The 46,438-nt window shown below is 58.8% G+C and carries 41 protein-coding genes; 20 read left to right on the top strand and 21 right to left on the bottom strand.

Annotation, left to right across the window (positions count from 1 at the left end; all coding sequences use genetic code 11):
• The 3 genes from VN622_00300 to VN622_00290 form a co-directional block, all read right to left on the bottom strand.
• A partial coding sequence (locus VN622_00300) for a transposase (protein ID HWR34294.1) occupies window positions 1-471 on the bottom strand: 471 nt, incomplete at its 3' end.
• 275 nt (window positions 472-746) lie between these two features.
• Complete coding sequence (locus VN622_00295) at window positions 747-1,472, bottom strand: tetratricopeptide repeat protein (GenBank protein HWR34293.1); 726 nt, start codon at window positions 1,470-1,472, stop codon at window positions 747-749.
• A 361-nt stretch (window positions 1,473-1,833) separates the two neighbouring features.
• Window positions 1,834-2,904, bottom strand: coding sequence for an RDD family protein (locus VN622_00290; protein ID HWR34292.1), 1,071 nt, complete (start codon window positions 2,902-2,904; stop codon window positions 1,834-1,836).
• Between the two features lie 515 nt (window positions 2,905-3,419).
• Here VN622_00290 and lptD point away from each other — a divergent pair.
• Window positions 3,420-5,711 carry an LPS assembly protein LptD gene (lptD, locus tag VN622_00285; protein HWR34291.1) on the top strand — a complete coding sequence of 764 codons (2,292 nt, stop codon included), beginning with the start codon at window positions 3,420-3,422 and terminating at the stop codon, window positions 5,709-5,711.
• Between the two features lie 151 nt (window positions 5,712-5,862).
• Here lptD and purE read toward each other — a convergent pair whose 3' ends face one another.
• Window positions 5,863-6,378 carry a 5-(carboxyamino)imidazole ribonucleotide mutase gene (purE, locus tag VN622_00280; protein HWR34290.1) on the bottom strand — a complete coding sequence of 172 codons (516 nt, stop codon included), beginning with the start codon at window positions 6,376-6,378 and terminating at the stop codon, window positions 5,863-5,865.
• Window positions 6,379-6,434: 56 nt separating this feature from the next.
• Window positions 6,435-7,715 carry a phosphoribosylamine--glycine ligase gene (gene purD, locus VN622_00275; GenBank protein HWR34289.1) on the bottom strand — a complete coding sequence of 427 codons (1,281 nt, stop codon included), beginning with the start codon at window positions 7,713-7,715 and terminating at the stop codon, window positions 6,435-6,437.
• A gap of 199 nt (window positions 7,716-7,914) precedes the next feature.
• Between purD and VN622_00270 the strand changes: the two genes are divergently transcribed.
• Both VN622_00270 and acnA read left to right on the top strand, forming a co-directional pair.
• Complete coding sequence (locus VN622_00270) at window positions 7,915-9,255, top strand: Nramp family divalent metal transporter (GenBank protein HWR34288.1); 1,341 nt, start codon at window positions 7,915-7,917, stop codon at window positions 9,253-9,255.
• A 170-nt stretch (window positions 9,256-9,425) separates the two neighbouring features.
• Window positions 9,426-12,263, top strand: coding sequence for an aconitate hydratase AcnA (gene acnA, locus VN622_00265; protein HWR34287.1), 2,838 nt, complete (start codon window positions 9,426-9,428; stop codon window positions 12,261-12,263).
• A 79-nt stretch (window positions 12,264-12,342) separates the two neighbouring features.
• On the opposite strand, the gene VN622_00260 is transcribed toward acnA, so the two are convergent.
• Window positions 12,343-13,272 carry a redoxin domain-containing protein gene (locus VN622_00260; GenBank protein ID HWR34286.1) on the bottom strand — a complete coding sequence of 310 codons (930 nt, stop codon included), beginning with the start codon at window positions 13,270-13,272 and terminating at the stop codon, window positions 12,343-12,345.
• 284 nt (window positions 13,273-13,556) lie between these two features.
• Here VN622_00260 and VN622_00255 point away from each other — a divergent pair, with 284 nt between their 5' ends.
• Both VN622_00255 and VN622_00250 read left to right on the top strand, forming a co-directional pair.
• Window positions 13,557-14,042 (top strand): redoxin domain-containing protein, encoded by a 486-nt coding sequence (locus VN622_00255; protein HWR34285.1) that lies wholly within the window; start codon window positions 13,557-13,559, stop codon window positions 14,040-14,042.
• Window positions 14,043-14,390: 348 nt separating this feature from the next.
• Window positions 14,391-15,047, top strand: a complete 657-nt coding sequence (locus VN622_00250) for a thioredoxin domain-containing protein (GenBank protein ID HWR34284.1) — start codon at window positions 14,391-14,393, stop codon at window positions 15,045-15,047.
• A gap of 58 nt (window positions 15,048-15,105) precedes the next feature.
• Here the strand turns inward: VN622_00250 and VN622_00245 are convergent, their stop codons facing one another.
• The 3 genes from VN622_00245 to VN622_00235 all read right to left on the bottom strand — a co-directional run bounded on the left by VN622_00245 (window position 15,106) and on the right by VN622_00235 (window position 18,099).
• Window positions 15,106-15,858 carry a hypothetical protein gene (locus VN622_00245; GenBank protein ID HWR34283.1) on the bottom strand — a complete coding sequence of 251 codons (753 nt, stop codon included), beginning with the start codon at window positions 15,856-15,858 and terminating at the stop codon, window positions 15,106-15,108.
• A gap of 596 nt (window positions 15,859-16,454) precedes the next feature.
• Window positions 16,455-17,207, bottom strand: a complete 753-nt coding sequence (locus VN622_00240; protein HWR34282.1) for a YIP1 family protein — start codon at window positions 17,205-17,207, stop codon at window positions 16,455-16,457.
• Between the two features lie 100 nt (window positions 17,208-17,307).
• A complete protein-coding gene (locus VN622_00235; protein ID HWR34281.1) occupies window positions 17,308-18,099 on the bottom strand; it encodes an ATP-binding cassette domain-containing protein in 792 nt (263 codons plus the stop codon).
• A gap of 125 nt (window positions 18,100-18,224) precedes the next feature.
• Between VN622_00235 and VN622_00230 the strand changes: the two genes are divergently transcribed.
• Window positions 18,225-18,689 carry a YcxB family protein gene (locus VN622_00230; GenBank protein HWR34280.1) on the top strand — a complete coding sequence of 155 codons (465 nt, stop codon included), beginning with the start codon at window positions 18,225-18,227 and terminating at the stop codon, window positions 18,687-18,689.
• A gap of 144 nt (window positions 18,690-18,833) precedes the next feature.
• Here VN622_00230 and VN622_00225 read toward each other — a convergent pair whose 3' ends face one another.
• Window positions 18,834-19,238 carry a hypothetical protein gene (locus VN622_00225; GenBank protein HWR34279.1) on the bottom strand — a complete coding sequence of 135 codons (405 nt, stop codon included), beginning with the start codon at window positions 19,236-19,238 and terminating at the stop codon, window positions 18,834-18,836.
• A gap of 212 nt (window positions 19,239-19,450) precedes the next feature.
• On the opposite strand from VN622_00225, the gene rpe reads away from it, so the two are divergent.
• The 5 genes from rpe to nadC all read left to right on the top strand — a co-directional run bounded on the left by rpe (window position 19,451) and on the right by nadC (window position 27,452).
• On the top strand, window positions 19,451-20,125 hold the full coding sequence (gene rpe / locus VN622_00220) for a ribulose-phosphate 3-epimerase (GenBank protein ID HWR34278.1): 675 nt from the start codon (window positions 19,451-19,453) through the stop codon (window positions 20,123-20,125).
• Window positions 20,126-20,194: 69 nt separating this feature from the next.
• Window positions 20,195-21,607: an outer membrane protein assembly factor BamD gene (bamD, locus tag VN622_00215; GenBank protein HWR34277.1), complete on the top strand. Its 1,413-nt coding sequence runs from the start codon at window positions 20,195-20,197 to the stop codon at window positions 21,605-21,607.
• Between the two features lie 195 nt (window positions 21,608-21,802).
• The gene (locus VN622_00210) at window positions 21,803-23,674 is read left to right on the top strand and encodes a response regulator (GenBank protein ID HWR34276.1); all 1,872 of its coding nucleotides are present in this window, start codon (window positions 21,803-21,805) and stop codon (window positions 23,672-23,674) included.
• A gap of 140 nt (window positions 23,675-23,814) precedes the next feature.
• Window positions 23,815-26,556, top strand: a complete 2,742-nt coding sequence (locus VN622_00205) for a valine--tRNA ligase (GenBank protein ID HWR34275.1) — start codon at window positions 23,815-23,817, stop codon at window positions 26,554-26,556.
• A gap of 17 nt (window positions 26,557-26,573) precedes the next feature.
• On the top strand, window positions 26,574-27,452 hold the full coding sequence (gene nadC / locus VN622_00200; protein HWR34274.1) for a carboxylating nicotinate-nucleotide diphosphorylase: 879 nt from the start codon (window positions 26,574-26,576) through the stop codon (window positions 27,450-27,452).
• A 148-nt stretch (window positions 27,453-27,600) separates the two neighbouring features.
• Here the strand turns inward: nadC and VN622_00195 are convergent, their stop codons facing one another.
• Entirely contained in the window at window positions 27,601-28,008 is a 408-nt protein-coding gene (locus VN622_00195; protein HWR34273.1) for a hypothetical protein, read from the bottom strand.
• Window positions 28,009-28,334: 326 nt separating this feature from the next.
• Here VN622_00195 and VN622_00190 point away from each other — a divergent pair, with 326 nt between their 5' ends.
• The 7 genes from VN622_00190 (at window position 28,335) to VN622_00160 (ending at window position 36,300) form a co-directional block, all read left to right on the top strand.
• Window positions 28,335-29,018: a YceI family protein gene (locus VN622_00190; GenBank protein HWR34272.1), complete on the top strand. Its 684-nt coding sequence runs from the start codon at window positions 28,335-28,337 to the stop codon at window positions 29,016-29,018.
• Between the two features lie 149 nt (window positions 29,019-29,167).
• Window positions 29,168-30,220 carry a biotin--[acetyl-CoA-carboxylase] ligase gene (locus tag VN622_00185; GenBank protein HWR34271.1) on the top strand — a complete coding sequence of 351 codons (1,053 nt, stop codon included), beginning with the start codon at window positions 29,168-29,170 and terminating at the stop codon, window positions 30,218-30,220.
• Window positions 30,221-30,259: 39 nt separating this feature from the next.
• On the top strand, window positions 30,260-31,117 hold the full coding sequence (locus VN622_00180; protein ID HWR34270.1) for a type III pantothenate kinase: 858 nt from the start codon (window positions 30,260-30,262) through the stop codon (window positions 31,115-31,117).
• A gap of 58 nt (window positions 31,118-31,175) precedes the next feature.
• On the top strand, window positions 31,176-31,862 hold the full coding sequence (locus VN622_00175) for a hypothetical protein (protein ID HWR34269.1): 687 nt from the start codon (window positions 31,176-31,178) through the stop codon (window positions 31,860-31,862).
• 160 nt (window positions 31,863-32,022) lie between these two features.
• Window positions 32,023-33,345: a 23S rRNA (uracil(1939)-C(5))-methyltransferase RlmD gene (gene rlmD / locus VN622_00170; GenBank protein ID HWR34268.1), complete on the top strand. Its 1,323-nt coding sequence runs from the start codon at window positions 32,023-32,025 to the stop codon at window positions 33,343-33,345.
• A gap of 28 nt (window positions 33,346-33,373) precedes the next feature.
• Complete coding sequence (locus VN622_00165) at window positions 33,374-33,667, top strand: YciI family protein (protein HWR34267.1); 294 nt, start codon at window positions 33,374-33,376, stop codon at window positions 33,665-33,667.
• A gap of 56 nt (window positions 33,668-33,723) precedes the next feature.
• Window positions 33,724-36,300 (top strand): ComEC/Rec2 family competence protein, encoded by a 2,577-nt coding sequence (locus VN622_00160; protein ID HWR34266.1) that lies wholly within the window; start codon window positions 33,724-33,726, stop codon window positions 36,298-36,300.
• Here VN622_00160 and VN622_00155 read toward each other — a convergent pair.
• Window positions 36,272-36,550 carry a DUF2007 domain-containing protein gene (locus tag VN622_00155; protein ID HWR34265.1) on the bottom strand — a complete coding sequence of 93 codons (279 nt, stop codon included), beginning with the start codon at window positions 36,548-36,550 and terminating at the stop codon, window positions 36,272-36,274. The two genes, VN622_00160 and VN622_00155, sit on opposite strands and share 29 nt — an antisense overlap.
• Before the next feature lie 434 nt (window positions 36,551-36,984).
• On the opposite strand from VN622_00155, the gene VN622_00150 reads away from it, so the two are divergent.
• Window positions 36,985-37,275 carry a hypothetical protein gene (locus tag VN622_00150; GenBank protein ID HWR34264.1) on the top strand — a complete coding sequence of 97 codons (291 nt, stop codon included), beginning with the start codon at window positions 36,985-36,987 and terminating at the stop codon, window positions 37,273-37,275.
• Window positions 37,276-37,284: 9 nt separating this feature from the next.
• Here VN622_00150 and VN622_00145 read toward each other — a convergent pair whose 3' ends face one another.
• The 7 genes from VN622_00145 to VN622_00115 all read right to left on the bottom strand — a co-directional run bounded on the left by VN622_00145 (window position 37,285) and on the right by VN622_00115 (window position 43,612).
• Window positions 37,285-38,121 carry a DUF3108 domain-containing protein gene (locus VN622_00145; protein ID HWR34263.1) on the bottom strand — a complete coding sequence of 279 codons (837 nt, stop codon included), beginning with the start codon at window positions 38,119-38,121 and terminating at the stop codon, window positions 37,285-37,287.
• The gene (locus VN622_00140; protein HWR34262.1) at window positions 38,121-38,693 is read right to left on the bottom strand and encodes an isoprenylcysteine carboxylmethyltransferase family protein; all 573 of its coding nucleotides are present in this window, start codon (window positions 38,691-38,693) and stop codon (window positions 38,121-38,123) included. Before VN622_00140 ends, VN622_00145 begins: the two co-directional genes overlap by 1 nt.
• Window positions 38,690-39,763 carry a lipopolysaccharide heptosyltransferase I gene (waaC, locus tag VN622_00135; protein HWR34261.1) on the bottom strand — a complete coding sequence of 358 codons (1,074 nt, stop codon included), beginning with the start codon at window positions 39,761-39,763 and terminating at the stop codon, window positions 38,690-38,692. Before waaC ends, VN622_00140 begins: the two co-directional genes overlap by 4 nt.
• Before the next feature lie 26 nt (window positions 39,764-39,789).
• A complete protein-coding gene (locus tag VN622_00130; GenBank protein HWR34260.1) occupies window positions 39,790-40,284 on the bottom strand; it encodes an adenylyltransferase/cytidyltransferase family protein in 495 nt (164 codons plus the stop codon).
• Window positions 40,281-41,315: a bifunctional ADP-heptose synthase gene (locus VN622_00125; protein ID HWR34259.1), complete on the bottom strand. Its 1,035-nt coding sequence runs from the start codon at window positions 41,313-41,315 to the stop codon at window positions 40,281-40,283. The genes VN622_00130 and VN622_00125 overlap by 4 nt, the downstream gene beginning before the upstream one ends.
• Window positions 41,316-41,384: 69 nt before the next feature.
• Window positions 41,385-42,332 (bottom strand): tetraacyldisaccharide 4'-kinase, encoded by a 948-nt coding sequence (gene lpxK / locus VN622_00120; GenBank protein HWR34258.1) that lies wholly within the window; start codon window positions 42,330-42,332, stop codon window positions 41,385-41,387.
• Window positions 42,329-43,612 (bottom strand): 3-deoxy-D-manno-octulosonic acid transferase, encoded by a 1,284-nt coding sequence (locus VN622_00115; protein HWR34257.1) that lies wholly within the window; start codon window positions 43,610-43,612, stop codon window positions 42,329-42,331. Before VN622_00115 ends, lpxK begins: the two co-directional genes overlap by 4 nt.
• 70 nt (window positions 43,613-43,682) lie before the next feature.
• Here VN622_00115 and VN622_00110 point away from each other — a divergent pair, with 70 nt between their 5' ends.
• Window positions 43,683-44,375, top strand: coding sequence for a hypothetical protein (locus VN622_00110; GenBank protein HWR34256.1), 693 nt, complete (start codon window positions 43,683-43,685; stop codon window positions 44,373-44,375).
• Here VN622_00110 and VN622_00105 read toward each other — a convergent pair.
• Entirely contained in the window at window positions 44,320-45,123 is an 804-nt protein-coding gene (locus VN622_00105; GenBank protein HWR34255.1) for a hypothetical protein, read from the bottom strand. The two genes, VN622_00110 and VN622_00105, sit on opposite strands and share 56 nt — an antisense overlap.
• A gap of 265 nt (window positions 45,124-45,388) precedes the next feature.
• Entirely contained in the window at window positions 45,389-46,063 is a 675-nt protein-coding gene (locus VN622_00100; protein ID HWR34254.1) for a hypothetical protein, read from the bottom strand.
• Window positions 46,064-46,438 lie beyond the last annotated feature (375 nt).

The following is a 46,438-nucleotide window of genomic DNA, read 5'->3' as shown; positions in this document are numbered from 1 at the left end:
GATCTCAACAGGTCCGATCTCAGCCGTGGCGTAGTGGCGGAAACTGCTCCAAGGCCAGTCCTCCGGATTGGCACATAGGCCACGCTTTACTGAGTTGCGGTGGATGTAGCGCAGCTTCTGAACAAAGCTCTGGTGAGAGCGCACATTGTGGTCGTAGTAAACGGTTCTGCCAGAAAGGCGTTCCGGACCGCTGCGGAAGGGGGCGAGCTTTCGGGCGACGGAAATTTTCAGCGCTTGAATGGCTTGCGCCAAGGTGCCGATCTCGGGCTCGGAGATGAGCAGGTGGACGTGTTCGGGCATCAGTGTGAATCCGTAGACAGGGAAGCGATGATTGCGGCGCATGCGTTCCAAGGAATCGATGAATACGTCACACGGACGAGCGTCAGCGAGACGCCGTTGCCGCTTGTAACAACTGAAGGTCACGAAGTACGACTGATTCGTCTCGTGGTATCGCTCGAGCCCGTACGGCATGCAAAAAGGGTAGCACTGTCACAAAGGAAAGCCCCACATCTGCGAACACCGCGCAGATGTGGGGCACCGTCACCGATGGGTTGAGATATGGGCCACCAGCCTCGGAGAAAAAGGCACCACCTCCGGCCGCGCAGAACAAGGCCGCCGCTGCCACGGCAGGACGGTAATTTGGCAGGATCGTCAGCCGCTAAAGAACCTCGGCAGCTAAAAGAAAAACCCTCCCAGATTTCACTCCGGGAGGGTTTCGTTTGTTCTGGTTTCGGAACGAATGAGGTTCACCCACTGCTGTGATTCTTGAACTCCTTTGCTCGTTCTGACCAGTACTTCGCTTGCTGCGGATTAGGGCGAACACCACGGCCGGTCTCGTACAGGTGCGCTACATTGTACGCGGCATCGTCGTGCCCCTTCCGTGCAGCTTTGAGATACCATTTCATGGCTTCCTTCGGGTTTTCTAAAACACCTTCGCCACGACTGAAGCAGACCCCAACTGAGAACTGCGCTTCACCATAGCCCAACTTGGCGGCTGCCATCTCGTACCTAAAACCTTTGGCAACGTCCTTCCTGACGCCTCGACCATAGCGATAGCAGTAGCCCAGCATGTGCAACGCCTCAGGCACTTTTTGCTTGGCTGATTTCACGAACCATCCGAAGGCGGCTCGATAGTTTCGCTTCACTCCACGGCCTTCGTAGTAGGCCAGACCCAGGTTAAACTGAGCCTCCGAGTTTCCTACCCTCGCAGCTTTCCTGTAACACGCTACAGCTCGCGACGGTGCCTTCTTCGTCCCGATCCCGTAATCAAAAAACGTTCCCAGAGCTGCGACCGCTTCATTGGAACCCGCTTCTGCTGCATCCGACATCACCGCAAACACTTCATGCCAGTTTTGATTTGTTTCGTTGCGGAGGTAGAGCTTCATCGCGCTTTTGAACATCCCATCAGCGTTACGCATTTGCCCCCGCTGTTGTTGTTGCTGTTGGTTTGCGTTTTTATTCCTGCTCTCCACTATTGAGTTCCAGAGGAGTGGTCAGAACCATTCCAACGACGCCTATTGCTCGGCCTAGGAAACCTAGCCCTTTCCCAGGCTGGTGGCCCACATCTCAACTCTTCGGTGACGGTGCCCCACATCCGCGCGGTGTTCGCAGATGTGGGTCTTGTGGGCAGGGTGGCCCACCCCTAAACTCTCGTTCATATTGACCGTCTGTCTCTGGGTGCCCCGTCCTAGCTCCGCTAGAGCGGGTAGTTAGAGGTTCAGACCAGTCCGCGTTTCACCGGATTGCGATGCATGCACTTCAACTTCTCGATTCGTTTGCCTTCGCTGAGTCGCAGTAGCAAGCCAGAAGGCCTCGCGCAAGCGCGAGTGGACGCTAACTCACTGGAGCTACATAGGTCCGGCTGATGCGATCGTGCCAGCAGAGCATGTCCGGATCGACGTAAGCCCATACGAATCCGAGGCCCATCGATGCGCCTGAGAGCACTAGCGCCAGCGCGCGGGTTTTGCGTTGCGCCCAGTTCGGATGCCGGCCTTCGAACGTTCGGAGCGTGATTCCCGCCATCTGCATGCCTACAGTGCGCCCGCAATATACGAGCAACAGATACTGGTAAACGCACCAGAAGAAGCACGGCACGATGGCCGCCGCAATCGCCATTGGCTTCGTATGCGGCAGCGCGGGGATCATCGTCCAGACGATCAACTCGAACACGGCGGAGGCTGCCAATACGAGCAACCAGTCCATCAGGCCGGCATAAGCGCGCACGGGAATCATCGCCACGCGCAGCGGAATCTCGAATTCGGATTTCGCTTGCTGAAGTGGCTCGCTCTCTTCTTCCGGATCAAGATGGATTTCCGCGAACAGTGCGCCCTGGATGGTCGGCATGACCTCTTCGGGCACGTCCAGAATGCGGGGCCGGTTCATCACAGGGTCGGCTAGTTCGTCGGCCGTTTGCCTCGGCATGGTAGCCATGAGCGGCTTGGGGAAAAATATGACGTTGGAATCCGTTCGCGCAGCCTCGGACGCTTCGGGTTCAACCGCAGCACGCGGCGTGTCGAAGTCGAAATCGGGATCGTAGTCGCTTGCCGCAGCCGTGCTCTGGGCCGGAGGGCCTGAGTACAGCCACTCGCTTTCCGCATCGACGGGCGAAGCCGGGCCGGCAGTTGCATGCGCGAGCGGGATATCGACCGCTGCTGGCTGCTCGTAGGCGGCATTCGCGCGACGATAGAAGTCTGTGTCGGCCGCTTCCGTTCTCCGCGCCGGCGGTGGCTGCTGCGTCGATTGCGCTTCGGTTTCGAAATCGAGCCGCATTGACTGATCGCCCTCGATCTTGCGGCGGCGCTTCGCACGATAGCGACTCACGCGCGATGCGACCTCGCTGCGCCACGGTTCGTTCTGCGTGGCCTCAGCCAGCGTCGGTTCGTATTCTGGTTCGGCAGAATGCATTATTTCTGTTCCTGATAAGCCGGAATGACCGGGCAGAAGAGCGCGAGTATGGGAGGTCGCTTAATACCGGAAGATTGGGTCTGTTTGGATCGAGCGGAACCGCAACAGGCGCGCATCTGCGCTGTAGCGACACGCCTGCGATGCGCGTCATAAGACGCGTTCGTGGCGCCGCCCTCCGGCCATGCCGGTCTGCGGAACGAAGAGACCATCAACGGATTGGGAGAACCAGAGCGAGCGGCTTGTCCAGCACGACTTGCCGAGACTTCAAAGCAACTTTGCCGGGTAGGCTGTTGCGTGCTACCTTGCGAAGTTCGAACAAGTACGTGCCAATGACTTGCCGCAGACGATTGAATATCACAGTAAAACTCGTAAGTCACTTCCTTCTACTCTGGTTGCTAGTTACCAGCCAGTGGCTAGTTGCGCAAGAATTGCCACCCAACGTCCCCAGCCAGCCTGCAGCCGCAGCTTCCACACGCCCTGCTACCGGACTGGAGCGCCCTCTGCCCGGAGAGGAAGTGATCATCCGCGCGCGCGAACAGGAAAAATCCGGGGATATTTACCGCCTCCGCGGCGAGGTCGAGGTGAGCTTCCGCATGTTCACCTTCCGCGCTACCGAGATCACGTACAACTCCGCTTCCGGCGATCTTGAGGCGATCGGCCATGTCATGTTTGACGGCGGTCCGCACGATGAACACCTGGAAGCCAGTCGCGCCACTTACAACGTCAACACGGAAAGCGGCAAGTTCTACAACGTCATCGGCACCGTCGGCGCGAGTTTTCGTGGACGCAACGTCGTACTCACCACCTCGAATCCTTTCGTCTTCTCCGGCAAGCTCGTCGAGAAGAGTGGGCGCGACCGCCTTATCGTGCATCGAGGCAGCATCACTTCGTGTTCGATGCCCAAGCCCAAGTGGACCTTCGAGGCCGAAAAGATCGATGTCGTGGTTGGCGAAGATGCGAAGATGTATCACAGTACGTTTCGCATACGGCGCATTCCGATCTTCTACTTTCCCTATGTGCAGCATCCGGTTGAGAACCTCGGCCGGCAAAGTGGATTCCTGATCCCCACCATCGGCCGGTCTTCGCGCAAGGGCAACATCCTCGGCGAATCGTTTTTTTGGGCCATTAACCGCAGTGCCGATGCGACGATAGGAGCGGAATACTTCTCGCGGCGGGGATGGAGCCAGCACGGCGAATTCCGCGCCAGGCCCAGTGAGAAGTCAAACGTCGAACTGCGCTACTTCGGCGTTTTCGATCGCGGCTTTGGACCCACCGGGCAGGATCAGGGCGGCCAAGATATTCGACTCAATACGGATATCGAACTGCCGCACGGATTCCGTGCGGTGACGAACGTGAACTATCTCAGCTCGTTCCTCTTCCGGCTCGCTTTTTCGGAAACGTTTTCGCAGGCCGTCAACTCAGAGGTCAAGTCGGTCGTCTTCATCTCGAAGAGCTATAACGGGTTCTCGTTCGGCGGCATGAGTTCGCGTTACCAGAACTTCCAAAGCACCGCGCCCGGGGACCGCATCCTGATCGCGCACGCGCCGACCTTCGAGGCATCCAGCGTGGAGCGCCGCATCGGCGGCACGCGCGCGATGTGGTCGTTCGATGCCTCTGCCGAAGGCGTCACCCGCCGCGAACCGGATTTTGTCACCGCCGATCTCGTCGGACGCTTCGATTTAGCCCCGCGTCTCTCACTGCCTTTGATAATCAAGGGCTGGAGCCTGCGTGCGGATGCCGGACTACGCGACACCTTCTACACTCAGCGACTGCAACCCACGCCGACAACGGTCGGCACACTCATCAATGACACGCTGGAGCGCCATGCAGTAGAAGGGGCCGTCGAGCTACGTCCCCCCAGCATCTCTCGCGTCTTTGATCGCACCGTCCTCGACCGCAAGCTCAAGCACACCATTGAGCCGCGAGTCATCTATCGTTACGTCGCCGGTGTCGATTCCTTTCCGGCGACCATTCGCTTCGACGCCCGCGATATTTTGAGCAACACCAGCGAAGTCGAAGTTGGATTCGTGAACAGTATCTACGCCAAACGCACGGGCAACGGCAAACAACGTGAGTGCGCGCCCGAAGTGCAACCAGAGCGCAAGGGCAACGAAAATGAGGCGGGCACCATCGCCGGCGAGGCTGCCGTGCCGAAGCGCTGTGAGGACTCCGGCGTTGTAACTCGTGAAGTGTTGCGCTGGGAGCTCGCGCAAAAGTATTTCTTGAACCAGGACTTCGGTGGCGCACTCGTCCCGGGACGGCGCAACGTCTTCACTACTACCGCCGACTTAACCGGGATCGCCTTTCTGACCGAGCCACGCCGCTTGTCGCCCTTCGTCTCTCGTCTGCGCGTGCTCACCAGCGCCAACACCGACGTGCAATGGAACCTCGACTACGATCCGCGGAAAGGCCGCATTAACGCCAGCACCGTGCTGGCGAACTACCGTATAGGCGATTTCTTCTTTGGCGGCAGTCACGCCTTCCTGCACGCGCCGGGCGAGGTGATGACCCTTGGGCCGAGTGATGCGCAGGAGCGATTCAGCCAGTTCCGCATCCTGCTCGGCTTCGGACATCCGAACAAGCGCGGTTTCAGTGCAGGCGCCAGCACCGGGTTCGATGCCAATTTCGGGTTCCTGCAATACTCGTCTGCGCAGACCAGCTATAACTGGGATTGTTGTGGCGTCAGCGTGGAATACCGGCGCTTCGCGCTCGGCTCCGTGCGAAATGAGAATCAATTTCGCTTCGCGTTTACCCTGGCGAACGTGGGCACGTTCGGAAATCTGCGCCGTCAGGAGCGCTTGTTCTAACAGGCAGCAAACACGGACTCAGCGGCTTAAAGCCCCCTTTTCAATCAGCGCACGCCAGACGGCGTGCCCCTTCAAAGAACTTAGTTCCAGCAGCCTGCAAAAAGTTCTATTGCTGCTGAGGTGCGTTAGCTCGGATGAGCCGCTCGCCGCGCTATCGCTTATTTGCGCGAGCTTCCTGCAATTTCCTGGACTTTACTTCCACTCCGTTGGCCAGCTTCTCTTTGTGCGCTTCGAGTTTTTTTGCTACGGACTCATCGCCAACGGCGAGTATCTGCGCGGCCAGAATACCGGCATTCGTCGCGCCAGCTCTTCCGATCGCGACTGTCGCAACGGGAATGCCTGCGGGCATCTGCACCATCGCGAGCAGGGAGTCCAGTCCGTTCAGAGGCGTCGAGGCGATCGGCACTGCAATCACCGGCAGAGTGGTTTCGGCGGCTATTACGCCCGCGAGGTGTGCGGCGCCGCCCGCTCCCGCAATGATCACCTTCACGCCGCGCTTCCGTGCGCTGCGCGCCAGTTCGCCGGTTCGGGCGGGCGAACGGTGCGCCGAAGCGATGTCGATCTCATAGCCAATGCCGAACTCGTCCAGTGCCTTTGCGGTTTCGTTCATCACCTCGAGATCCGAGTCGCTACCCATCACGATTGAAACGAGCGTTCTGTGTGTCATCGCACCTCTGCGGTTCTTGTAAATGAAATCAGCGCATACCATTTGCGCGTTCACTGCTACTTTGCGGCTTGCTTCAGACCCCGGACGGCAATGTCCTTGCGGTAGTGCATGTCCTCGAAGTGAATCTTCCCGGTCGCTTCATAGGCGCGCGAAACCGCCTCCTGCAATGTGGTGCCGCGAGCAGTTACACCCAGCACGCGCCCTCCAGATGTGTAGAACGCGCCATCGCGCTTGTCGGTTCCCGCGTGAAATACCTTCACGCCGGGGAGTTCATCAGCGGCCTCAATACCTTGTATGCGCTTCCCAACCTCGAAGGCACCCGGGTAGCCGCCGGAAGCCACTACAACGCAAACCGCTGCATCACTCGACCACTTGAAATCACCATCGCTGACGCGCCCTTCGATGCTCGCTTCGATGGCTTCGACCAGGTCGCTCTCCATGCGCATAAGGATTGGCTGCGTCTCCGGGTCGCCCAATCTGCAATTGAACTCCAGCACGACGGGGCCGCGCGCCGTCATCATCAGTCCGCAGTAAAGAATGCCTTTATATTCTGCGCCTTCCGCGGCCATTCCGGCCACGACCGGGCGCGCGACGTGGGCGATCAGCCAGTCCCGCATCTTGTCGTCCACGATGTTGGCCGTGGAGTACGCCCCCATGCCGCCCGTGTTTGGGCCAGTGTCGCCGTCGCCTACGCGCTTGTGATCCTGTGCCGCGACCAGCGGAGCTACGCGCTCGCCATCGCTCATCACCAGGAACGAAAGCTCTTCGCCTTCAAGAAACTCTTCCACCACCACGCGCCGGCCAGCGTCGCCAAGCATCTTTCCGCTGAGCATCTCGGCCGCGACCGTCGTGGCCTCTTCTTTGGTCTTGGCGATGACCACGCCTTTACCCGCGGCGAGTCCATCGGCCTTCACCACGATTGGAGGATGGAAGTGCGCCAGCGCGTCCTTCACTTCCTGATCCGTTGTGCAGATGGCGTAGCGTGCCGTAGGAATGCGATGCCGCTGCATGAACTCCTTGGCGAAGCTCTTGCTTGATTCCAGCCGTGCCGCAGCCTGCGTCGGCCCAAAAATGGGCCAACCGCGCCGCTGGAACTCATCCACGACGCCCATCATCAGCGGCAATTCCGGCCCGACAACGGTCAGGTCCGGACGGATTCGATTCGCGATCTCAACGATGGAGTCCACGCTCTTCAGGTCCACGGCGACGCATTCCGCCGCATCGCAGATGCCCCCGTTTCCCGGAGCGCAAAACAACTCAGTCACCCTCGGCGATTGCCGCAGCTTCCATACCAGCGCGTGCTCGCGACCGCCACTACCCAGAACCAGAACTCTCATTTTCTTTCACCCGCGCTGGCGCAAACTTCGCGCCGAAGCCAAGACACTCCTGCAAAGGTTATGGATTCCATTGTACTTGTGTCAATCAGTGCAACAGAACATTGCCGAACGCCAGATGGGAGCGCCGTTGTTCGGCTCCAAGCTTGTTCATGGGTTATGATTTCGAACTTGCGTTCCAACTCCGGGGAGGGCGGAGAAGATGAAAATTCAGGAACGTGCATGGCGGCGGGAAGTTCACACGCCCAGCCTTCCAGAGATCCACTCCAGCCTGCCAATACCAGTGGCGCCGGGATTTCTGCGCAAACTGATAGCCTTCGCCGGGCCTGGCTTTCTCGTTGCGGTTGGATACATGGATCCCGGCAATTGGGCCACCGACCTGGCCGCCGGTTCCCGTTATAACTATCGTCTCCTGTTCGTCATCATGCTCTCCAACCTGATGGCGATCCTGCTCCAGAGTCTCTGCATCAAGCTTGGCGTCGTCAGCGGACGCGACCTCGCGCAGGCATGTCGCGACCACTACAGCCGCCCCGTCAGCTTCATGCTTTGGATACTTGCCGAGATAGCCATCGCCGCCTGCGACCTGGCAGAGGTGATCGGCTCGGCAATCGCCCTCAACCTGCTCTTCCGAATCCCGCTGATTGTGGGCGTCTGCATTACGGCGCTCGACGTACTTCTGATTCTGTTCCTGGAGAACAAGGGATTTCGCTATATCGAAGCCATCATCCTCGTGCTCACGGGCACCATCGGCGTCTGCTTCGGGCTTGAAATACTTTTTTCCCGGCCAGAAGTTGGCGGCATCGCGCACGGCTTCCTCGTCCCTTCGCCCGAACTGCTCCAGAATCCCGAGATGCTGTACATCGCCATTGGCATCCTCGGGGCCACTGTAATGCCGCACAATCTGTACTTGCACTCTGCCGTGGTGCAGACGCGCAATTTTGAGCGCACGCCCGAGGGCAAGCGCGAAGCGATCAAGTTCTGCAACATCGATTCCGCCGTTGCGCTGACTTTTGCGCTGTTCGTTAACGCTGCCATCCTCATCGTCGCTGCCGCAACCTTCTACCGCAGCGGCAACCACGAAGTTGCCGAGATACAGGACGCCTATAAACTACTTTCGCCCCTTCTCGGCGCAAAGTTCGCCAGCGGCCTCTTCGCCTTTGCCTTGCTTGCCTCGGGGCAGAATTCCACCCTCACAGGTACGCTTGCAGGTCAAATCGTGATGGAAGGCTTCATGAACCTGCGAGTGCGTCCGTGGCTGCGCAGGCTCATCACGCGCCTGGTCGCCATCATTCCTGCCGTCATCGTCACGGCCGTCAGCGGAGAGAGCGGCACGGCTCGCTTGCTGGTGCTCAGCCAGGTCGTCCTCAGCATGCAACTCAGCTTCGCCGTCTTTCCGCTCATCATCTTCACCGGTGACAAATTGAAGATGGGCGAATTCGTCAATCCGACCTGGGTAAAACTGCTCTCCTGGATCGTGGCGATTGTCATTGCTTTGCTCAACGCCTGGCTGCTCGCGCAGGCGTTCACCGCCTGGATCAGGTAGCGCGAATTGAGTCCTCGTTGCAGGCCAGGCTTGTGCAGGCGTTGCTTGCTGCTGACAGCGATGCCCTGCAGGTCGTAAACTACTTGTTTCGGCAAGGCTTGTGCAGATGTGGGGACACTTGCGGCGCTTCGCCGATCTCTTTCGTTCGATTCCATTTTGAAGGCGTGTTCATGAATACTTTCGGCAGCCGTTCTGTCCTTCGCGTCGGCAAACGCGAATACGAGATCTACCGCATCCATGCGCTTGACAAGCAGGGCATCAGCACCACTGGATTGCCCTATTCGCTTCGCATCCTGCTTGAGAACCTGCTGAGGCGGGAAGATGGGCGTGCCGTTACCGCGGATACCATTCGCTCGCTCACATGCTCGAGTGGCAAGAGCATGCCCTCAGATGAAATCGCATTCATGCCTTCGCGCGTGCTGTTGCAGGATTTCACGGGCGTTCCGGCGGTCGTCGATCTCGCCGCTATGCGAGATGCCATGAAGCGCCTTGGCGGCGATCCGTCGCTCATCAATCCTATGCAGCCGGCAGAGTTAGTCATAGACCACTCCGTGCAGGTAGATGAGTTTGGAAATTCCTGGGCGTTCAAAGTCAATGCCGACCTCGAATTCCAGCGCAACAAGGAACGCTACACGTTCTTGCGCTGGGGACAGACTGGGTTCAAGAATTTCGCCATCGTTCCTCCGGATACCGGCATCGTTCACCAGGTTAATTTGGAGTACCTCGCTCGCGTCGTCTTTGTCCTCGGCGAAGGCGAAACCGGCAAGCCGGTAGCGTATCCCGACACGGTTGTCGGCACCGACTCGCATACCACGATGATCAACGGCCTCGGCGTGCTCGGGTGGGGCGTTGGCGGAATCGAAGCCGAAGCCGCCATGCTAGGCCAGCCGGTGTCGATGCTCATTCCGCAGGTGATCGGCTTCCGCCTTATCGGCCACTTACGCGAAGGCGCTACCGCCACAGATCTCGTGCTCACCATCACCGAGATGCTGCGCAAGAGGGGCGTCGTGGGCAAGTTCGTCGAGTACTTCGGCCCCGGCCTGCCGTCGTTGCCACTCGCGGACCGCGCCACCATCGCCAACATGGCTCCCGAGTACGGCGCTACCTGCGGCATCTTTCCGGTCGATGCGGAGACGCTTCGCTTCATGAAGTTGACGGGCCGGTCGGATGCGCACGTCGCTTTGGTGGAGGCCTACTGCAAGGAGCAGGGACTTTTCCATACAGCCTCCACGCCGCAGGCCGACTACAGCGACGTGCTTGAACTCGACCTCGCTACGGTCGAGCCGTCCATCGCCGGCCCCAAGCGTCCGCAGGATCGCGTACTGCTTTCGACGGCGCACAAGTCGTTTGAAACGGCGCTGCCGGCGCTGATCAAACCGGGCAAGAGCGTGCCGCAGAAGCCTGTCGAGCGCTTCGAGGGCGAGGGCGGCAGTCCGACGGCGCCCGGCGTAGAAGACCAGACCGCACCCGCCGCCGAAAAACCCTTGCTGGTGGATGTTCGTAATGCTCTGCGTCACGGCTCCGTTGTCATAGCGGCCATCACAAGCTGCACAAATACTTCGAATCCTTCGGTCATGATCGCCGCAGGGCTGCTTGCCCGGAAGGCCGTCGAGCACGGGTTGTCGGTTGCGCCCTGGGTTAAGTCGTCGCTCGCTCCCGGCTCCAAGGTTGTGACCGAGTACCTGAACAAAGCAGGGTTGCAGGGATACCTCGACAAGCTGCACTTCAACCTCGTCGGTTATGGCTGTACGACGTGCATCGGCAACAGCGGTCCGCTTCCGCAGGAAATCTCGGACACCATTGCCGAGCAGGACCTCGTCGTTGTCAGCGTGCTCAGTGGCAATCGAAACTTCGAAGGCCGCATCAACTCGGAAGTTCGCGCCAACTACCTGATGTCGCCGCCGCTCGTCGTTGCCTACGCCATTGCCGGACGCATCGACGTTGACGTTTACAACGAGCCGCTGGGTTATGGTGCAAACAACAAGCCGGTTTTCCTGCGCGACATCTGGCCAACGCAGCAGGAAGTGATCGACACCATGGCGTCCTGCATAAGCCCGGAGATGTTCCAGTCCAGCTATGCCGACGTGCTCAAGGGAGACGATCGCTGGCAATCGCTTAATGTGCCCAAGGGCGACACCTTCGCCTGGGACAGTGCCTCGACGTACGTGCAGAACCCGCCTTACTTCGAAGGCATGACGACGACGCCCCCGCCGGTGAAGGGCATCAGCGGAGCCCGCGTCCTGGCCGTGCTCGGCGACAGCGTCACGACAGACCACATCTCCCCCGCCGGAAACATCAAGGCCGACAGCCCCGCGGGTCGTTATCTCCTTGAGCATGGCGTGGAGGTAAAGGACTTCAACTCTTACGGTTCGCGTCGCGGCAACCATGAAGTAATGATGCGCGGCACATTCGCCAACATCCGCCTGCGCAACAAACTTGCGTCGCCGAAGGAAGGTGGCTTCACTCGCCACATCCCATCGAACGAGCCGATGAGCATCTACGACGCCTCGGTGAAGTATCGGGAGGAAGGCGTCCCGCTCGTCATTCTCGCAGGGAAAGAATATGGCTCAGGGTCATCGCGCGACTGGGCTGCGAAAGGTCCGCAACTGCTCGGCGTACGTGCGGTCATCGCGGAAAGCTTTGAACGCATCCACCGCTCGAACCTGGTTGGCATGGGAATCCTGCCGTTGCAGTTCCTTTCAGACGACAACGTTGAAACGCTCGGACTGACGGGCGAAGAGACTTACGAGATCATCGGAGTCGAAGACGCTCTAAAGCTCTTTGCCCCTGGGAAGCACGTCAGCGTCCGCGCGCTGAACGCCGACGGCACCGCCGTCGAGTTCGACGCTACGCTACGCATTGATACCCCGCAGGAAGTGCTCTATTACCAGAATGGCGGCATCCTGCATTACGTGGTGCGCCAGTTGCTGCAAGGGAAAGACAAGCCGGATGCACTCGCAGGCATCAAGACGGTGGCCGATGCAGCCACTGGTTCGAGCGTGACATAAACCTGGGAGATTGATGGATACGCAAGGAAGGCGCGGCCATGGCCGCGCCTTACCTTTTGATCGCTGATTCCAGCTGTTGCTAGATTCCGACGGCTTCGTAGTCGTCGTATCCCGCGGCAGCTTCGCCGCGGCGGTATCCGTGAACGCCGTACGGCATTCGCGATTCGAACCTGCGGCGCCGCAATTCCCGTCCGGCCCACAACCCCAGTGCCACCACGCCAGCCATTACAGCAGCGGTGCCGATTGCCGCACCTGGATTGTCGGCGACAGGACGTGCAATGCGGCCAGCCGTTACCGCCACCTTTCCGGGAAGCCCCATCTGCTCACGGAAGTTCCGGATCGCGTCAGTCCCGCCACGCTCCAGCGCACGATGAGCATTCAGAAACGTCCTCATCGAAGGTGCAGCAAGGTCTTCACCACCATGCACGACCGCGTGATCGACGCCACGCTCCCGTTGCCGTTCGAGCAACTCATCCAGGGCGTCCGCAATCAACATGGGCCGCGTCGCCACGGCACGGAAAGAAACACGGCCACTCTTGTCGATGATGAAAGTTGAATTGGGGATTTGCCCGTACTTGCGATGGACTTTGCCGTTGAGGTCGTCTACCAGGATCGGCATTTCAATTTCATCTTCCTCCCGCAGCATTTCGGCCGCGGCCACTTTGTCCTGCTGCGATTTGTGGGCAGTAAGCTCTTCGCCCGGATGCGCTTCTCGTACATAGACAAAAAGGAATTGCACGTCATCATCGCGGTAATCGTTATAGAGATCGTTCATGCCCTCGATGGAGCCAGCGGTTTGCGGACAGGTTGCCGAGCCGAATGTAAGCACGACGTTCTTCTCGCTCCGGAAGTCGCTCAGGCGGACCTTGTCGCCGTCCAAGGCTCGTAGTTCGAAGTCGGGCGCGCGTTCTCCCGGCTGGGGCGCATGGCCAAACCTTCCCGCCGCAACGTCCCTCAACAAATTCTTTTTGTCGAACCGCTCGTAGTTGTACCCGGATGAGCCGAACATTTTAATTCCTCCTTACGGGATCTCAGAGCTGTCTTCCCCGCGCCGGAAATTCGAATAATGAAAGCTGCCGCCAAACTCGTTTCTGGGCCGGCGGCCACATGAGTGTTATGACCCATCCCGTTCGATGCCCTATGCTTGGCTTTACGTTTGCCTCGAACACGATTTCGGTATCTTCAAGTTCGGAATAGCGCTGCGACTTGCTCCACTGACAGTGGCGCTTTAGAATCGGTCCGGCAGTTCTCGTACTTCATAGGAGAGTTCTGCATTCACAAGCGGAGGATTGAATGGCAGCGCTGAAAGCTGGAGACATGGCGCCCGACTTCGAAATCCCTGCGGTCGTGGGCAACGTAAAAACGAAGGTAAAGCTCAGCGACTATCGGGGAAAGAAGAACGTCGTCATAGCCTTTTATCCGCTGGACTGGACGCCGGTCTGAACGGCCCAGATGCCGGCGTACAACGCGGACCTCGATAAGTTCGCCGGTTTCGATGCCCAGGTTCTGGGCATGAGTGTAGATTCCATACCAAGCCATGTCGCGTGGCAGAAGCGCGAGATAGGTTACCTGGATTATCCGTTGTGCAGCGACTTCTTCCCGCATGGCGACGTTGCCAGGAAGTTCGGGATTCTGCGTGAGGGCGATCCGATCCCGGGTATCAACGAGCGCTCATTATTCATCATCGACAAAGAAGGCAAAATTGCTTTCGGTAAGGTGTACCCGCTCGATCAGCAACCCGATAACGAAGAATGTTTCGACGTGCTTCGTAAGCTCTAATCCAACTGCTTTCACGAACCCCGCCAACCTTGGCGGGGTTTTGGTTTTTCGGACAGGCGCGGCCGAAATTTGAACCCTGCCCCCAGATTGCTGTATCCAAGTACATACGGTCTGGGAAGCAAAGCGTTCGGGCCTTATCTTGGAATTGAAGAGATGCCGGGTGGAGTAGGCCTTCAGGTCTGAATTTAGCAACATGGCTGGGGAGCGGCTATTGGCCGCTGAGGTACGGCTCGACTGCACAGCATTCAGCCGCCGCATTCAGCATGGCGCGAAATCCCAGGAGTTGTGCTGGCATCATTTACCATGGGTGTCAGCACTTGGCACTTCAATCGAAGGACGACGAGAAGAATGATGAAGAACAAGTTCACGGCACTGCTACTCAGCCTTTTGCTCCTGGCCTCATGCACGCTGGCGGTGGCGGCAGACACCTCCTCCCTGCGTCCCCCGAAAGGAGCTAAGGTCGCAATCATCGTCTTTGAGGACGTCCAGTGTCCGGATTGCGCCCGCGCCGAGCCCTTGCTTCAGGAAGCGGTCAAGACTTACAAAATCCCGCTCATTCGTCACGACTTCCCGCTGCCCATGCATAACTGGAGCTTCGAGGCGCACGTCATGGCCCGCTATTTCGATATCAAGTCCAAAGCACTGGGCGAGGAGTTCCGAAGCTTCCTGTTAGAGAACCAGCGCAGCGTCACGCCGCTGAACCTTCGCGGGATAGCCGATCGCTGGGCCGCAGAACACAAGACAACACTGCCGTTTGTTTACGATCCGAAAGGCGAGCTGGCGGCGAAGGTGAAGGCCGACTTCGCTCTCGGCCAGCGTGTCGGAGTCGAGCACACTCCGACGATCTACGTCGTAAGCAACACCCAGCGTGGGACACCGTTCGTGGAAGTCGTCGATCGTTCTCAGCTCTTCCAACTCATTGACAAGATGCTGCGTGAGGCCGCCCCGGTCGCGACCAAGGCGACGAAGCCGGCCAGGAGCACGAAAACCACCGCAAAGCCGTAGCAAACGATATTGCGCAACAGAAGCAGCCCGCCGCGAGCGGGCTACTTCTGGTTGAGGATCACTGCCGTCCTCTGGCCCCGAACTTCCAAGTCAAGGCTAGTTGCGCCCCAACGGATGGTGCGGTTGATGTCAGGCCGACCGGCATCCCGACCTTGATTTCCCAGCGATGGTTCGGCGCAAAAATCGCCTCCGGAACGAAGGCGATGTCCGTCCTGTCCGATGCGAGGTCGTGCACGCCTACGATTTCGATCACAGGGCGAAAGGCTTCGCTGGCCTCATACATTGCGGCGAAGTTGTAGATGACGTTCTTCTCGCGTTCCTCGCCGATGCGAGCAACCGCCGTTTCATAGCCGATGTTGGTGTGCGTCCATAGCCCTCGCAGCAGGTGTGTGTCGATGTTCAATGTTCCGCCTGCACCGACCGAACGCTCGGCCACGCGTTTGTCTCCCGTCGGCAGTTCGACCTCCGGGTTGATGGAAACCGCGAACCTCCGCGAATTGTCTCCCAGAAGCAGCAGCCGATATCCGACTTCCAGATTGCCCGGACGAATGTAGGTCTCTCCCGAATCATGCAGCCGATCCAGCCCAACGCCTATTGAGAACTGCTGGCGCGGAGCGAAGCCGTATTCCAATTCCGCAGGCAGCACCTCGTACAGATCGGCGCGGCGAAGGTATTGATACTTGAGCTGCACGTTGCCCGCACCACGAGTGAACGGAGCCGCGAAGTTCGTATTGATCGGCTCACTGTCGTGGGCAATCAGCCAGCCGGAACAACAGAGAAGCACAACCATCAGCCGCACAAACCTACGCATTCGTACTTCCCATCTTGAATAATCAGAACTTACCGTGTATTGGGTTGCGAATATGCTCGCCGCGGTTGGGTCGTTGGACAACATCTCGGAATCAGGAAGAACGTTATGGTGCCCCACATCTGCCGAACCGGGCCGATGTAGGGTGCCGATTAGAAATATTGGAAAGGGAGTTGTGGGACACCCACCAAGCCTTAGGAGGTAGAGATGCCCTGGAGTGTACGAATACAGGATGAGGTGGGGAGATACCCAACAAACGCGGAATTCTGCCAAGGCGTCTGTCGGCTGCGATTCGATCTCAACCGCTTATGCCAGAAAGGCGTTTCCGGATCGCTGCGGAAGGGGGCGCTCGGAGGACGGAAATTTTCAGCGCCTGTTACAAAGGAAAGCCCCGGATCTGCGAACACCGCGCAGATGTGGGGAACGTCACCGAAGAGTTGAGATAGGCGTCACCAGCCAGTACAAAGCAGATTCTTCGCTTTGCTCAAGGATGACACTTCTTCTTTTTGCGTGCGCTTGTCAGCCATGTGAAACGGGGGAGCGCTTATGCGCTCCCCTGCTTTTTCAAGCTGACAAGTCTGTGCAGTGTTCCGTCCTCATCAGAAGGCAGATGCGAATCCGGCTCCAATCAACTTCACGACGATGTACCAACCGAAGATGACTGCGAATGCCGTGCCACGCTTCACCTTGCTGTTGGACGAGAATCCAATGGCCATCAGCACAATGCTCCAGATCACGATGATGTCCAGCGCCGAGGCCATTCCATAGAGAAACTTATGCTGGGTTACATCCATGAAGTAGGCGGGGTTCGTGGCTACGGGGTTGCGAATACTGAATCCATCGGGGTCTACGCCGGCGTACAAGGTCACCATGCCAAGCAGTGAGGTCACAAGCGATGGCAGCCAGCCATAGAAGACAATCGCCAGCGCCGTCTTGTACCCGATCGTTGCGCCTATCCCAAAGTTGAAAGTCGCCATCAGTACGGCGGCAATTAACAATGCCGAGATCAGCAGGATCAGGGGAGACATGTAACCCGAAACCTTGCCGATCGTGACCTGCATGTCCATGGCGCGGTCGCGTTGTTCGGCCGGCATCTTGTCGAACTGTTCGACGGCTCGCGGGTTCTTCGCAATCTCGTTCTGCATGATGCGTTCCCAGCCAACCTTCTGGCCCATCGTGAAGACGAACAGCATTGACATGACGGACAAGAGAAGCCAGGGCATCCACCAGCTTGCATTGTTGCGGATGTCGATGAAAGTTCTTGATGGCGCGACGAAGGTATTGATGACGCGTTGCGGTTCTGAGAGTCGCATCACTTCCGGCGCAAGTTGCGGAGCGGTAGACGAGCTCATCCTTTAAGACTCCTGTTCAGCTCGATGGGGCTTTAGCGTTGCGGATTGTACCACCGCGATGCGCTGCGCACGTATTGGGAATGGTTGTGCGCGTTCCCCGTCAGGCGCGGATTTCCGGCGTGGCCGCCAGCAGCGAACGCGTGTATGGATGCCGAGGCGCGGTTGTGATCTGCTCCGTTGACCCAACCTCCAGCAGTTTGCCGCTCTGCATGACGGCTATGCGCGTTGCGAGATACCGAACAACGGGCATGGAGTGCGAGATAAACAGGTACGTAAGACCGAAGTCGCGCTGTAGTTGCGCGAGCAGGTTGACGATCTGCGCGCCTACGCTGACATCGAGGGCCGACACAGGTTCGTCGGCAACGATGAACTTCGGTCGCAGAGCCAGTGCGCGTGCAATCCCGACGCGCTGCCGCTGACCTCCGCTGAACTCGTGCGGGTAGCGCGCCAGCGCCGAAGAATCCAGCCCGACGGCGCGCAGCAAATCCTCAGCCCGGCGGCGGCGCTCCGTGGACGAAAGCTTTTCGTGGATTTTGAAAGGCTCGGTAACGATCTGCTCGACGTTGAGGCGCGGGTCCAGCGACCCGAAGGGGTCCTGGAAGATGATCTGCATGTCGCGCCGCATCCTGCGCATTTCGCGGACTGAGAGAGCTGTAAGGTCGCGACCTGCGAAGCGCACAATTCCTGACGTAGGTTCAATCAGTCGCAGGATCAGTCGGCCGAGCGTGCTTTTGCCGGAGCCGGATTCGCCGACCAGTCCGAGCGTCTCTCCTTGTTCGATCGTGAGCGAAACATCGTCAACGGCGCGCACTTCGCCATGCGCTCGACCGCCGTAAGCGGATTCACCAAGCGGATAGATTTTGACCAGATTCTCGACTTCGATCAGCGCCACGGTTTGTGATGGTAGCAGAGCCGGACTCCGGCGGAGGCCGGGCCGCGAGATTCGAGTTGTCGCCGCGCACTCAACTGTGCTGCACTAGGCGCGTGCAACCCATTGAAGCGCAATTTGATTTCACGATGGACGATTTCGCCGACGCGCAGCGGGCCAACCTGGCCGAGGCTTCCGAGCAGCGCTGGCGCTGGATCTCGCTCTATGTGCTGGCCGTGATGATTTTCGGCATCGGCCTTTATGCGTACATGGAGACCCAGAGAGTCGCCATCAGCATCGGCTTTTGGATCCTGGGCATGATCCTGCTCATGCTGCGACGCTTGAAAGTTGCGGGCGCGACCAGCGCGTTTCGTAAGCAAGCCGAACAGTTTCGTGGAATGAAGCTGATCGTGGACGACGAAGCGATACGTTTCCGCAGCGAAGGACGAAACCTCGCCCTGCCATGGCCGGCGCTAAGACGCTTCCGTGAATCCGAAACCCTGTTCGTCCTCTATCCAAGCGGGGGTTTTCTCGCCATTCCGAAGCGGGCGTTGAGCGAGTCGCAGGTAGAGCAGTTCAGGCAGGCGCTCGTGGAAAAAGTGTCGCAGCGCTGACTCGGGGCGAAGCCGTACTCGGTCGATGCCTGACTTAACACAAGGAATGCACTGGAACCAAGCAAAAAGGCCCGAGCCCAATCAGCTTCGGGCACGGGCCTTTTCTTCCGCGCGGTAAACTTGTTGCCCCTGAAGGGTGTTGGGTCAGGCTGCAGGCCGCATCTCTGCAGGGCGTTCGTACTCTGACGTACTCGTCGGCTGCGGGGTTGCCCTCTTCCGCGTTTTCCGCAACACGACAATGATCAGCAGAATCGCACCGACGGCGCGCCAATCCGGAATAGCGGCTGCTGCCAGAGTGGCCCGCAACACATGTGCGGAAGCTTCCGCGCTGAATCTCTGCATTGCCGGGTTAATGCCTGCGTCGGCGCTCTTGGCAAGTTCCGAGCCGTGCCATCCCGCACGCGCCGGTGCAAACTGCGTAGCATCGTCGGGCGGCTGTTCGAGAAGCTTCTGTATGTCCGGGCGAATCGGCGTAGCGTTCGCATCCAAAACGCCAAAGAGGATGAGGATGCCGGTCGCCAGCAGCGTCGTCATCAAGATTCGAGTCACTAGCCTTTTGCCGGTCACAAGTAATTGGATGCATGGAGAACGGCGAGAAGTTCCAACTTCTCGCTGAAAGCCCTTTTCGGGCCGCCGGGTCAGGCAGGCAACTCGGGAGCGTAAGCCAGATTGTTCTCAGGCCTGTTCTGCTGGGCGGAAATGAGGGCGGCGTACTGTTCAGCGTGTTAGAATTTCCACAGTTACTATAGCGAGAGAAGCCTTTGATCGAGCTTGCGCCGTCAATATTATCGGCCGATTTCGCCCGCCTGGCGGAAGAAGTTCGCCCCGCGGTCGAAGGTGGCGCGACGGTGCTGCACGTCGATGTGATGGATGGCCACTTTGTGCCGAACATTACGATCGGACCTCCGGTTGTGAAATCGCTCCGCAAGGTGACAGACGTCCCTATCGACGTTCACCTGATGATCGAGAATCCGGATCAGTTCATCCCGGCGTTCGTCGATGCAGGAGCGGACTGGATTTCGGTTCACCAGGAAGCGTGTGTTCACCTTCACCGCACGCTGGAACTGATCCGGACGAACGGCGTTCGTGCCGGCGTGGTGCTGAACCCGGCGACTCCTGTGCACGTGCTCGGCGATGTGCTTGAACTGGTGGACTTCGTTCTCGTGATGTCGGTGAACCCTGGCTTCGGAGGTCAGAAGTTCATTCGTCGCTCGCTGGAAAAGATTCGCAAGCTGGTTGTAATGCGCAACGCCAATGGACATGACTTCCGCATCGAGGTAGATGGCGGTGTCGGGCTGGACACCGTTGGAGATGTCGTAAGAGCCGGGGCAGAGATACTTGTGGCTGGCAATGCCGTATTCGGCAAGGGCGACGTGCGTAAGAACGTGCGCGAGTTATTGAAAGCCGCTTCCGAAGCTACGCTGCAAAAGGCATAGCGCTCCCAGGAAAGCCGTTTAAAGGCGCTGCAGGTCTGACCCGATTTTGTTTTCCCGAGGTGGTAGCGGATGTTTCGTCGCGTATTTCTGGTCGCTCTGCTTGCGGTGCTCGTGCTGCTTGGAGCTGCATGCAGAAACAAGAACGTCAAAAACCCGCTCGCTGAGGTCGGATCGAAGCAGCCGGACAAAGTGCTCTTCGACCGTGCCATGGACGCCATGCAGCGAAAAAGGTACGACGTGGCGCGCCTCAGCCTGCAGACGCTGATCAACACCTACCCCGATTCCGAGTTCATCGCGCGCGCCAAGCTGGCAGTCGGAGACTCGTGGTATGCCGAGGGCGGCTCAGCTGGCATGGCGCAGGCCGAGAACGAATACAAGGATTTCATCACCTTCTTCCCCAACATGCCGGAAGCTGCGGAAGCGCAGCTCAAGGTCGCCGACATCCACTATCGGCAGATGGAGAAGGCGGATCGCGACTACACGCACGCGAAGCGCGCAGAGGATGAGTACCGCCAGGTGCTATTGCAGTATCCCGACAGCAAACTGGCTGACGCCGCCCGTAAGAGACTGCTCGAAGTGCAGGAAGTACTCGCCGAACGCGAGTTTCGCATCGGCCGGTTCTACTACATGAGGGGTTCATGGGCTGCTGCCGTTGCGCGGCTCAAGTCGGTATCCGACACGTATCCGCTTTACAGTCACATTGACGATGCCCTCTTTATGCTGGGCGACTCCCTCGAACAGCAGATCACCTTGTTGCGCAACGCTGCTATTCCGGAACGATCGAAGAATCTGCTCATCCGTGAATATACGGATAAGGTTGCCGAGGCGTACGGCCGCATCATCACTCGTTACCCGGTTATGGGTCACGTAGAGGAGGCAAAGCGCAGGCTGGCGGCAATCGATCGCCCCATACCGAAGCCAACCGAGGAAGCCATCGCTCTCAACACAAAGGAGCAGGAAAGCCGCGGAGAGCTTGGAAGAATGGGCAAGGTGATGCTCAACTTCCATCGCAAACCGGACATCTCGACGGCAGTGAAGATCGGAGAGCCGACGCTGGTCGATCCTAAACAAACGGATGCGGCGGCCATCGTTCGCAGCGCAAACGACGCGATTCGGGCCGACCTGACCCGCCCACAGGGCGCAGGTGACGGAACCGGAACGGTGTCGGTGGAAACGGTGAAGGGTGACAAGCCGCCTGAAAATCAACCGGTGCCACGTTCGGATGCTCCGGCCAACACAGGCATTCCGGAACTGAAGCCCACGCCGCCGGCCACCGGCAGTACCAGCACGACGCAATCTCCGACTGAAGTTACGCCCGCTCCAACCCAGGTGAATGACGCCGCTACCGACCCAAGCGCTGCGCCGTCAGAGGCGAAGGCTGCGGATTCCACTTCGAAGTCGGACGCAAAGGCGGAAACCAAGACGGAAAGCTCTTCGAAACCCAAGAAGAAGAAGGGCCTCCGGAAACTCATTCCGTTCTAACGATTGCCAATGGCAAAACGCAACCCCATCGCCCCCGATGATGGGGTTTTGTTTTGACTGCTTACAGACCGGCGCAGCAGGCCATGTACCTTCGAAAGCACGGTTCGATTGCGCTTTCGCATTCGATGGATTGACGTAAGTTCCTGAAAGAAGTAACGTTCTGAGGCACATCACCCGCATACAAGGATACTCAACGTGGCGTTGAAAATACTGCTCGCCGACGACAGCATGACCGCGCAGAACATGGCGAAGAAGATTCTCGCCGATGCTGGTTACGAGGTGATTGCCGTCAGCAACGGAGCGGCAGCTGTTAAGAAGTTCGCCGAAATCAAACCTGACCTGGCGATCCTCGACATCTACATGCCGGGTTACACGGGTCTGGAAGTTTGCGAGCGCATCAAGAACGCGCTCGAAACATCGAATATTCCGGTGTTGCTCACTGTCGGCAAGATGGAACCGTACCGCCCTGATGATGGCGCCAAGGTCAAGGCCGACGGAGTCATCATCAAGCCATTCGAGGCATCCGACCTGATTGCCGCCGTCGCGAAGCTGGCAGAAAGTATCGTCGCAGTAGCCGACAGGACCATTGCAGAGAGTGCGTCAGCGGTTGAGGATTTCAAGGACGAAGGTGACGAGGAGTGGAAGACCGGCGCTGAAGATGAAGCCCAGTCGACGCAAGCCACCGTTCCGGAGGAGATGTCGGGGCTGCCCGTGTTCGGCATGGAAGAGCTTTCGGTGGAAGCACCGGTGGATATGGCTCCGTTCATGGCCACTGGAGCGGCGTTCAGTCCTGTTATTGGCAACGACTTTTATGTACAGCCTCCCGCTTCCTCAGGGGAGTTCGCAATCGAAAATTCTCAGCCGGCGTCGGCGATGGACGCGTTCGGATTGGGTCTCGCGCCGTCAAGCGACATTGACTCTAGTTTTTCCGGGTACGAAGTCGCACCCGCCGCTTCCATGCTGATGGAGCCGGCGGCGTCACCGGTTGAGCCGGCGTTTGAGCCTGTGGTTGAGCCAGTGATCTCGATGGAACCTTCTGCCGCGCCCTTGGACGTTGAATATACGTCGGCGCCGACAATTGGCGAGTTGGACATTGAAGTCGCAGCCGAACTTGAACCGACAATCTTGCAGCAGCCTGTTGTCGACCCCGGCAACTTCGCCATAGATCCGGCATTGGTCACGGATGCGACGGAGAGGGTCTCGGCATTTCCAACCACGTTCGGAGTGGAGAGCGCGGAAGAGAGTGTTGTTGGTATCGCAACGGATGAGAGCGATCTGCTGATCAGCGAGCCGGACGGCGGGTTCGAGCCATCGAAGACGAAGGAACTCCTCCCAGCAGCAGACGAACTCTCCGATGCTGCACATGACGATTTTGTCGAGCATTGCGAGGCGACTCCGCAGAGTGAAACGTCCTATAGTGAGGCCCCGCTGATTGAGACAACGGCGGCGCTTCCGAGCGCGCTGGTGTGGCAGGCGGAAGAAACTAAGCTCGAACCGACGGAGGCATCGGCGTCTCTCGAAGACGAGATGGAGGCTGCCTTCGCTGAGTTCACCCCGCATGTTGAACCTCCTGCGCCGGAATCGATTCCAGAACCGGTCAGCGTGGAGGCCGAGCAGTCTGCAACATTGGAAGTCGCTGATACCGCGCCAGATATTGCTGAAGCCGCCATAGCGGCTCCGGCCTTGGAAGAGCAGGCCGCGCAGGTACTCAGCGAAGATCATGACCTGGCGGCCGCCATGCATGCCGCTATTAGTTCACTTGAACCTGAACCGGAACCTGCGCCTGAGCGCTTCTATTCGGAACTCGTCCATTCGAAGCCCTTGGATTCTGAGCCCTTCGCCGATATCGAAACTGAGGTTTCTCGCAGAGAACTGGTGCCGCTTATGGATCGCGTGGTGGAAGCTCCGGTCGTGCAAGAACCAGCCACTGCGATGCCCACATCGGCACCGGCGGTGGTGAGTGAAGTTCGGATCGCCGCAGCCGTGCAGCGTGTAATGGAGCGCTTCAAGCAGCAGCTAGTGTGGGAAATTGCGCGCGAACTATCCTCCGAACAGGAACTGGAATAGTGATGTTCATTGGAAGTTGAAGGCCCTCCCGCCGGAGGGCCTTTCGTTTTGCGCGCGTTCTGTTGACCCTGTTTTTCCGGCACAGGTATCATCAGAAGTTCAGCACATAATTTCCAACGCCTTGGTTTGATTGGAAGAGAATGCCCCACGAGTTGCCGAAAGCTTACGATCCCAGCGCGATCGAGTCCCGCTGGGCTGAATATTGGGTCCACGAGAAACTGTTCTCCGTCGCTACGCCGAAAGAGGGCGAGGCCGAACAGCCTGTATTCACGCTGCTGCTGCCGCCCCCCAACGTCACCGGCCGCCTCCACATGGGCCACATGCTCAACCAGACGGAGATGGACGTCATCGTCCGCTGGCACCGAATGCGCGGATTCCTGACATTGTGGCTTCCGGGCACGGACCATGCCGGCATCGCTACGCAGATGATGGTGGAGCGCCAGCTCGCCGCCGAAGGCAAGAACCGTCGCGACCTCGGCCGTGAGCAATTTATCGAGCGCGTGTGGGATTGGAAGCGCCATTACGGCGGGGCAATTCTCGACCAGATGAAGCGCCTTGGCGCGTCCGTCGACTGGGACCGCGAATATTTTACGATGGATGACCGGCTCTCGCGCGCGGTGAGAGAAGCTTTTGTCACGCTGTACGAAGAGGGCCTGATTTATCGCGGCAAGTACATCGTGAACTGGTGCCCGCGCTGCGTGACGGCGATTTCCGATCTGGAAGTGGTGCACGAAGAAACTCAGGGCAAGCTCTACGAGGTTCGTTACCCGGTCGTGAGGACGGATGAATTTATCGTCGTCGCCACTACGCGTCCGGAAACCATGCTGGGCGATACCGCCGTTGCCGTGAACCCGAAAGATGAGCGGTACAGGCATCTGCATGGAAAGATGGTTCGCCTGCCACTGCTCAATCGCGACATCCCCATCATTCTGGATGAACTCGCGAATCCTGAGTTTGGCACCGGCGCTGTGAAGGTGACACCCGCACACGATCCAAATGATTTCCAGGCTGGCCTGCGTCACCTTTTGCCGCAGATCAACGTGATGGACGAGTTCGGACGCATGAACGAAGAGGCCGGACCGTATGCCGGGCTTGACCGCTTCGAGGCGCGCGAGCGGGTTCTCCAGGATTTACAGCAACTGGGATACCTGGTCGGCATCAAGGACCACGTTCTCGCAATCGGCAAGTGCGATCGCTGCAAAACGATCGTAGAGCCGCGAGCGTCAACGCAGTGGTTCGTCAAGATTCAGCCTCTCGCGGACCGCGCTATCGAAGCGGTTGAAAGAGGCGAGATCACGTTCACACCGGACAATTACTCGAAGACGTATTTCGAGTGGATGCGCAACATTCACGACTGGTGCATTTCGCGTCAACTGTGGTGGGGACACCGTATTCCGGCCTGGCACTGCGCCGAATGTAGATCGATCCTGGTAGCGCGCGAGGCGCCGAAGAAGTGTACGAAGTGCGGCAGCGAACGCCTTGAGCAGGACACGGATGTGCTCGACACGTGGTTCTCGTCCGGGCTGCTTCCGTTCTCCGCGCTTGGATGGCCCGACAAGACGCCGGAACTGAATACGTTCTACCCGACGTCTCTGCTGCTCACCGGCTTCGATATTCTTTTCTTCTGGGTGGCCCGCATGATCATGCTGGGCTGCCACTTCATGAAGGACCACGAAGCGGGCAACGTCCCCTTCCGCCAAGTGTACATACACGCGCTGGTGCGGGATGCAGAACGCCAGAAGATGTCGAAGACGAAAGGCAACGTTCTGGACCCCATCTCTGTGATTGAGAAGTTCGGGACCGACGCCACACGCTTTACGCTGGCTGCCATGGCTGCGCCCGGCACCGACATTGCATTCTCCGAAAGCCGCACCGAAAGCTACCGCGCATTCGCCAACAAGATATGGAATGCGGCCCGCTTTATCTTCATGAACGTGGATAAGGTGCAGGAGGAGAAGGTCTGGTCGCTCGCGGAATTTCGCAACCGCGACATTGACCCGAATGCGCCCGGCCTGCCGAAGTTTACGGCAATTGCGCTGGAAGACAAGTGGCTACTGTCGCGATTCAATCGCGTGTCGCAGCAGGTACACGAAGCGCTTGCGGCGTATCGCTTCCACGAAGCTGCGCACGTGATCTACCACTTCTTCTGGGGCGAGTTCTGCGACTGGTACATCGAGCTGGTGAAACCGCGTTTAGCTCCCGCGACGGCGGAAGAACGCGTCGATGCGCGGATCGCTTTCGAAAATATCGTCAGTGTCTTCGAAGGGGCACTGCGATTGCTGTCGCCGTTTATGCCCTTCATCACCGAAGAAATCTGGCACGCGGTTTATGATGGGCAGCCGACGCTCAAGTCGATTGCGCTGGCACGCTATCCACAGGCCGATCCCACTCAGATGTCCGACGTGGCCGAAACCGAGATGGCGATCGTGCAGGACCTGATCGTAAGCGTTCGAAACTTGCGCGCCGAGCTAAAGGTGGAACAGCGGCAGAAGCTACCGATCGAGGTCTTCACTGATGCCGAAGTTCGCAAACTGGTGGAGCGTAATCGCGGCTCGGTCGAGCGCCTGGCGAATGTGGAGACGATCACCTTTGTAAACGAATCGCTTGCCAAGGCCTCACACTCGCGCAGTACGGCGCGGTTTGATGTCCGCGTAATTTACGAGCAGAAGATTGATGTGGCGGCCGAGCTAGAGCGCGTCGGCAAGGACATCGCGAAGATGGAAGGCGAACTGTCCAATGCTCAACGCCAGCTTGGCAACGAGCAGTTCCTATCGAAGGCGCCGACGCATGTCGTAGCAGGAATCAGAAAGCGCGAAGGCGAACTTCACCTCCTCCTGGAGAAGGCACGCGCCGCAGTTGCCGAATTGGAAACGAAGAAGTAATTGAAAGCGAGAACATAGTGGACTGGACGAGCCGCCGCATCACCGCCATCTTAGAAAACGCTCTGCAGGAAGATCGCGCGACGCGCGATGCAACCACATACGCATGTATCGATCCGCAACAACGCGCGACGGCCACCATCATCGCCAAGCAGGATTGCGTGCTTTCCGGCATCGCCGCAGTGGCACGCATCTTTGAGGTTTTCGCGTTGCTTGATGGCACGGTGGTTTCGCATCCGGAGGTGACGACGCATCCTGAAATCTTTGACAGCGTCCGCCTCCACGCCGGCCAGCCGGTAGCGGTCGTGCGGCACAACGCACGAGTGATACTCTCCTGCGAGCGCGTCATACTCAACCTGCTGCAGCGCATGAGCGGCATCGCGACCGTCACGCGGCGCTACGTTGACGCCGTTGCCGGCACTCGCACACGCATTCTGGATACCCGCAAGACCGTGCCTGGCCTTCGCCTGCTGGACAAGTACGCCGTGCGCTGCGGCGGTGGACAAAACCACCGGCTCGATCTCTCTGACGGCATTCTCATCAAGAACAACCACATCGATCTAGCCGGCGGCATCCGCACGGTTCTCGAACGCGCCTTGCGCAACCGTCGAGGAGAACAGCCGATCGAACTCGAAGTGCGCTCGCTGGATGAACTCGAGCAGGCGCTGGAGTTCGGCACGGAGGCGGTGCTGCTGGACAACATGACGCCCGAAACCGTTGCCGCGGCCGTTGAGCGGGTTTCGCGGCACACTCGCCGCATTCCGCTGGAAGCCTCCGGGGGAATCACGCTGGAGAACGTGCGCGCGTACGCCGAAACCGGAGTCGATTACATCTCCGTCGGCGCACTCACGCATTCGCCAAAAGCTGTCGACCTGAGCATGCGTATTCTGCCGGCATAGGTTCTATAGTTGAGTCTAAGGGCACTAAGGCGCTGCTTGGGACCAAGAGCGCGCAGATACAGAGAGAAGCAGAACGCAGGGGAAGGACGTACGCGGACTACCTGGAAGAGCAGCAAAGCGTGGAGGGGGAGTCGAAGTGATGGTTGGCCTAGTTGAGCGGATAGATCTCGGAGCGCCGCCGTTGAGCCGCCTTCGCGGTGTGTCGCAGTTGCTGGCCCACAGGGGAATCGTAAGGCACGACATCGAAGCTGCCGCAGTAAGAGCAACCTCTCTTCGCTCCGGCTTGCCGGTAGATCGAATACAGGATGCCGGCTACGAGAAATGCCAAGCCGATGAATCCCAAAATGCCATACAGTTCGGTTTCAAACGGAGTCATCGGGCGGATGTATTCGGAGCCGTCTTCCGGAAAGACTCGTCGCGTGCTCGCATACATGCCCCAGATAAAAAGTCCGATCGGCACAACCCACAGGGCGCATTCTGGCCCGTTGCTGCCCGCCAGGTAGCGTTGGTCTTCGCCGCTTTGTCCGCAGTTCTTGCACGAAACTCTACTCGACATATCGAACCTCCGCCGCTGAGCAGCAACAAACGTTGGGAAGCCTACACCCTGTCGGATTGATTTGGGAAGTGGGAGAGCTCCTTCTTTCATCACATCTGAGTGAAGCGAAGAAGCTGCTTTTTTCGTCGCCACCGCCGAAAAGTCTCTGATCAGTGCCCACAACCTGGAGCGTCATGTCGACCGGAGCGCCGAAGGCGCGGAGTGGAGACACCTTGCGTTTCGCGTCGGGCAAAAACAAAAGTCGTTCGCAAATGTGCATAGATTGAATCCACGCGGCTTCTGCTGCATCTTTTCAGCAGAGTTCAATTGTGGGAGTGATGCAACCTATGCGTAAGCAACTTCTTGTGTTGTCTATTTTGGTCTTAGCGTCCCTGTGCGCGTTTGCAGCCGAGGAATACAAGATTGACCCTGCCCATTCCTCCGCCTCATTCACGGTTCGCCATCTGATGATCAGTAATGTCAGCGGCCGTTTCCGCACAATGTCGGGGACCATCCTCTACGACGAAGCCGATCCGTCGAAGTCATCGGTCATTGCGGTGATCAGCACGGCCAGCATCACGACCGACAACGACCGTCGCGACAAGCACCTTCAGAGTGCGGACTTCTTCGACGCCGAGAAGTATCCGGAGATCCGCTTCCAGAGCACAAAAGTAATGAAACAAGGCGACGGCTTCGTCGCTGTTGGCATGCTTACGATCAAGGACGTCAGCAAAGAGGTGACGCTGCCATTCAGCGTCGCGAAGGCTGACGCGCATGGGAAATCACGGCTTGGAATCGAGTCCGGCACGCGGATTAACCGGTACGATTACAACGTGAATTACGACGCGACAGGCGCCACGGTCGGCAAAGATGTCAAGATCGAGCTCAACATTGAAGCAGTTGAGACTGAAGCAGTTAAGAACGAAGCATCTAAAGTAGCAGTCAAGGCGGTGGCCGTGACCATGAAATCCGCGCCTGAATCTATGAAGGCGGGAGCCCCGAAGACCGGGGCAGCACGCACCAGGCAATAGCGGCTTGGGTACGCAAACGCTTGGGTATACAAACCCAGGGCCGTCGGCTTCCAAGGCCGGCGGCGTTTTTGTTTTGAATGTTTTGCGGCGGTTCGGGATAATCAATTTTCGCCTTTGGGGGTTGCCCCGACCGCGTCCGGCCCGATTCTATGAATCACGACTCCATGCCCACGCGCAACAATCCGTCGCAAACGAACGACATCGGAGCGCGGACCGACCATCGTCTTGGCCAAATCGTCCGGCTACTCACAGACCATCCGATGCTGGTCGTAAGCGGAACAAAGATCGCAGAGGAGCTTGGCACTGGGCGCTCGGAAGTCTGGCGGCTTATCGAGCAACTGCGGGAGCTCGGTGTCGCCATCGAGGGGCACCCGACGGAAGGCTACCGACTGGTGTCTATCCCTGATCTCCTTCTGCCGGAGATGCTGGCGCCAAAGCTGAAGGGCACTATCTTCGCTGAAAATATTCAGCACTACTACCGCGTTGGCTCAACCAGTGCCGCTGCAATGCAGGCCGCGGCCGAGGGTGAGCGAGAGGGCGCGGTATTCATCGCGGAAGAGCAGACTTCCGGCAAAGGTCGCGGCGGGCACGATTGGGATTCGGCCAGTTCGGTCGGGATCTACTGCTCGGTCATACTGCGCCCGAACCTGGCACCTGCCGACGTGCTGGTTATCTCGCTGGCCGCCGGACTCGCCGTCTTTGCTGCAGCGGAGGAGTTGACCGGCATACGCCCGGATCTTCGCTGGCCCAACGACGTGCTCTTCGGCGACAAAAAGTTCTGCGGAATTCTGACCGAACTCAATGCCGAGGTGACGCGGGTTCGTTACGTCGTCGTCGGCATCGGCATGAACATCAACCAGGAGAGCTTCTCCGGCGAGCTTCAGGATATTGCAACCTCGGTTCGCATTGAAACCGGACGTAGCTGGTCGCGCGTCGACTTTGTCGCAGCTTTGTTAAAATCGCTTGACCGCGAATATCGTGCGCTTCTCGATGGATCGGTCTCGGCACACAAGTCCATTCTTCATCGCTTCGAACAGCGCTCGTCCTACGCGCGAAGACGCGAGGTACACGTCGAGGAAAACGGCGGGTATGACGGTGTAACGGAAGGTCTCGACTCACGCGGATTCCTGCAGGTACGAGCCGCAGACGGCCTGCGAACGGTGCTTTCGGGCGGTGTGCGAGCACGCAACGCAAAAATCTAAGACACTAGGCACAAGCCTCCCGGAGAAGGTCAGTAAGGCATGCTTTTCGTACTCGATGTAGGAAACACCAACACGGTTCTCGGGGTGTACGCTGCTCCGTCGCAGCCGGGCATCGCCGCTGGCGTGGAACTTCTCGCGCACTGGCGCGTTGCCAGCATCAGAACGCAGACCGTCGATGAGTACGGCGTGCTCTTCCGCAACCTGTTCGCGATGAGCGGAATCGATTCGTCCGCCATCACCGGCATTGTCATCTCGTCCGTCGTGCCGCCCATGGATACAACGCTTCGCGAGGTCTGCGAACGCTATTTCAAGGCACGTCCGCTGTTCATAGAGCCCGGCGTAAAGACTGGAATGCCGGTGTACTACGACAATCCCAGCGAAGTTGGCGCTGATCGCATCGTGAACAGCGTAGCCGCCTTCGAGAAATACGGAGGGCCGTGCATTGTCGTCGATTTCGGCACCGCGACAACTTTCGACGCAATCTCAGCTAAAGGTGAGTATCTCGGCGGAATCATCGCGCCGGGGATTGGAATCTCGGCTGAAGCGTTGTTCGTGCGCACCGCACGGCTGCCACGCGTGGACATTCGCAAGCCCAGCCGCATCATCGGAACCACCACGGTGAGCAGCCTGCAATCCGGTCTCTACTACGGATACCTGGGACTGGTAGACGGGATACTGGAGCATATGCTCGGAGAACTGGGCGAGGGGAAAGTGGTTGCAACTGGCGGCCTGGCTCCGCTGATGGGCGGCGGCTCGCGCTTCATTACCGTCGTGGACGACCTGCTTACGCTTGAAGGCCTCCGCATCATCTGGGAGCGCAACGCCGCGCACCAGCGTCGCAAAACGGAGGCAAGTTCCGCCGAAGCCGCAGCGCTTGAACAGTCGAAACGCCGGTGAGTGTGTCCGGCCACAATCTTCTTCGTTCCACCGTTGCGCGCCCGCTGGAGTCCTGATCGTGGAGAATTATTTTAACTACTTCACGGAAATCGAGGAGCACTTCCAGGCTCGCCGCGGCGGCATTCTCCTGCTGTCCTCTCTCGACTGGGCGTTGATCGAATCATGGAAGGACGCCGGCATCCCGCTGGAAGCCGTGTTGCGCGGGATCGACACCGCGTTCGACAAATGGGAGAAGCGCCCGACGAAGACGCGCAAAGTAAACGGTCTTGCCTACTGCACGCAGGAGGTACTCGGGGCGGCAGAAGACATCGCCGAGGCTGGCGTCGGCGCCGAGCGCAAGGAGAAATCCGAAGCCAAGGTGGACAACGAGGCGGTGGCCGGGTTCTTCGTCCGCAACGCCCTTGCTCTGGAAAAGGCCAAGATCCCGGCACAGGCAAGTTCGCTGGTGACGGACGATGCGAAAGCGTTGCAGGACCTTGCCGCGGGAATACGCGCTGGCGCGCCGGTCGATCTCGAAGAACTTGAGCGACGCATGACCGTCATGGAGGAGAAGCTGTTTGCCGTCCTGTTCACGGTCACTGCGGACGACGACATTGTTGCCATTCGCGCGCAGGCTGACCGGGAGCTCGCGCCCTATCGCAGCAAAATGACCGGCCCACAAATCGAGCAACTCCTGAAACAGTACGTGAACAAGAAACTGCTGGAACGCTACGCATTGCCGCGACTCAGTCTGTTCTATATGTAGCGCCGTTGAGTCGCTCGGAGAGCCGCAGAGATACTGAGTCGCTAAGCTGCTGAGCACTTTGGCTTCATGAGCGAGGGCGTAAGCCCGAGTCGAATGATCCCTTTTGCAGCTTCCTATTGACGCCCCGCCTTATGCTCCGCCCTTATGCAACAATGGTGTCTTGAATATCACGATTGAAAAAATGATCTATGGCGGCGACGGACTTGGCCGTCTGCCAGCAAATGAGCAGGGACAAGGGAAAGCCGTGTTTGTGCCCTTTGTTCTGACGGGAGAAGAAGTCAGCGTCTCTGTGGTCGAGGAGCGCCCGGGTTACGCGCGTGCTCGGCTTCAAGAGGTTGTCGCCGCTTCGCCGGTTCGCACCGTTCCGCCGTGCCCTTATTTCTCGCGCTGTGGTGGATGCCATTATCAGCACACCAGTTACGACCATCAACTCAGGATAAAGTCCGACATTCTGCGGGAAACATTGCAGCGCACGGCGAAGCTCACGCTCGAAAGCGAGCTACAGGTCCATGCGTCCGAGCCATGGGCCTACCGCAATCGGACACGGCTGAAGGTTCGCAGCGCGCCGGACTTTGCGCTGGGATACTACGCCTTTGGCACGCACGACCTGCTGCCCGTGGAAGAGTGTCCCATCAGTTCCCTGCTTATCAATCGCGCCTTGGAAACAGTATGGGAGATTGGCCGAGTAGGTCGCGTTCCCGGCACTTTGCGCGAAGTGCAGTTCTTCGCGAACCATGACGATTCGGCGTTGCTGCTGGAACTCTACATAGATCGCAACGCTCCGCCCGATGACTTCCGCGCGTTCGCCGAAGCCCTGCGAAAGGTCATGCCGCAAGTGATCGGCGTTGTGGCTTTCCAATCCGCAGCGAGTAATGAGGCGGAGGGCGACCGGGCTCCGTTGCTGAATTCGCTAACCGGGCCGGGACTGGCCTTCGGAGAAAACCAGCTCGCCTATAAAGTTGGCGATAACGAATACCGGGTCAGTGCTGGTTCCTTCTTCCAGACAAACCGATTCCTTGCATCGAAGCTGCTAGAACTCGTCACCGGCGGCCGAAAAGGCGGCACGGCGCTCGATCTGTATGCCGGGACTGGTCTGTTCACCGTGCCGCTGTCACGCACGTTCGAGCGCGTCACAGCCGTTGAATCCGCCGTGTTCTCCTATTCCGATCTCAAGCACAACACTCCCCGCGGTTCGAGAGCAATACACGGGTCCACCGATGAATATCTCAGCAAGATTGCCGGGAACTCTCGCTTCGACCTCGTCGTTGTCGATCCTCCTCGAAGCGGCTTGGGAGAAAGGACGGCGCGTGCGTTGAGCCGGTTGAAAACTCCGCGATTGACGTATGTATCGTGCGACCCGTCCACACTCTCGCGCGACTTGCGCGTGCTGCTAGAATCGGGCTTCCGCGTCGAACAGGCACACCTGGTGGACTTGTTCCCGCAGACGTTCCACATGGAAAGCGTCTTCCAACTGGTTCGGTAACGCTGGTTGCAAGGCGTCGCAGGTTTTCATGTACGCACTTGCCATCCTTCGCTACCGCCGCCCTCTCGAAGAGGTGCTCAAGCTTGTCGACGAGCACCGCGCATACTTGCGTGAACTGAAGGAGCAGGGAATCCTGATCGCCTCCGGGCCGCTTGACCCGCGCAGCGGAGGCGCGCTGCTTCTGCGAATCTCTGAAGCGGATGCGCAACCTGCACTCGACCGCGTGCGCGACAACGACCCCTACACACGGAACGGATTGGCTCAGTACGAGATCTGGCCGTGGGCCGCGAACATCGGCCTGGGTGACCTGGATCGCATCTGAGTCTCCCCGGGCCCAAGCCGTTCGCCAACGCACCGCGACTCTTCGGACATTCGCCGGTGTTTGCCGCTTGCGTGGCGTTTGCGAGCGGAATCATCTTCGGTCGCCACTTCTGGCATCCTCCGGTTGTGCTGCTCTCGGCTTTTGCGCTCATCTTGGTTGGCGCGGTCGTGCTTGCGCTTCGACGCAACACCGTAGCAGCAGGAAGCGCGGCCCTTGTACTCTTTAGCCTGTGTGGCGCATTCGCCATTCAGGCCCGTGATGCCGCAGTCAGCCCAGCGTCTCCGCTACTGCGGCATAGCGAGGGCGAGGAAGTCAGCATCAGCGGATACGTCATTCGTGATGGCGTGCTGCGACAGAGTCCATTCGGCGGCCAGCAGCAGTCGGTGGACATCGCCGTCGAACAGGTCATGATTGAATCGCGCTCCGATGCCGTGAGCGGTTCCGTGCGGCTCAACATTTTCGAGCGCCACCGCAAGGCGAGCGCGGATGCCGATGGGGACGACGAGGAACAGTCAGCATCGAAACAGAGACTTCTCGTCTATGGCGAACGCGTAAGCCTGACGGCCAAGCTGCGCCCGCCACTCAACTACGGGAACCCCGGCGCACTCGATTATCGAGGCTATCTGCGCGCACAAGGAATTGATCTGCTGGGTACGGCGAGTACAGATGCGGTCAATGTATTACCGGGACACAGCGGGAGTGCATTCGCTGATTTGCGCAGCCGAATGCGTCGCAGCATCCTCGCCCGGATTCACGCTCTTTGGCCTGCGCCGCAGGCCGGATTGCTCGACGCCATGCTGATTGGCGAGCGCGCGTACATCGGCCCGGAGTGGCGCGAAGCGTTCCAGCGTAGTGGCACCTACCATGTGCTCGTCGTCTCAGGAATGAACGTTGGCATCCTGGCGTTCGTGCTCTTCTGGGTGCTCAAGCGAATACGTGCCGGAGAATTAACGGCAACGCTGGTCACGCTTTTTGTGACGTGCGGCTACGCCTATCTCGCCGATTCCGGCGCACCAATTGTCCGGGCAGCCCTCATGCTTGCCATCTACCTGGCGACGCGCCTGCTCTATCGACAGCGCGCTGCATTGAATGCCGTGGGTGTTGCAGCGCTCATTATTCTTGCAGCCGATCCCGGCGCGATTCTCGATGCCAGCTTTCAACTCACGTTCCTCTCCGTCGTAGCGATTGGAGGCATCGCGCTGCCCCTGCTGGAGCGCACCTCCGAGCCTTATCGAAGGGCGTTGCGCATGTTTGGCATCGTGGGATATGACCAGGTGCTGGACCCTAAGCATGCACAGTTCCGCCTGGATCTGCGAATGATTGCCGGACGCCTCTCCAGGTTCCTAGGAAAATCCGGCGCTCGCTTTGCCGTTGTCACCTTCTGCGCTACCGTACTTGGCGCTTATGAGGTGTTGCTGGTTTCGGAGCTGATGCAGGTTGCGCTTGCGCTGCCGATGATCTGGTACTTCCATAGGGCGACCCTGCTTGCGCTGCCGGCGAATGCGCTGGTCGTTCCTCTTACGGGCGTGCTCATGCCCGCCTCGGTGGCAGCGGTTGCGCTGAGTTATGTCTCTCAATCGCTGGCAGCCATTCCTGCGTGGATCGCGAGTTGGGCGCTTGAGGCTGTTACGGGAGCCGTTAAGCTAGTCGGCGCCTCGCGTATGAGCGATGTTCGAATGCCTTCACCCAGCGTCACCATGGCGGTCTTGGCCGCTGCGAGCTTTGCTCTTTCTCTGCTGCTGGCGCGACGGCGAGCGCTGTTGTGCGCCACGGGGCTGTTCACGTTAACCCTATGCGCGTTCTTGCTCGTCACCTACTCGCCCCACGCACAATTGCCGCGTGGCCTCTTCGAACTCACGGCTATCGATGTTGGTCAGGGCGATTCGTTCCTGATCGTCTCGCCGGAAGGCAAGACCTTGCTGCTTGATTCCGGCGGGATGCTCGGAAATGGGAATGCGGATTTCGATATCGGCGAGGATGTCGTCTCGCCTTACTTGTGGACCCGCGGAATCGCTCGTCTCGACGCTGTCGCCTTCAGCCACGGACATTTGGATCATATGGGCGGAATGCGCGCCATCGTGCGGAACTTCCAACCGCGCGAGCTTTGGATGGCGGAGGCGAACCTTTCCACGCCTGAGCTGGAAGCTTTGTTGGACATAGCTGCCGAGTATGGCGTTTCAGTTCGCAGGCGCGCCGCAGGGGAGGTGTTCGACTTCGGCGGACTGCATTTCCAGGTGCTTGCGCCACCACGCGACTGGGAACTTAAGGCCCGTGTACGTGATGAAGACGCCATGGTTCTGCGCATCAGCTACGGCGAAAATTCTGTGCTGATGGTCGGCGACGCTGGCAGGCGGATCGAGCGGGAGTTGGTGAAAAACGGCATCCGAGCGGACCTGTTGAAAGTCGGCCACCACGGCAGCATCACAGCGACCTCGCCGGAGTTCCTGGCTGCCTTGCGTCCGAAGCTGGCCGTAATCTCTGTCGGAAGGCGCAATACTTTCCGGCATCCGCGACCTGAGGTACTGGCGCGACTGGCTGAGGCACACGTCTCCACATATCGCACGGACACCATGGGCATAGTCAGCTTCTACCTGGATGGGAGCTCTATTCGGATTGCGCCGTATCGCCGGTGACTTCATCTTCGGCAGCCGCGCTGGCGCGGTATTCTTCTATCAGGCGTCGCGCTTCTTCTGCCTGCTCTGCCCGAACCTGGATGATGACGCCGCCGACCCCGGGCAGGACGTCTTGTACTGCGTCCAGCGAAGTCAACACGGACTGAATGCCAGAGGACTCGAGCAGCCCTTGAACCACCATGGCCTCTGATTCCTGCTCGGTGTCGAAAACCTTTACGAGAACTTCGTTCGGTTCCGGTGCAGTAGCCATTATTCCTCCAGCTTCTTCGATGCAGTAACCGCGCGGCTTGTGGAGTCTTTATCTGAGGACACCGACTTCAAAACTGTTACGCTTGACTCTAACATCGTTACAACGCTTATTGTCTTCCTGCGCGGAGCGAGGCAGTCGCGGAGTCGGAGGACCGCTATCACCAGCACGAGGCCGGAGGCTTCCTTCACTCGGCTTACGCCCGCCCTTGCTCAGAAACGCCTGAATGCCGGGCTATGCTCGCCCCACTTTCCATGATAGCTCCAATTATTAGTAGGCCGTGGCCGATGAGTGCGGAATCTCACTACCCCGTAAAAAACCGGCTAAAAACGCAACAGGGGGAAAACTCATTTCATCCAAGACGTTGAAACAGGTAATGGCTGCACGGCCAGCTCTTAACACGGGGCTGGCGTTTGTGCCTTCGGGGGAATGCGATCATGGGGTTGTCAGAGCAGCTGCCAGAGCAGAGGCCAGACCAACGGAGCGAAGCTGAACAAGCCGAACTGGCGGAGGAAGCTCGCAAGATTCGCCGCCTGCAGATCATGATTAACATGGTCATGTCGGTCATCAGCCAGGACGCGGATCTTACAATTGAGGAGGCTTCGGAGTTGGCGGCGAACAGCCGTCGCGCAGCCTTGGCAATGTTTCCGGACAAGGAACTTGCGTATGACCTTATCTACAAGCCTCGGCTACAAAGGCTTTTGAATGAGCGCTTCCGTCTTATCTAACTGGAAACGCTATGGCCGCTCGACACGAGTCAGCCGGAAGGTCAGCGTCCCCCAGAAAAGCCTGGCACGCATCTGCACAGGAATGTGGGACGCGTCGTCGGTGTACCACACCCATACCTTGCCCCGGCTTTTCAGCACGCCTGATTCGGCTTCGGGCTGCACCCGCACGGTCTTGAAGGTTCCGGCGTCGGTTTTGATTTCCTCACGTGCTTCAACGTGCGCTCGCACGTCCACTGTTTTGCCGCCGTCATTCAGGGGGAAGGTGTAGGTGCTACCCGGTTCAAGTTGCAGCGATCCTACGTAGAAGATTGCGGATAGCACGTCCGTAACGCAGCCGGGAATGTCTTCCTCGGTATGTTTGGTAGTACCGGTCTTCAGGTTGCGTTCGTCGAGCACAGCTTTACGGCGTCCGGCGTCAAAGCGTATCTGGGTGTCACGGCGGTGCAGGCCTTCTTCGGTATGTTTGTTGATTCGCAAGGAACAGAAGGAACGCCGGTCGAAGTAGCTCTCGAAGCGGTCCGCGACCCTGTACAACAAAGCTACGAATCCAGCCGAATCTGCCGTGCCCGTCACGCGCTGCTCATTGCCTGAGCCATCCATGCGAAGCGTAGCAGTTCCGGCTGTCCAGAGCCGCCATTCCGCTGCGTAATGCAATGTCTGCCCATTGGGAAAGCGGAATTTGTCGGGAGCAGGCCTGACATGAGATACGGGCCCGATTGTATCCCTTGAAACTTTCGGCGAGTTTGCAGGCGCCCGCGATGCCTGCGCGGGCGCTGCGGCCGGCAGGGCTGTCGTGAGCGAAAGAATCACGGTCAGAATCAGAAATATTGCTGTCTTCTTCAGCATCAACCTAGTCGCGAGTACCAGAACAACTTGGCCGCGAGGGCGCATAACATCAGCATCGCGCCCAACGTTGCATTGTACTCGCGGTGTTGCATGTAAAGCTCGCGTGAAAATCCCGCTCCTGGGTTCTTTGCACCGCAAAAAGTAGGCAGCAGGCGGGGAACACGCGCTGCATAAGAATCGTAGTTGCCGAACCGCGATCGCAGAAATCCTTCTTCCGAGCGTATGACTGGCAGATAAATGGCAACGAACAGCACCACTATCGCGACCGCGACCCAGATACTAAGCGAGGCAATGGCGAAACCGGCGGCAATGATGATGGAACCCAGGTACAACGGATTTCGGCAATAAGCGTAAGGCCCCGTCGTTGTGAGTTCCTCGTTTTTCTTAACGTGTCCGGAAGCGACCGCGCGCACCCAGACTCCTAAGGCCGCCACGGCTGCGCCGAGTACGAGGGAAACCAGCGTGGGCCGCGCCAGCCACAGGTATAAAGCGGCAAAAGCGAACCCGAGTGGCACCCTGATGCGCCGGGCAACGCGGCTCCAACTCACACCCGTCTGTGACGTTCCGGTCATTGCACTCCTAATAAACTCATGGCTGCCGAAGTTACTTCGGCCACCGTAATGGACATCAATCCTGCATCCAGCATCGCGCGATGCGAGTAGCTGGTGCGGCTCTGCTCGCTGCGCAACACGATACTTCGGGTCCCGTAGGGTCCGTTGCGCGCCGGGTCTGTCGGGCCGAAGAGCGCCACAACCGGCACTCCTAGCGCAGCGGCCAAGTGCATCGGTCCGGTGTCGCCGCCGATGAAAAGCTGCGCACCTCTCGTGAGCTCAATCAGTTCGGCGATGCCGCACGGAATCATCTTGGCCGCGCCGGCGCTCTCGGTCTGTACCGCACGCGCGAGCGCCTCTTCCGCGGGGCCGTAGTTGATGACGAGCTTCAATCCCGTGCTCGACAACTCACGGGCAACCGCAGCGTATCGTTCCGCTGGCCAGCACTTTGCTCCCCATCCGGCACCCGGAGTCAGTATGCCGTAGCGACACACTTCGTGCGCGTTCAGCACATTCTCGCGCCACTCGCGGGCGCGTGCGTCCACAGGGAAGATCGCTCGCGCGTCCGTTAGCGTCTTGCCTGCTACATGCGATGCCAGCGAGAAATTCTGCTCGATGACGTGCGCGCCTTCCGCCTCGACCGCGCTGGAATAAAGCATCGCGGCCAGCTTCTCGCGGGGGGTAGCGAATCCGAACCGGCGTTCTGCGCCAGACACTCGCGCCAGCAGCGCCGACTTGATCGCGCCCTGGAAATCAATGGCAACATCGTATTCACGTTCGCGGATTGCGCGGATGGCCGCGCGGACCTGTTCGCGCGTCGTTCTCGCCCCGATCGCCCGCCGCCAGTTCTTTGTATCCACGACGTGAACGGCATCAACGAGCGGCATGTCCAGGTTCGGCGAACCGCCGCACGAATTCGCGCAAGAGCAAAGTAACGCACGCCAGCGCTCCTCTATCGCCCATCCAATCTCGCAACCCGGCAGCGCGTGTCTTAAGGCACCAACGGCAGGCATGGCGTGGATCACATCGCCCATGGCGCCCAGCCGGACGACAAGGATGCGCGAAGGTTTTGCCGGGCGTTCGTTCTTCAAGTCAGGTTCGATCAAGGTTGCGCGGCTCAGGACTTCTTCTGCGGCTGCATCTGGCTAAGGAATTCGGTCGTGGAGTGATCCTTTGGATCGCCGACAATCTCCACGCGCCCGCCGCAGGCGATTACCGCGTCGCGTTCGGGGACGCTTTCGGCGGTGTAGTCGGTGCCTTTTGCTTGCACATCCGGTTTGATTTCGCCGATTAGCGCGCGCACATCCGGCTCCGAGAAGACCACGACGGCATCCACGTCCTGCAACGCCGCAAGGATTTCGGCGCGTTCGCCTTCCGGCATCAGTGGCCGCCCACCGCCTTTCAATATTCTGACGCTCTCATCCGAGTTGACGGCAACGACTACGCGTCCGCCAAGCGATTTCGCACCATGCAGATACCGGACGTGCCCAACGTGCAGCATGTCGAAGCATCCATTCGTCAAGATGACCTGCTCGCCCGCTGCCCGCCATTCTGCGACGCGCTGCTTCAGGGCTTCTCGTTCGAGAATCTTGTTTGAGTATCCCGGCTTCACTTGGTAGCGCCTGCCTCCGCCGCCTCATCGAGCGCCGCAAGCAATTCCGGGCGCGAAACGGTCGCCGTGCCACGCTTCATAACTACAAGACCGCCGGCAAAGTTCGCCAGGCGTGCTGCGGACTCTGTATCCGCGCCGGCGGCAAGCGCGGCAGTGAAGGTTGCGATCACCGTATCGCCCGCGCCGGTTACGTCGGTGACCTGGTTCGAACCGAAGATCGGAATCTCAACCGGCTTTGCCTTTCGCTCGAACGCGACCATACCGTCGCTGCCTCGCGTGACCACCAGCGAGTGCAAGTTCATGCGCTTCATAAGTTCGTCGCCTGCGGCAAAGAGCTTTTCGTGGTCGTTGCCGATGCTCACATTGAGCGCTGCTTCCACCTCGGGTTCGTTTGGCGTCGCGGCCGTAACGCCGCTGTACTCCAGCATCCGGTAGCGCGAATCCAGCGTTATAGGCATATCGCCAAGCGAGCCGTCTGAACGAATAAACGTGAGCAGTCGCGGAGTGGCCGCGCCGTAGCCATAGTCCGAAATCAGCATCGCGTCGGAGGCTTTTGCATATTCGCGCGCGGACGAGATCAGTTCGAGCAGCGCCGGATGCGTGTCTTTGATTGGCTCCGGTTCGCGATCCACGCGGACGACCTGTTGCCGCGCCGAGTGCGTCATCCCGGCAAGAATGCGCGTTTTCGTCGTCGTCGTGTGGCCCTTAACACGAACGATACCGCTGGTCGGAATCTTCTTAGCCTTCATCTGCTGCACGAGGAGGCGGCCAGGTTCGTCGTCCCCAACGATTCCGACGGGCAGCACGTTGATGCCGAGGGCGGCCAGGTTCATGACTGCGTTCCCGCCACCGCCGGGAACAACCGTCTGTTCGCGATGGCGCAGGATCAGGACGGGTGCCTCGCGTGAAACACGCGCAATCTCGCCGTAAACGAACTCGTCTGCCACAAGGTCGCCGAGAACCGTCACCGTGAAGTTTGTAAACTCCTCGACGTACTTGCGCAATTTTCCAATGTTGGCCTTTGTCTTCATTTAACCCTTGCTAATTGCCTTGGCTTGACCGGAATTCTCTCACGAGCACCGCTGCCCTGCCGAGTCAGCTTACAGCGTCGCCTGCCGGCGCGCGTCGATCGTCTTCAGCATGTCATCAATCACCGTCCCGGCGTCGTCCAACTCCATGGAGACTCGCGCAATGGTGACGTTGGGCAGACGAGTCAGCATGGTACCCAAATTGATGGAATCTTTCTCCGTGGTGATGAACCCATCAGCGCCATGTGACTGCGCCGCCATTAGCAAGTCAGCAACGTCGCGCTCGGAGTAGGCGTGATGGTCGCGATGCGAAATCTCGGCCAACGGCCTGATTCCGGCCTGTCGAATTTGGGAGAAGAACTGCTGCGGGCGCGCGATTCCACAGAACACGATTGGCTTGCTGCCGGTGTAGCGCACTTCGATCCCGCGACGCAGGCGCCAGATCCGCGAGCAGTAGGCTGCAACGTCCGTCGTCGGGAAGCCGGGCGCAACCACCACGGCATCGGCCCGTCGTAGTGAAGACACAGGTTCGCGCAGTCGCCCAGAAGGGACGAGTCTGCCGCGAACGTCTTCTTCCGAAAGCATCACGATATCGAAATCGCGCGCAAGCCGCCTATGCTGAAAGCCATCGTCAAGCAGATGCAAGTCCGGCGCGTCCTCGAGTTCGGCAAGTCGGCCAGCATCCAACCTTCGTTCGCCGACGAACACCGGCACGGCCAGTGTGCGCGCCATGAGCAAGGGTTCGTCCCCGAACTGGCGTGCCGCGCCCTCGCCGAGCACGCGCATCGCTCCGCGTGTCTGTCGTCCATAGCCGCGAGAGAGGATGTCGAATCTGATTCCGCGTCGCATCAGCAATCGTCCAAGCAAAATCGTGAACGGGGTCTTCCCTGCACCGCCGAGGCTTATGTTGCCGATGCTGACCACAGGCGCGCGCAAGCGCCGTCGTGGAAAAACCCCCGCGTCGTAGAGCGCGTTGCGGCTCGCAACCACTGCGCCGAAGATTCCTGATAGCGGATTCATCGGCGTCCCTCGCTGGAAAGTAGCTCGCGCAACGCAGCAATCGTCCTCTCCGTGGCACCCACCTGGGATTCAAGCACCGCCCTGGCCCGCGCCCCGAACGACTGTCGAGTGCCCTTGTCGTGGATGAGTTGCAACAGCGTTTGCGCCAGCGACTCCCGAGTGACTACCTGTAGGGCATCCGCACGCTGGAAAAGGGCGATGATGTCGCGGAAGTTTTCGGTATGTGGGCCCACCAGGATTGCTGCGCCATGCTGTGCCGGCTCCAGAATATTGTGTCCGCCGCGGGGCACCAAGCTTCCTCCGACGAATGCTATCTCGGCGACTTCGTAGATGGACGCCAGCTCGCCAATCGTATCGAGAACGAGCACTCCGCCTGAAAGTGAAATCGTTGCCAGATCGATTTGCAAGCGTCGCCAGAACCGTAGGCCGGTCGCGGCCAATGTCTGCGCGACCTCGTCGAAGCGCTCACGATGACGCGGCGCAAGCACCAGCAGCGCCTTCGGGTACCGCTCCAGCACGGTGGCGAATGCCTCCAGCACAATCGACTCTTCGCCCTCCACTGTGCTACCGGCCACGACGACGGCGTCACCGGCGGGGCCAAGCGCGCGTCGTAAATCTCCTATGAACTCGGCGCTTGCTGGCGGACGCACATCGAACTTCAGATTTCCCGCAACTCGCACCCGCTCCGAAGGCGCTCCGATTTCGACGAGCCTGTTCGCATCTTCCTCGGTCTGCGTGAGGAAGGCATCAACGTTGGAAAGCACGGCCGCGAGCAGCCCTCGGATGCGCCGATATCTCGGGAACGACCGGTCGGAGATGCGTCCGTTCACAACCGCAACCCTTGCGCCCGAGCTGTGGGCAACGCGCAGGAAGTTCGGCCAGAACTCTGTTTCAGCCAAGACCACCAACTCCGGCTTGAGCACGTCAAAGTAGGGGCGGATGCATGCAGCAAAGTCCAGGGGGAAATAGAACACCGAGGCTTCACCAAAGCGTTCGCGAGCCAGTTTTTGACCCGTCTGAGTCGTTGTGGAAACAACGATGCGATATGGCAGTTCGCGGCGTAGTTCGTTGACGACGGCGCTGACGGCCAGCACCTCGCCAACCGAAACTGCGTGGATCCAGATGGTAGGCCCGCTACTCCCGCGTAAACGCCGCGGCACAAACCCGAGACGCTCGCCCAGGCCCGCGCGGTACTTGCCGTGACGCACCATTTGGACGAGCCAGAACGGCGCTCCCAGGATGAGCGCAAGCGCCAGCAACGCACTGTATGCGAGATACACTGTGAGTCATTGTACTTGGCGATGCCGCTGTTCCGGTTGCCGCCATCGACAACACGGACGATAATCAGACATGCTTCGCTCGAACATGCATCGCTCAAACGGTGAAACCGGTACACGTATCGCCGCCGTCGTTCTAGTCGTCTGCGCGCTGTTCGTAGTCGTAGCCGCGGCAAAAGACTTCGTCATGCCGAAGGCGTTTCATGCGAAGACCTACCCGGCGCACGATGAGCATCCCGCCGAGAAAGTCTCAATCGCCGTCGATCCCTACGACATGGCGGACAAGGCAGCGGTTTTCAGCGTCCCGTACGCGCAGCACGGCTTCTTGCCCTTTCACGTCATTATCAGCAACGATGGCGATAGCGCCGCGTTTATTGCGAACATGAAACTTGAGTTGATCACGCGCGATCGCACGAAGATCCAGCCAGCGGATGACGATGACATATTCCGCCGCATCAGTCGCTTGAAGCGCCGTGGCGATGAGCCCTCGCGCAATCCGCTGCCGATTCCCCTCCCGCGCAGCAAGGATCGCGGCGGAGTTCCCAAGCAGGCCTACGAAGAACTGGAGGCTTCCAAGTTCCGCGCCAAGGCCGTCGAACCGCACTCGACACAAGCTGGGTTCTTCTTTTTCGACGTCGGAGACTTGCGCGATCCGCTCGCCGGAGCGCATCTGTATGTGACCGGACTGTCCGATGGAAATGGCGGCGAGCTCATGTACTTCGAAATTCCGCTGGAAAAGTACCTGAGCTATCAGCCAGCGAAGTAGTGCTGCAATTTTCCGCTGGAACCTGGGGCACCTTCAGGTGGGTGGGAAATGCCATTGCATGATCCAGCACGCGCTCTTGTTGGACTTCATGCTTATGGGTACTAGGCGAATGTGCTTCAGCTTGCCATAATTGCCGTGAGCGAAGACGGTATTTGTTATCACCGTCCTTGAAAAGTTCCTCGCTATATAGAGTGACGACAGCACTGAACCGAGCGGCGCAGAGGTCATTGGACGGGTTGCTGATCCTAAGTCCCCGGACCACTACTGACTCGCCCGGCTTCAATGAAACTTCTGAGCCGGAACTATGCGGCGTACCAAACAGCGACACGGCGGACGACTGTGTGTTCGTTCCTTCCTCAAACAGTGAGATATTGAGATGTTTGTAGGGAAATGCTGCTAGCCCATGCGGCGCCACGACGGCTTCACCGTCGGGACTCCAAGGCAGCATAATCATCTGATCAGTCGTGTTGCTCACTCCCATCTGGATCACCATCTCGCCACTTCGACAGCGTGATTTATCCACCTGCATGATCGAAACCTTAACGGGTTGAATCACGCTGCCAGGCCCACCGATTCCTCCTCCAGTCCCGCTCCCGCCTACAACTACTACCGCCGGCTCAGTCGTGCGAACAAGGCCAAGATCCAGGGTCTTGTTCTGGTCCGCACTCTGTGCTGAAGCGCCGATGGCCACACACAGAGCGATATACCTACCGGCATGCAGCATAAGGGGCAAAATTGATTGGGCCATTGAAGTTTCCATTCTGCAGTTCGTAAATGTAGGGCCGCTGCTACGATTGACTGCTGGGTGCCCCACATCTGCGCGGTGTTCGCAGATGTGGGTCTTTTTGGGATCTCATCACATTTCCCGCGAAGCCACTGCGTCTGTCAGCCGTCCATTGTGATTCGGTGATTGCGTAACGCCGGAAAAAGTTCAAAAGACCCACATCTCGGAACACCGCCGAGATGTGGGGCACCGACGCAGTTTACCCGGAGATGTGGACCACCAGCCCTACTCAGGGTTTAGTGCCATTGCAATCTGTCGCGCAGACCGTCAAAGGGTTGGAGACGAGCGAACCTGTGCTCGAAGAATCCTCGTGAATCTGACCATCTGCGAACCAGACGCGAGCAGAAAATGGGCGCCAGTTCGCTCGTATCAGCAGATTACCTGTGAGCATGGCATCAGTGGGTATCTCCCGCCTGGTCTTTGCACGTATCACAAAGGACTCATTGTGCTCCAGTTTTTTGCAATGTGAGTGGTTTGAATCGTCAACGAGGGTAATGCTCCCAAGCCCCCTGCTTTCACCGCCGAAATCACTTGTGAACAGTGAGAGGGCGGCCCCGTCGTATGTGTATGGCTCCGGTTTCAGGGGTTCCATGTTTGAAACGTTCGGCTCCGTGGGAATGCAAACAGGCTCCGACCCGGTATTTGTGAATCTAACTTCATATACAACTTTTTTGTCAGGAGTCACGTCGGCGCGCAAGAGGACAAGAGCCAACGGTTCGACCGGACGCGGTCGGCCACTAACCATCACACTACCGCTAGTAATCCTCTCCTCTGTCGGGATGAAGCGCCTTGTTGTTCTCGGTATGTCGGTCAAATCGAGGATGCGATCCTGGGCCATAAGTAAATTCAATGAGCCTGCAAATATCAATATCAGAAGCATCACTTTCAAGTTACCCATTGCCATCACTGCCTCCAAAATGACGCGGTGACCGTCCGGGAAGTGTGCATCTGGACGGTGCAGGTGTTACCGTTTACCGAGTCGCAGCCACCCCAGGCCGAGAATTCCGAACCGTTTGTAGGAATGGCGGTAAGTACGACCGTACTGGATTAAGCATACGTTGCTGAACACCTTTGCCCGCAGTCGAGACCCACATCTCGGAACACCGCCGAGATGACACGATAATTAGCGCGCCTGCAGGCGGATAACCCCGCTTTCAACTAACGACGACACACTTGCGACTGAATAGCTAGAATCGTTGAGGGTAGTCTGGCGAATAGAAGCTTTGACCTGCAGTTGTTGGCCAGTCTGTAACGAGGCGGATACTCGGCTTGGCAGGGC

The organism is Clostridia bacterium (assembly GCA_035561135.1).
GTDB lineage: Bacteria > Acidobacteriota > Terriglobia > Terriglobales > Acidobacteriaceae > DATMYA01.
This window is presented reverse-complemented; position numbering and strand designations above follow the sequence as displayed.

What these genes read in the sequence shown, in the direction of transcription:
- VN622_00230 (HWR34280.1), top strand. Translation starts at nt 18,225, where the DNA reads ATGGACGATTTCGCCGACGCGCAGCGGGCCAACCTGGCCGAGGCTTCC.
- purE (HWR34290.1), bottom strand. Translation starts at nt 6,378, where the DNA reads ATGACACACAGAACGCTCGTTTCAATCGTGATGGGTAGCGACTCGGAT.
- VN622_00110 (HWR34256.1), top strand. Translation starts at nt 43,683, where the DNA reads ATGCTTCGCTCGAACATGCATCGCTCAAACGGTGAAACCGGTACACGT.
- VN622_00240 (HWR34282.1), bottom strand. Translation starts at nt 17,207, where the DNA reads ATGAGCTCGTCTACCGCTCCGCAACTTGCGCCGGAAGTGATGCGACTC.
- VN622_00125 (HWR34259.1), bottom strand. Translation starts at nt 41,315, where the DNA reads ATGAAGACAAAGGCCAACATTGGAAAATTGCGCAAGTACGTCGAGGAG.
- VN622_00195 (HWR34273.1), bottom strand. Translation starts at nt 28,008, where the DNA reads ATGTCGAGTAGAGTTTCGTGCAAGAACTGCGGACAAAGCGGCGAAGAC.
- purD (HWR34289.1), bottom strand. Translation starts at nt 7,715, where the DNA reads ATGAGAGTTCTGGTTCTGGGTAGTGGCGGTCGCGAGCACGCGCTGGTA.
- VN622_00245 (HWR34283.1), bottom strand. Translation starts at nt 15,858, where the DNA reads ATGCGTAGGTTTGTGCGGCTGATGGTTGTGCTTCTCTGTTGTTCCGGC.
- VN622_00260 (HWR34286.1), bottom strand. Translation starts at nt 13,272, where the DNA reads ATGTTCGGCTCATCCGGGTACAACTACGAGCGGTTCGACAAAAAGAAT.
- VN622_00180 (HWR34270.1), top strand. Translation starts at nt 30,260, where the DNA reads ATGCTTTTCGTACTCGATGTAGGAAACACCAACACGGTTCTCGGGGTG.
- VN622_00140 (HWR34262.1), bottom strand. Translation starts at nt 38,693, where the DNA reads ATGACCGGAACGTCACAGACGGGTGTGAGTTGGAGCCGCGTTGCCCGG.
- VN622_00190 (HWR34272.1), top strand. Translation starts at nt 28,335, where the DNA reads ATGCGTAAGCAACTTCTTGTGTTGTCTATTTTGGTCTTAGCGTCCCTG.
- VN622_00205 (HWR34275.1), top strand. Translation starts at nt 23,815, where the DNA reads ATGCCCCACGAGTTGCCGAAAGCTTACGATCCCAGCGCGATCGAGTCC.
- VN622_00165 (HWR34267.1), top strand. Translation starts at nt 33,374, where the DNA reads ATGTACGCACTTGCCATCCTTCGCTACCGCCGCCCTCTCGAAGAGGTG.
- bamD (HWR34277.1), top strand. Translation starts at nt 20,195, where the DNA reads ATGTTTCGTCGCGTATTTCTGGTCGCTCTGCTTGCGGTGCTCGTGCTG.
- VN622_00290 (HWR34292.1), bottom strand. Translation starts at nt 2,904, where the DNA reads ATGCATTCTGCCGAACCAGAATACGAACCGACGCTGGCTGAGGCCACG.
- VN622_00145 (HWR34263.1), bottom strand. Translation starts at nt 38,121, where the DNA reads ATGCTGAAGAAGACAGCAATATTTCTGATTCTGACCGTGATTCTTTCG.
- VN622_00100 (HWR34254.1), bottom strand. Translation starts at nt 46,063, where the DNA reads ATGGCAATGGGTAACTTGAAAGTGATGCTTCTGATATTGATATTTGCA.
- lpxK (HWR34258.1), bottom strand. Translation starts at nt 42,332, where the DNA reads ATGAATCCGCTATCAGGAATCTTCGGCGCAGTGGTTGCGAGCCGCAAC.
- VN622_00150 (HWR34264.1), top strand. Translation starts at nt 36,985, where the DNA reads ATGGGGTTGTCAGAGCAGCTGCCAGAGCAGAGGCCAGACCAACGGAGC.
- VN622_00270 (HWR34288.1), top strand. Translation starts at nt 7,915, where the DNA reads ATGAAAATTCAGGAACGTGCATGGCGGCGGGAAGTTCACACGCCCAGC.
- acnA (HWR34287.1), top strand. Translation starts at nt 9,426, where the DNA reads ATGAATACTTTCGGCAGCCGTTCTGTCCTTCGCGTCGGCAAACGCGAA.
- VN622_00185 (HWR34271.1), top strand. Translation starts at nt 29,168, where the DNA reads ATGAATCACGACTCCATGCCCACGCGCAACAATCCGTCGCAAACGAAC.
- VN622_00250 (HWR34284.1), top strand. Translation starts at nt 14,391, where the DNA reads ATGATGAAGAACAAGTTCACGGCACTGCTACTCAGCCTTTTGCTCCTG.
- VN622_00105 (HWR34255.1), bottom strand. Translation starts at nt 45,123, where the DNA reads ATGGCCCAATCAATTTTGCCCCTTATGCTGCATGCCGGTAGGTATATC.
- VN622_00155 (HWR34265.1), bottom strand. Translation starts at nt 36,550, where the DNA reads ATGGCTACTGCACCGGAACCGAACGAAGTTCTCGTAAAGGTTTTCGAC.